Consider the following 53,939-nt stretch of genomic DNA (forward strand, 5'->3'; position numbering starts at 1 on the left):
TACACTCCTTCCCCACACGCCGCTCTTCCGATCTCCCCGCGCCCCGCGCCCCGCGCCCCGCGCCCCGCGCCCCGCGCCCCGCGCCCAAGATCATCGCAACTTCCCCGATGTTGCTGCCTCCGACGGACGCGAGACAGCAACATCCCTGATGTTGCGCGAATCTCGACGGACAAAACCCCAAACGACCCGCCCGCACCGACCTCGAAGCACCCTCATATCAGAAGATCGCGCTCGAACCAGGATGTAGTGGCCACGACGCGCCAGGAAGCCACTACATCCAGGATCGAGCACGATCTTGGTGGCGCGACCTCGGCATCGGCGGGGCCGAAGGTCCAGGGTGGGGCGGGGCGGCCAGGCAGACCGGGCGGCCAGGCCAGGCAGGCTGGGCAGGCTGGGCGGCCAGGCCAGGCAGGCCAGGCAGGCTGGGCAGGCTGGGCGGCCAGGCCAGGCAGGCTGGGCTGACTCGGCTGGGCGGGGCTGCGTGAGGAGGCTTAGCCTGCGGTGGGCGTACCCGTTGCGGCTAGATCGGTCGAGACCTCGCCAGCAGAGGCGGGGTTGGACGCCACAGCCGCAACGGCAGGCAGGCCCGCGCCGCCCAAAGCCGCGGGAGGCACGACCGCAGCGGCGGAGGCGGCGGCAGACACGCCGGCGGCTTCGGCGCGGGCGCGGCGGGTACGGCGTAGGGCGCGCACGGCGAACACCAGGGCGGCCAGCCAGCCGGCGGCCAGCAGGGCGTAGATGGCGGGGCGGGTCGGGCCGTCCAGTTCGGCGGAGCGGATCAGGGTGCGGGCGTTCGTCAACACGATCACGCCGCCGACTGCCGCGCCGAGCAGTTGGGCGGGCACGATTCGGACCAGCCAGGCGGCCAGCGGGGCGGCGATGAGCCCGCCGATGAGCAGCGCGGCGACGGTGGGGAGCAGGAATCCCTCCGTACCCAATCCGATCAGGAAGCCGACGCTGGCCGCGGCGGCCACGACGAACTCGGCGGTGTCCACGGAGCCGATCACCTTGCGGGGCTCCATGCGGCCGGAGACCAGCAGCGCCGGTGTGGCCACCGGACCCCATCCTCCGCCGCCGGTCGCGTCGACGAAGCCGGCGACCAGGCCCAGTGGGCTGAGGAAACGACCGCGGAGCCGCCCGCCGACCCGGTCGGTGCGCAGCGGTCGGGCGAAACGGACCAGGAGGTACGCGCCCAGGGTGAAGAGGATGCCGGCCATCCACGGCGCGGCGGCCTCGGTGGAGATCGAGCTGAGCACGGTGGCGCCCGCGAAGGCACCGATCGCGCCGGGCAGGGCAATGCGGGTCACCACCCGCCAGTCGACGTTGCCGAACCGCCAGTGCGCGACCCCGGCGGCGAGCGTGGTGCCGATCTCGGCCAGGTGCACCGAGGCCGAGGCGGCGGCCGGGGCGACCCCGGCGACCAGCAGCAGAGTGGAGGAGGTCAAGCCGTACGCCATGCCGAGCGAACCATCGATCAGTTGCGCGACGAGCCCGACCAGAGCGAGGACCAACAGCTTGCGCACGAGCGCCCCCTGACTTTTCGGCATCTCCTATCGACTTGGTCGACAATGCGGGATGGGGCAGCCAGGGTCAAGCCCCCGATCGGTGGATGGGACGCGGCTGGGCGCGCGCCGGGTCAGCCGTCGGTGGCGCGAGGCCGGGAATGACGCCGGCGCACGCCCGGGCCCCGCCACAGACCCGGCGGCGCCAACCCCGAGACCAGGCCGGGCGCGCATGCCCGGGCCCGCCACAGACCAGATGACGCGAACCCGGGCCGGCGCCTACGCCGCAGACCGAGCGACACGAACCCGGAACCAGGCCGGCGCGCAGGCTCGGGCTCGCCGGATCAGCGGCCTGGTGACGTGGGCCCGGGAGGTGAGCCGGCGATCAGGTCCAGGCGCGCGGGTCGGCCGCCAGCTCGGTGACGCGCGGGGGCAGGGTGCCCGCGGCCACGTCGGCGACGCTTACCAGTTCCAGGATCTCCCGCTCGCTGGCCCGCAGCGCGATCCAGACCTCCTGCAGGGAGCGCGCCGGGCCGTGGTAGCCGAGTTGCTCGGGGCGTTGCCCGCGTACGTGGGCGAGTGGTCCGTCGATCACCCGGATGACCTCGGCGAGGGAGATCTCCTCGGCGGGGCGGGCCAGCCAGTAGCCGCCCTCCGGGCCGCGCTGGGCGTGCACGATGCCGCCCCGGCGCAGTTGGAGAAGGATGCTCTCCAGGAACTTCGGCGGGATCTCCTGGGCGCGGGCGATCTGGTCGGCCGTGACCGGCCGGCCGCGCCCGGGGCCGCTGGCCGTGGCGGCGAGCTCGGCGGCCGCGCGGAGGGCGTAGTCGACCCGGGCGGAGAGGCGCATGCCGGCAAGGTTAGTCGCTGGTCAACCGGGCGGGCGGGCGACCCTCGGCCGATCGGCCACGCATCGATGGGAAGCACCGCCGTCGACGATCGTTCGGGCCGCCGCCGACCATCTGTGGAGTACGTCATGATCCACCGCCCGGTGGCGGCCGAAATGCTGGTTCGGAGCGTCCCTATGCTGAGCGGGAGTACGAATGTCAGGCCGTTTTAGTCGGCCGCCAGCAACATATTGATAAACACCCGGGTGCGCTCGGGGGGAAGGCACCATGATGACCGATGTCGCCACACGCACCTGGGATGGCATGACCATCCCGGTCGCCGGCACCTATCTTCTCGATCAGGCGCACAAGCGGATCGGTTTTCTGTCGCGGCACATGATGGTGAGTCCGGTACGGGGCGAGTTCGCTGAGGCCACAGCGCAGGTGTTCGTGGCGGAGGACCCGCTGCTCTCCTCGGTGACGGCCACCATCATGTCGGCGAGCATCACCACCGGGAGCGTCGATCGGGACACGCACCTGAAGAGTGCCGACTTCCTCGACGTGGAGCGCTTTCCCACCCTCGAATATCGAAGCACCGGCATCAAATGGCAGGGCAACGAGGACCCGATATTCCAGTGGGCGCGGTTGCGCAACCACAGGCTGGGCGGACGAGGCCGGAGTCACATTGTTCCGCCGCAGTCCGAGGGCATTCCCGGACGATTCGTCCTCACCGGCGAGTTGACAGTGAAGGGAATCACCCGGGCCGTCGACCTGGAGGTGAGTTTCGGTGGTGCTCGTCAGGATCCGTACGGGCAGAACATCTTCGGATTCAGCGCGACTGCCGACATCAACCGCGAGGACTACGGCCTGCTGTGGAATGTCGCTCTGGAGAGCGGCGGGGTGCTGGTCGGCAAGTCGGTGCGCATCGAGATCGCCGGGGAAGCCATCCACCAGGCCTGACCACCAGGAGGTCGCTGGTAGGAACAGCTACGACCGCCCGGCAGCGTCACGCGCCGACGCGGCGTAGCAGACCCTCCTGGACGGCGCTGGCGATCTGCTGGCCGTCCGTGGTGAACATCCGTCCGGTGGCCAGCCCGCGCGCGCCGGACGCGGACGGGCTCAGGCAGTCGTAGAGGAACCACTCGTCGGCCCGGAACGGGCGGTGGAACCAGAGCGCGTGGTCCAGGCTCGCGCCGACCAGGCCGCCCGGCCCCCACACCTCACCGTGGGCGGCGAGGACCGAGTCCAGCAGGGTGAGGTCCGAGGCGTAGGTGAGCGCGCAGGCGTGCAGCAGAGGGTCGTCGGGCAGTTTGCCGTCGATGCGCATCCAGACGCGTTGGTGCGGGTCGGCGGGCCGGTCGCCGGGGCGGACCCAGCCGGGCTCGCCCACGTAGCGCACGTCGATCGGTCGCGGGATCTGACCCCAGATGCCCAGCCGCTCGGGGTAGCGGGAGAGCCGGTCGGTCATCGTCGGCACGTCCTGCGGCGGTGGGACGTCCAGCGGGGCCGGGGCCTGGTGGTCCAGGCCCTCCTCGGCCCGCTGGAACGAGGCCGACATGAAGAAGATCGGCTTGTCGTGCTGGAGCGCGACCGAGCGGCGGACCGAGAAGGACCGTCCGTCGCGGATGTTCTCCACCTCGTACGCGATCGGCTCGGCCGGGTCGCCGGGGCGGACGAAGTAGCCGTGCAGCGAGTGCACGAACCGTTCCGGGTCGACGGTGCGGCCGGCGGCGACCAGGGCCTGGCCGGCGACCTGGCCGCCGTACACCCGTTGTGGGCCGACCGGGGGGCTCATCCCCCGGAAGGTCATCTCCCCGGTCGGGTCGAGGTCGAGCACCTCCAGCAGCTGGTCCACCGCCGCCTGGCCGACCGCGACCCGACCGTCGCTCACTGCAGGGCCCGCGCCGACGCGGCGTCGACGAGCGACCCGAGCTGGTGTACGCGCAGCGTGTTGGTCGAGCCGGGGGTGCCGGGCGGGCTGCCCGCCACGATCACCACGTAGTCGCCGGGGTTGGCCCGGTCGAGACCGAGCAGCGCCTGGTCGACCTGGCGGAACATGTCGTCGGTGTGCTGCACGAACGGCATCAGGAAGGTCTCCACGCCCCAGGTGAGGGCGAGCTGGTCGCGCACCTCGGGGACCGGGGTGAAGGCCAGCAGCGGCAGGTCGCAGTGCAGGCGGGACAGCCGGCGCACGGTGTCACCGGTCTGCGAGAAGGCGACGAGCGCCTTGGCGTTGATGGCCCGCGCGATCGACGAGGCGGCGACGGTGAGGGCGCCACCGTGGGTACGCGGGTCGTGCTGCAGCCGCGGCACCCCGATCGAACCGGCCTCGGTGGTCGTCACGATCTTGGCCATGGTGCTGACGGTGAGCACCGGGTACTTGCCGACGCTGGTCTCGCCGGAGAGCATCACCGCGTCCGCGCCGTCGAGCACCGCGTTGGCGACGTCGGAGGCCTCCGCCCGGGTGGGGCGGGAATTCTCGATCATGGAGTCGAGCATCTGGGTGGCCACGATGACGGGCTTGGCGTTCTCCCGGCACAGCTGCACGGCGCGCTTCTGCACCAGCGGGACCTCGTCCAGCGGCATCTCGACACCGAGGTCACCGCGGGCGACCATGACGCCGTCGAAGGCCAGCACGATGGCCTCGAGGTGCTCCACCGCCTCGGGCTTCTCGACCTTGGCGAGCACCGGCCGGAACACGCCCTCCTCGGCCATGATCCCGTGCACGAGCTTGATGTCCTCGGCCGAGCGGACGAAGGAGAGCGCCACCAGGTCGACGCCGAGACCCAGGGAGAAGCGCAGGTCCTCGGCGTCCTTGTCCGACATGGCGGGCACGCTGACCGCCACGTTGGGCAGCGACACGCCCTTGTTGTTGGAGACCGGGCCGCCCTCGGTGACGAGGCAGCGGATGTCGTTGCCGGTGACGTCGGTGACCTCGACGGCGACCCGGCCGTCGTCGATCAGCAGCCGGTCACCGGGCTTCACCTCGTGCGGCAGCTTGGTGTAGGTGCAGGAGACCCGCTCCTTGGTGCCGAGGATGTCGTCGCCGGTGATGACGACCGAGTCACCGGTGCGCCACTCGTGCGGGCCGTCGGCGAACTTGCCGAGCCGGATCTTGGGGCCTTGCAGGTCGGCGAGGACGGCGACCGGCTTACCCGCTGCCTCCGACGCCTCCCGGACCAGTCGGTAGACCGCCTCGTGGTCGGCGTGGCTGCCGTGGCTGAAGTTGAGCCTCGCCACGTTCATGCCGGCCTCGACGAGACCCCGGATGCGCTCCGGGGACGAGGTGGCGGGACCAAGAGTGCAGACGATCTTCGCGCGGCGTGTCACGCCCATCAGGCTAGTCTCTCCTTCAGGTCGGACTCGTGGCCGACCCCTTGCAGGCAGCGGAACAGGTGTCCAACGACGCGCGGTGCGCGTCGGGCCGGCGGGCGGAACCGCACCGGGAACGTCGTGGCGACGGGCATCAGCGACCGCGCGCCGGGAATCGTACGCCTCTGCTGGCGTGCGGTGTCGGGGTGCTCCCGCCGGCGGGTCACTCCGACCACCCCGGAAGCGGCAGAAGGCGGCTCATTCCGGGTGCCCCGGGGGCGGCAGGGTGGGCACCGCGTGGAGCCTGTCGCGGGGGTCGTAGCGGCGCTTGGCGTGGCGCAGCCGCGCCCAGTTCGCGCCGTAGGCGAGCCGGACCCGGTCGGTCTCCTCCGGGGCGAGCAGGTTGGGGTAGCCACCGGGCAGGGCGTGCGGGGCGAGCGCCGCCGAGGTCCGGTCGGCCCACTCGCGGTGCGGGCCGGCCTGGTCGCCGGGCGCCCACACCGCGATGATCTCGGCCATCAGGTGGTCGGCGCGCAGCCCGAACGCCGTGTCGGCGGGTCGGACCCGGGTGGCCGCGCCGTGGAAGTGGTGTACGGCAAGCGCGGAGAACGGCGAGCTGACCTGACGGGCCGCGTCGACGAGCGAGGCCACGGCGCTGTCGGTGAGCGCGGGCAACCACCGGGTCCGCAGCAGGTAGTGGTTGCCGTCGACCATCCCGCCGTCGAACATGCGCAGCGCGTCCGCGTACGGCATGGGGTTGATCTGCTCGACGAGCGGGGTGCCAAGCGCGCGCAGCCGGTCCATCCACGGCGTTCCGGCGGTCAGGTCGGGGCCGCTGTAGAACGGGCAGACGAAGATCACCGGCTCGCCGGCCGGGCCGGGTAGGAAGCCGGCCATCACGGTCAGCTCGTCCGGGGCCTCGGCGACAAGCGCGCCGTAGCCGCGCAGCACGGCCGGCGCCTCGGCGAGCGCGAACATGATCATGCCGGCCAGGACGCCTGGCAGCCGGTGCGCGCGGAACCGCAGCTCGGTGACGATGCCGAGGTTGCCACCGCCGCCGCGCAGCGCCCAGTACAGCTCGGCGTCGTGCCGGGCGTCGGCGGTGACCCGGCGGCCGTCGGCGAGGACCACCTCCGCGCCGAGCAGACTGTCCAGGGCGAGACCGAAGCGGCCGCACAGCGGGCCGTACCCGCCGGCGAGGGTGAGCCCGGCCATCCCCACGGCGTCGACCACGCCGGTGGGGACCACCAGGTCGTACGGGCGGGCGGCGGCGAGCAGCTCGGCCGCCGTGGTGCCGCCGCCGATGGTCACCGTGGCCGCGTCCGGGTCGACCCGGACGGCGCGCAGCCCGCTCAGGTCGAGCACCAGTGCGCCGTCGCGCAGCGCCCGACCGGCCCAGTCGTGCCCCCGGAGCGGACCGAGACGGGCAGGTGGCACCGCGCGGCGACGCGGACCGCCCCGGCCACCTCGTCGGCGTCGAGGCAGCGGGCGACAAGTGCGGGTGTCCGCGCCGCCGCGCCGTTCCAGAGCCGGGTGGTGGCCGCGTAACCGGGCTCCCCCGGCTCGTGCAGCCGGTCGCCGAGCAGGGCACGTAGTCGGGCGGTGGCGGACGCGACATCGGGGGTGGCGACGGAGGCCATGGCGACTCCTCGACCGGGGCCGACCCACGACACCGGGTACGCCCCGGCGGCGGCCCGCGCTGGGCGCGACCGTAGCACCGGCAGGCCGGCGAGCGCCGTCACCATCACGACAGCCGCCGATGGACCTGCGCCTCAGCTCCCCGCCTTGACCAGCGGGAACTCCAGGGAACCGGCCGGGCACAGAAAGGTCAGCACCTCCACCCGGTAGAGCCCGGCCTGCACCGCCGGGTCGGCCTCGAGCACGCTGCGAACGTCGTCGACGCTGCCGGTGCGGGCCAGCCCGAAGCCGATCGGCGGGTCGGGCTCGCGCGCCGGCCCGTCCACTGAGCCGGCGACCAGGACGATGCCGCGTCGCTGCAACGCCTGCATGTGCTCGGCGTGTTCGGCCTGCAACCGCTGCACGGTCTCGGCGGGCAGGGCCTGCCCGGCCGCGCCGGGATAGATCACGATGCACTCGTACGTGTCGAGCGCGAAGTTGACCTGCGGCACTCCCATGGGTGCTCCCTCCGCCGTCACGCCGGAACGCACCGGCTCCGGCCAGCGTCGCACGGACACACCGGTCGTACCGGGTGCTTCCCGCCAACTCGGCGCGGCGCGGCCACCGCGTGTCCACGCCCACACTCGGCCGACCGGCGGCATGGCGGCGAGGTTCCGGGGGATGATCCATCGGTGGCGGATGGACTCTTCACGCCCGCGCCGTCCACGCCCGCCACGACGAGATGATTGGGGATCGGGCAATGGCGACAAATATCAGTGAGCAGCCCGCGAAGGCGTCCGGCACGTACCGGATCGGTGGCGACGTCACCGTCAACCGGCTCGGCTACGGCGCCATGCAGATCACCGGTCCGGGTGTCTGGGGTGACCCGAAGGACCCGGCCGAGGCGGTCCGCGTGCTGCGCCGTGCGATCGAGCTGGGCGTGACGTTCATCGACACCGCCGACTCGTACGGGCCGTTCGTCTCGGAGTTGCTGATCCGGGAGGCTCTGCACCCGTACGCCGATGACCTGGTCATCGCGACCAAGGGCGGGTTCACCCGCTCCGGGCCCGGCGACTGGCGCGTGGTGGGCCGCCCGGAGTACCTGCGCCAGCAGTGTGAGCTGAGCCTGCGCCACCTCGGCCTGGACAGCATCCCGCTGTACCAGTTGCACCGGATCGACCGGAAGGTGCCGCTCGCCGATCAGCTCGGTGAGCTGGCCCTGCTGCGGGAGGAGGGCAAGATCCAGCACATCGGGCTGTCCGAGGTGAGCGTCGCGCAGATCGAGGAGTCCCGGGCGATCACCACGATCGCGTCCGTGCAGAACCTGTACAACCTCGCCAACCGCAGCGCCGAGGACGTGCTGGAGTACTGCGAGCGCAACGACCTCGCGTTCATCCCGTGGTTCCCGATCGCGACGGGTGAGCTGGCCCGTCCGGGCGGCCCGCTGGACGCCATCTCCACCGCGCACGGCGCGTCGCCCGCGCAGCTCGCGCTGGCCTGGCTGCTGCGCCGCTCGCCGGTGATGCTGCCGATCCCGGGTACGTCCTCGGTGGCGCACCTGGAGGAGAACGTGGCCGCCGCCGACGTACGGCTCACCGACGACGAGTTCGAGGCGCTGGCCAAGGCGAGCTGACCCCCGCCGGACCGGACGCCGCCGGGTCAACCGGTGGCGTCCGGACCGGACTCCCGGGCGGCGCGCAGCGCCTCGGTCGCCTGGGCCAGCAGGCGAGCGGAGTCGGTCCGTCCGCTCACCTGTAGCTCCACTTCGGTGTCTCCGCTCTGGATCCGGATGCTGGCCTCGGTGCGCTGCTGGTCGACCCAGGACTGCAACAGGTTGAACAGCCCCGGGAGCAGGCCCTGGGCCAGCACCGCGATGATCACCGCGTCGCTGAAGCCCGGCCGGCCCCCTCCCGCGCCGCCCGCGCGGACCACCTGCCGGTACTCGGGGCGGCGGTGGATCCAGGTCAGCAGGTCGACCGGGGCGGGCTGCCGCTGCCGGGGGTTGATCGTCAGCCGGACGGGTAGCCGGGCGGCGGCGTCGCTGTCGGTCACGCGGGGTCTCCCGGTCAGTTGGTGGAGGGCTGGAAGGTGACGGTGTCCCCGTCGGCGGTCGCGACGCCCGTGACGGTCAGCGCGTTGTCGTCGGTGAACGGTGAGCTGCTGCCGAAGTACGTGGTGGTGCCGCTGACCTGCACCCGGCCCTGGGTCTCCACCGGGGTGGACACCCGGGCGGTGCTCGGGCTGGTCAGTTCGACGGCGACCTTCGGGTACTCCAGGATCTTCCAGGTGACCTTCTGGGCGGTGCCGCCGTAGTAGCGGAACGGGCAGCCGGGTGGGGCGGCGACCGTCTGCTTGGCGCACTCGTCCAACCAGGCGCGTACGCGGGCCTCGACGGCTTCGATCGCCTGCGGCTTGAGCACCGGCGCCAGTTGCAGGGTGGCGGCGCCGTCCCCCGCGCCGACGAGCACCGTGGAGTTCGGCGTCTCGCTGAGCGCGCTGGACGGGCCGGTCGCGGTGTAGCCGCCGGGCAGCAGCACCAGCGGAGGGCCCTCGGTGGCGACCGGCAGCTCCACCCCGTTGAGGCGTACCCCGGGGTCGGCGATCGAGGCGTTGAGCGGGGTCGGCCCACCGCTCACCCGCCAGCCGTGGAAGAGGCCGGCGGTGGTCTCGTCCTTTCGGCGCAGGGTGAGGGTGCTGGTCTGGCGCACGTCACCCAGCCGGTACGCCACGGTGGCGGTGGCGGTGTCGCCGTCGCGCTCCAACGAGCTGATCTCGACGTCGGTCGGTGGTTGGTAGCCCTTGCCGCGCAGCAGTTTGGCGAGCAGGTCCCGGTCGGTGCCGTTGCCCTGGTCGGTCAGGTGATCGAGGGCGGCCTCGCTGTCCCGGTCGGCGAGTGCCGAGAAGTAGCCGTCGACCGCCGCCTGCGGGCGGAAGAACGCCCACTGCACCACGCCGAGGCCGCTGGTGCCGAGGCAGGCGACGAGGGTCAGGGCGCCGACGAGCAGCCAGGTGCGGCGGGTGCCGACCGGGCCGGAGTCGTTGAACAGCCGGTCGGCGGTGACGGGCTCGGTCGCGCCGGCGGGCGCACCGGCCACCGAGGCCCGCTCCAGTGCGTCGAGGCGCAGCTCGTGCGGTGGGTGGGTGGCGCAGACCGCCTCGTCCCAGCCGCTGCGGCCGGTCTCGAAGGACAGCCGCCGTTCCAGGATGCGCCGCATCCCGTCGACGTGCGCGGTGAGCACGGCGCCGAGGTCGGCCCGGTACTCGGCCGCGCGCACGTCCCGGGCGTGCAGCGGCAGCACCACGTACCGCATGGTGAGCAGCACCGGCCAGAAGAACACGAAGACCACGAAGTTGGTGGCCGGGTGCGGGAACGTCCGCATCAGCCAGGTCGGCAGGGCGTGCGCGAGGGTCAGCGGCAGGCCGACACCGCGGACGAAGGCACTTGTGACCTCGTCTCCGGTGCGCCAGTGCACCAGCTCGTGGCTGAGCAGCGCGGCCACCTCGTCGTCGGGTTCGGTCAGCACGGCGGTGGTGACCACCACGTGCCGGGCGTACGTCCGGGCGTTGCTCAGGACCGGGTCGTCCTCCATCAGCAACCGGGGCACGCTGGGCAGGCCGAGCCGTCGGGCGCAGTCGTCGAGCACGGGGCGCAGCCGCGCGTACTCGCGGCGGCTGGGCTGGCGCGCTCCGGACACCACGAGCAGGCGCGGTTCGAGCAGCACCCGGTAGAGCGTGTAGAGGACCCCGATCAGCGCCGCCGCGACGACGGTGCCGATCAGGCCGGTGAGCAGCGCGAAGGGGTCGTCGGCGACGCCCATCCAGGGCAGCGCCAGCACGGCGAGGAAGCCGACCAGGAAGCCGATGGCGAAGCCGGCCACGCCGCCGAGCACCCCGCCGGAGCGGGTCAGGAACGCCTCGATCAGGGAGCCGATCAGCGGGGCGTCGCGCAGCACCTGGGGCACCTGGTCGTCGGCGCCGGTCCCGGCGGCGAAGAGCCCGACGACGGCGAACGAGAGACCGCCCCAGAACGCCAGGAGCAACGCCACCGGCAGGTAGAACCAGGTGGCGACGAACGCGCCGAGCACGCCGCGCCAGTCCCGCAGGATCCCGGCGCGCAGCCAGACCAGCGCGCTGGGGAAGCCCGGCGGACGGTCGGCGAACCCGCCGGTGGGTGGTGGGGTGTCGGCCGACGGCGGTTGGGCGGCCCGGACGTCGAGCTGCGGCACGGTCGGCGGGGTGTTCTCCGGCGGCACGGTGGGCGGCTCGGTCATGCGCGCTGCTCCCTCTCGAAGGATGGCGTCCACTGTCGGGATTGGACAGCCGGAGCAGGCTATCGAGGACATCTGATGTCTGCCACACCGTTTCGCGGGATCGTCGCGCACCCGACACTCACCGTCGCGGACCCGGTGCGGCGGCCCCCTCCGGGACCGCCGCACCGCAGCAGGTCAGAGCGCGAGGCAGTTGGGTCGCACCGGGCCGTCGACAAGGGCGCCGCGCACGATGGTGTACGCCGTGCCGTCGAGCACCAGACCGAGGTGCCCCACGACCCGCAGCGGGCAGTACGACTGGATCAGCACGTTCGTCGCGCCGTCGTTGACCGCGGCGTTGCCGGTCGGCCGGACCAACTCGTCCTGGAGGGTGCGGATCGTGGTGTAGCGCACCGCGCCCGGGGTGTCGTCGCCGGCGTTGAGGTCGGCGAGGAACGCCGAGCCGATGGTCATCTGTTGGCAGGCCACCACGCCGGCGCAGCTGCCCAGGCCCAGGAACGCCACGATGTTGGCGACGTACGTGCCGTACTGCGGCGTGCCCAGGCTGACGTACCGGCCGACGGTGGCGGTGCCGCCGAGCCGCTTGAGGTAGTACCGGCTGACCAGGCCTCCTTCGGAGTGGGCGACGAGGTCCACGGCCGCCGCGCCGGTGCTGGCGCGCACCTGCTCGACGTAGCCGGCGAACGCGCGGGCCGAGGTGGGGATGTCACCGAGGCCCAACCCGGGCAGCTGGTAGATGAAGGTGCGGTAGCCGTCGGCGCGCAGCCGGGCCGCGATCGGCTCGTACGCGACGGCGACGCCGCTGAGTCCGCCGACCACGATGACGGGGTTGGCCGCCGCCGCGGCGGCGAACTGCGTGCGGGCGGCGGTGCTGGCCGGTGCGGGATCGGCGGGGGCGGCGGTCGCCGTGGCGGTGGATGCGAGCAGCGCGGCGGTGGCGAGGGCCAGGACGAGGGCGGTCTTTCGGAGCAGCATGGCTGCACCTCCGGGGGGAGGCACCCGGCGAACCGGGCAGGTGGGTGGGGGTGTCCGGTCGACCGTGCGCCGATCATGCCCGCCGCGATTCAGAAACGTCAATGACTTGTTACGCGTCGGTAACCCGTTGTTCCGTCGGGGGTGCAAACGGTCAAACCGCCACGCTCCATATCGGACGCCGAGGGTGGCTGGCATGCTGTGGCCGTGGCTGTCGACGAACCCACCGAGCGCGAGCTGCGGGTGATGCCCTGGTGGCTGGCCCTCATCGGCCTACTTGTCGCCGTCGCCCTGGGCTGGCTGGTGCTTGACCTGCTGCTCACCGAGGCCGACCGGGCCAGCCAACCGGACACCCGGGCCACGCTGCGCATCGACGCGATCCGCACCGGCCTGACCGTCGTCGCCGGCACCGGCGGAGGGCTCGCGCTGCTGCTCGCCGCCCGCCGCCAGTGGATCGCCGAACGCGCGCAGCGGCACCAGGAGAGCGTCGCCGCACGGGACCAGGCGCACCGGGACCGGGTGCAGGCGCACGCCGAAGCGGTGGCCGAGGCCGCGCAGCGCCACCAGGAGCGGCAGTCCGGGGCCGTCGAGCACGACGCGGCGGAGCGTCGTCTGACCGAGCTCTACACCCGGGCGGTCGAGCTGCTCGGCAACGACAGCGCGGCGGTACGCCTCGGCGGCCTGCACGCGCTGGAGCGGCTCGGTCAGGACAACCCGGGGCAGCGCCCGACGATCGCGGCGGTGCTCTGCGCGTACCTGCGGATGCCGGCGCCCGACGGCGAGTCGCGCGAGACGGAGGTCCGGCGCAGCGCGCAGCGCGTGCTCACCCGGCACCTGCGCGCGGACGACGCGGCATACTGGCCGGAGCTGACGCTCGACCTGGCCGGTGCCGCGCTCGTCGACTTCGACGCCGCCGGCTGCACGCTCGTCGACGCGAACTTCAGCGAGGCGGTGTTCTCCGGCACGACCACGTTCGCGGGCGCGACGGCGCGGGGACGTCTCCTCTTCGGGGCGGCGACCTTCGGCGACGTGGTCTTCGACAACCTCGCGGCGGAGGGCGAGGTGATGCTCGACGGCGTTCGGGTCGGCGGTCTGGCCAGCTTCGACGGCGCCGTGTTCGCCGACGGCCTGTCCTGCCGGCGATCCGGCTTCGCCGGCCCGGCGTCGTTCCGCCGGGCCACCTTCGGTCAGCCGACGAGCTTCGACGCGACCCGCTTCGAGGACGCCACCTCGTTCCGGGAGGCCGTCTTCGACGGCGCCCTGTCCATGGAGCACACCGAGTTCGGCAGGTCGGCCGGCTTCCACTCGACCCGGTTCACGAACATGGCGCTGTTCCGCTGGACCGTGTTCGGCGCGGAGGCGTTGTTCGACGGGGCCCGCTTCCTCGACGCCGCCAACTTCGGCCGGGCCCGGTTCCACAGCATGGCCAGCTTCCGCGACACACAGTTCAACCGGCCGCCGCAGGTCGAGCAGGCCCGGGCGGTGGCCGACGGTGGTCACCGCTGGCCGGAGGGCACGACGTTGGAACCCCTCGACGACGAGTGGCTGCTGCTCGTCGACCGCTGACCGGCCGGGTGGGTCTCAGCGCGGCGCGCTCGGCCGGTCGGTCAGCGCGGCGGGGCCGGCGGGCGCAGGCCGTCCAGAGCCACGCCGAGCACCCGGTCACGCTGCTCGGTTGACGGGAACTGGGCCATGGTGAGGCCACTGATCAGCCGCACGACGTCGTCGAAACCGATGTCGTCGCGGACCACGCCAGCGCTCTGTGCGCGGCGCATCAGCGGCTCACCGGCGGAGAAGATCTCCGTCCGGCAGCTGGCGAAGATCTCGGAGTCGTGCAGCAACTGCTCGGCGAGCGCCCGCTTGGTGGCGACGTACGCGACGAAGCGGTGCAGCCAGGCGACGAGCGCGTCCCAGGGTGGCAGCTCGGCCAGCCCCTCGGCGGAGTGGCACAGCGCCCGGACCTCCTCGACGTACACGGCCTCGAAGAGGTGCCGGCGGGTCGGGAAGTTGCGGTAGAGCGTGCCGATGCCCACCCCGGCCCGGCGGGCCACGTCCTCCAGGGAGGCGGCGGCGCCGTTCTCGGCGAACGCCTCGCGCGCCGCCCTGATCAGGGCGTCGTAGTTACGCCGCGCGTCGGCCCGCTTGGGCCGCTGGGCGAAGACCTCGGGCGCCTGCCCCGCGCTGGTCATGACGTGCGTCACCTCACCCTGGTTGCATCCGGAGGCAACCCTCCGCTAGGTTAGTGGAGGCACCCCTCCGGAATCCCGGAGGGGTGCCTCCGGTTAGCTTACCTCGGGACCCGCCCGATCGCCGCCTGGCCACCCCGATCGCCCGGACCCGACAAGCCCGCCCGCCAGAGACGACGGGTGACACACCTCCCTCCGTACCGTTATCAGGAGTCTTCTCTCGTGGCAGTGACCTCCCGACGCAGCTCGCGTCGGCTCACCTTCACCGTGCTCGCGGCCGGTGCCGGGTTCTTCGCGATGCTCCAGTCGCTGATCACCCCGGTGCTGCCGACCATCCAGCAGGACCTGCACACCTCCCAGAACACCGTGACCTGGGTCCTGACCGCCTACCTGCTCAGCGCGTCGGTCTTCACGCCGATCCTCGGACGCGTCGGCGACATGGTCGGCAAGGAGCGGATGCTCGTCGTCTCGCTCGCCGCCCTCGCCCTCGGCTGCCTGCTCGCCGCGATCGCGCCGAGCATCGGCGTGCTCATCCTCGCCCGGGTGGTGCAGGGCATCGGCGGAGCGGTCTTCCCGCTCTCCTTCGGCATCATCCGCGACGAGTTCCCGGCCGCGCGGGTCTCCACCGCCGTGGCCGCCATCTCGGCGATCGTCGCCGTCGGCGGTGGCCTGGGCATCGTGCTGGCCGGCCCGATCGTCAGCACGCTCGACTACCGCTGGCTGTTCTGGATCCCGATGATCGTGGTCGGGCTGACCGCCGTTGCCGCGCACCTGTTCGTGCCCGAGTCGCCGGTCCGGACGCCCGGCCGCATCGACTGGCGCGCCACCCTGCTGCTCTCCGGCTGGCTCGTCGCCCTGCTGCTGCCGATCAGCCAGGGTGCCGCCTGGGGCTGGACCTCCACCCGGGTGCTCGGTCTGCTCGCGCTCGCCGTGGTGCTGCTGGTCGGCTGGCTGGTCACCGAACTGCGGTCGAAGAACCCGCTCATCGACATGCGGATGATGCGCCTGCCCGGCGTCTGGACCACCAACCTGGTCGCCCTGCTCTACGGCGCGTCGATGTTCTCCGTGTACGCGTTCCTGCCGCAGTTCCTGCAGACCCCCACCGCCGCCGGCTACGGCTTCGGGGCCAGCATCAGCCAGGCCGGTCTGCTCATGCTTCCGATGGTCAGCGCGATGTTCGTCGCCGGCATCATCGCCGGCCGACTCCAGGGCGTCTTCAGCGCGAAGGCGCAGCTCGCCACCGGCGCCACCTTCAACGTGGCCGCCTCCGCGATGCTCGCCGCCGCGCACGACACCCGCTGGGAGGTCGCCGTCGCCGGTGGCCTGGTCGGCCTCGGCATCGGCCTGGCGTTCGCGTCCATGGCCAACCTGATCGTCGCAAGCGTGCCGGCCAGCCAGACCGGCGTGGCGACAGGCATGAACGCCAACATCCGCACCATCGGCGGCGCGATCGGCGCGGCAGTGGTCAGCGGCGTGATCACCGCACACCCCCAGGCCAACGGCCTGCCCCGGGAAGCCGGCTTCACGACGGGGTTTCTCGTCCTCACGGCGATCGCCGTGGCCGCCGCGCTCGCGGCCCTCGCCGTCCCGTCCGCCCGGCGGGCGTCGGCCGGTCGCCGGCCGTCCGCCGCGACGATCGTCGAGTCGGAGCTAGCCGGCGAGTTCGCCACCATGCCGGCGACCCGCTGACGGAACATGTCGCAGCCCGGGCGGTTCGCCGCCCGGGCTGCGCCGCATTCCGGAGTACGCTTGCCGCTCCCCGTCCGCCGTTCCCCAGGATGCGCCCATGCCCATGTTGCTGACCGCCGACCGCATCGAGGAGATCGGCGCCATCGGCTCCGGCAGCCCCGACCCGGCCGCGCTCGTCGCCGAACTGGTGGGCGCTGTCGACGAGGGGCGGGTCGAAGACCCCGCCGACACCGGGTACGCCCTGCTGGTCGCCGCCGACATCCTGGAGCAGGCCGGCGACCTTGCCGACGCGCTCGCCCTGGCCACCCGCGCCATCGCCGAGCAGCCGGACGACAACGCGTACGCCCGAGGGGTGCGCGGCGGTCTGCTGCTGCGCCTCGGCCGCTCCGACGAGGGCATGGCCGAGCTGACCGCCCTGCGTCCGCTGCTGGAGACCGATCCGGCGGCCACCTACCTGATCGACGAACTGGTCGAGTCCGGCGATGCCGAGACCGCGCTGGAATGGCTCACCGGGGCGCTGGACGTCATCCTGGAACGGACCCGCACCCAGCAGTACACCTCGGAGGACGCCCAGGACGAAGCCGCCGCCATGATCTACGGGCTGGCCCAGCGGCGGCACGACCTGCGCGAGGAGCAGGGCCTCCCCCACGACGAGTACGACAACCTCGCCGACCGGTTGCGCGCCGCGAGCACCCACGCGCTCGACGCCCTCGACGACGGCCCGGCGACGCTGCTGTTCTGGCCGCGGGCGGAGTTCGCCGCCCTGCTGGTGCGCTGGCCAGCCCTGGCCGACAGCCACCCGCCCACCTGGGACGAGCACCGCACCACTGTCGAACGCGCCTTCGTCGAGACGTCCGCGCGAGGCGGCGCCAACCTGGGCGTGGTCAACGGCACCGTCGACGGTCTGGCGGCCTTCGCCGAACGCGCCGGCAGCGACCCCACCGACGAGGAAACCCTCGACGAGTACGCCGACAGCCTCGACGAGGCCGGCGTGACCGCCTGGCCACCCGGCCGCAACGACACCTGCTGGTGCGGCTCCGGCGCCAAGTACAAGAAGTGCTGCCTGCCGCGCTCGCGCGCCTGACCGTCCTGTCGCTCTTCCCGAGGAGGCAACGCCGTGAGCACGCACGAGCAGCACGAGACGGTCGAGGACAGCCCGGTCGGCTGGGTCGCCAGCCACATCCGGCGGTACGTGCAGACCGACGGCGCGGACGGGGGCACCTTCCACGGCGTACCCTCGCTGCTGCTCACCACCCGCGGACGCCGGTCGGGCAAGCTACGCCGCACGGCCCTGATGTACGGGCGCGACGGCGACACCTACCTGCTGGTGGCGTCGAACGGTGGTTCGGCGACGCACCCCGCCTGGTACCTCAACCTGAGCGCCGACCCCACAGTGGAGATCCAGGTCGACGCCGAGCGGATCACGGGTCGGGCCCGCACCGCGACCGGTGCGGAGCGTGCCCGGTTGTGGCCGGTGATGACGAAGGCCTTCCCGACGTACGCCCGCTACGCGAAGGGGACCGACCGCGAGATCCCGGTCGTCGTCATCGAGCGTTATTGATGCCCTTCGGTGCCGGTGAGGGCTAGGGTGACTGAAGGTAAGCACCCACTCCGGCGAGGAGGACCGCCGTGCGCCGCATCATCACCACCATCGCACTACTCGGGCTGTCGCTCTCCCTCCTGCTGGCGCCGACGCCGGCGAGCGCGGCGAGCAGCGTCGACGTCACCGCCGCCACCCTCGTCGCACGAGGCGTCGCCGTGGACCTCACCCTCACCGTGACCTGCCAGGCCGGCATGTCCGGCACGTCGGAGCTGGTCCTCCGGCAGCGGTCGGGCGACCACGTGGCGTACGGAACGGGCTGGGCACCGCTGCGCTGCTCGGGCGAGCCGCAGGTCGTCACGGGGCGGGTGTTCGCGGAAGCGGGCGGCTACGCCTTCAACCGGGGCGTGGCCCTGGCCAGCGGCCACTTCGAACTATGCGAGCAAGAATTCTGCGACTACCTGGACTTCAACAACACCGTCCGCGTCACCCGCTGACCCGGCGACCGGCATCGATGATCAGGTGATCAGAAGTAGGTCTCGGAGGTGGTTCCCGACCTACTTCTCATCACCTGATCACTGGGCCGGGAACGGCTGCCGCCACCTGTGTGGTCAGTTTCCCAGCGCTCGGACCTTTGCGATCGTCTCCTGCACGTGCTGCTTGGCCGGGTCGCCACCCTGGGACGCCTGCGCGAGCGCCTGACGGTACGAATCGATCATGCCGACCAGCGGACCGGCGGCCACGCCCTCCAGAGCACCGGCGACAAGTGCTCGCGCCTCGGCGGCGTCCTGTGCTGCCGCTGCGGTCTTGGCCTTCGCCTCGTCCAGCTTCTGCGACGCCGCCGCCAACCTCGCGATGATCTGTGCTGCGCTCACGCGCACCTCCCCCTGGTCGACCATCGCCTCCACCGCCGCACCGGCGGAGACCACATGGGAGCGTACGAGATCCGCGCACCCAGCGCGACCAATCGCTCGCTCTCGCGTCACCGGACGGGCATTGGTCGCCCCGCGCGGGCGACTCCGACGGATTTCTCCCACTGGAGCCTGACCGAGTCGGAACGGCGACCGAATCTTGGACAGTTTCCGTTAGCGCGTGACGGCAAGTGTCCAAGATCTAGGGTGACACCGCGAAACTGGGGCGCTTCAGCGCTCAGCGACGAACACCCCGACACCGCCAACGCCCTCCACCAAGCCCTCGATCGTGAGCGCGTTGATGGCCTGACGAATGACGATCGCCGAAACGTCGTGCTGACGGCACAGCTCGGAGGTCGAGGGCAGTTTGTCTCCCGGCGCAAGTTCGCCGGACTTGATCTGAGCGCGGATGCCATCGGCGATCAGCGCCCACTTCGCTTTGGCGGGCATTGGTGTCTCCCAGGTCTGCCCTGCCAATCGATCACGAGGAACTTTGTATAGCAAGCAATGAGCGGTCGATGCTTGCGCGTACATGACTTGTTATACCCGCCCTGCCTGAGCTGGCTCCCAGGTCTGCAACCCCGGAGCTGGTTCGTTCTCACAGCGCAGGAAGCGCCCGGTCGGTCGGTCCGCCCGTTCGGCCGGGCGTGCCGGGGTGTGCCCGCACGCCGCCCCGGCGCAAGAGCCGTGAGCTGCTAGGAGACGACCCGACGGGAGCCCTTCATGCCCGATCGACCCGACGAATCCCCCACCGACCTACCAGCCCCAGCCGAGCAACCCCACCGCCTCGTGTCCGATCAGGACGTCGAGGACGCCGACGACGTCCCATCCGCCCCGGGTGGTACGTCGCTGGCTCGGCGAGTGCGGCGTCGACTATCCCTGTACCGATGTGCGCTTCGCCCTCCTGGTCAAGTCCAGCGCCGAGGCGGGCGAATGAGCAGCAATGCCGTGGACGACCTGCGTGCCGCTTGGCTGGCGATCACCGACCGAATCCGAGCGGTGGTAAGCGCGCGACCGGGCGGATGATCGACACGAGATTGCTGAAGTCGGGGTATCCCGCTGGCACGGACACCCCGACTTCAGTGGAATCGAGTGGATCATCCCCGCCGGCGGCTCAGCCCGGCGAGTCAGGCAGCGGGCTACGCCGACGGCGGGCCGTTCTGCGCCCGGGTGATCAGGTCGTGCACCGGCTTGGTGCCGCTGCCCACCATCACACCCGTCACGACGGCGTCGACCCAGACCGCCACTCCGTTCCAGTCGCCGCCGGCGACCGCGTGCAGAACGTAGAACCCGCCGGCGCTTGACGCCACGGTGGCCAACCCGCTGGCGAGACCCCACGCGACGATGGTGCGGTTCGCCTTGGCACGGGCGACCTTCGCGGTGGCGGCGGCGACCGCCTCACGGTCGGTCTCGGTGGGGCCGCCGACCCGGCTGTTCACGTCGGTCACCGTCTGGGACAGCGCGGCTTCGGCGGCGCGTCCCGGCAGCCACCGCGAGAACGGTTCCAGGATCCGCTCCACCGCCGCGGCGAAGACCAGCAGGGTGAGGAACACGCCAGTGGTGTCCTCGGGTTGGATCTTCGCCGCGGAGGCGCCGCTGCGCCAGATCGCCCAGCCGGCGACAGCGCCGACGGCGATCAGCCCGAAACCGGCGACCACCGCTCCCGGACCGGCCTGCTGCGTTGCGGCGACGACCGACAGCGCGGGCTCCTGGTCGGAGCGGGGCGTCGCCGCTTCGGCGTTGACCGGTGGCGAGACGGCAGTTTCGCCCCCTGTCGACAGTGACTCACTGTAGGTGGACGTGTGTCCCTGCAATTCCCTGACCAACCTTTCGACCTACCGCTCGCCGGACGTCGCCGCGCCCCGGACCGCTTCGAGGCGGGCACCCGGGCGTGACGAACCGGAGTCTCGGCGAGCGGATGACGCACCTGCTGCGCTCGGGGCGCGAGACTACGGCACCGAGGCGAACACAGTGGACCACCGGGGTGGGCTGTCCACCGGCACGAGCCCCCGACAGGTGCGGGCCCTACAGCCGGCTCCCGTGCGAGGTGACGACCAGTCGCCACTGGGGCGTCCTGAGGGTTCGCAGATCCGGGGCCACGACCGGCTCTCCGCCGGGCGCGCAGACGCCGTACACCTGCGGCGCGGCCGCCTCGCTGAGAAGGTGGTCGAAGTGGAACGAGCCCTCGAAGCCGAGCCAGACCACCGTCTCGCCGACAGCGCAGGCGACCCGCAGGCAGTGCGCCAGGTAGCGGTGCAGGTCGGGTGGCAGCTCGTCGAAGACCAGATCGTATTCGGTGACACAGGCGTACGGGTCGTCCCGCTCAAGGGAGTAGGTCTGCACCGCGAGCGGCACGACGCCGTCGCCCGCGAACTCCGGCACCCGGGCCGGGACGCCCGGCACGAACACGCTGACGACCGGCTGCGCGGCGAAGCGCAGACCGGAGGCCAGGTCGGCGGTCATCAGCGCAGGCCGCGCACCAGCAGCAGGTAGGCGCAGTAGGCCATCGGCACCAGCAGGAAGCAGATCAGGAACCCGAGCGGCAGGTATCGCGGTGGGGTGCCGGCGACCATGGCGGGCCGCCCCCACCGGCCCAGCACCAGGTACCCGCCGAAGAACGCCACCGCCGGCAGCCCCGCGCAGATCCACGCGCCCAGGGTGAACCCGTCGACCAGGCCGACCCCGGAGGCGAGCACCAGGATCAGCACGAGCACCCCGGCGGCGGCCCCGCACCCGGCGTAGACGGCGACCGCGCGGGCCAGCGGCGACCACGTCGGCAGCAGCGCCGGCCGCTGCGCCAGCAGCTCCGCCTGCTGCCCGTGCCGGTCGGCCTCGTCGGCCATCCTCCGGGCCAGCTCCAACTCCACCGCCGGGTCGGCCGCCGCCGCGCGCTGCGCGGGCACCCCGCCGCCCGCCGGGCTCACCGCCGTCGGCAGCGCCAGCCGCGCCTCCCCCACCGGCAACTGGGGGTACGCCCCGACTCCCGACCGCCCTGGCACGCCGGCTGCGCCGGCGGGTTCCCCGTCCCCGGTTCCGGGCACGGTCGAAGCGCCGGCAGCGGAGGACAGGACTGAGTCGGCAGCGGGAGACGGACCGGAGCCAGGAGCCGGAGACGGACCCGTGCCGGGAGCGGAGGGCGTTCCGGCGCCGGACGGCGGGGCGGGCCAGGCGGCAGTCTCGCCCGGCCTTCCCGTCCCCTGAACCGGGCCGGGGCCAGGCCAGGTGGTCCCACCCGGCGATCCCGTCTCCTGACCGGCGCCGGGGGCGGGCCAGGCGGCGGTCCCACCCGGCGATCCCGTCCCCTGACCCGCGCCGGGACTTGCGCCGGTGGCAGCGGCCGGTGGGGCGGGTGGCTGGTCGATGCCGATGGCTCGGCCGAGCTGGTCGAGGCGCTGCCCCTGGGCGGTCAGCCGCTGCTGGAGGTAGTCGACGGCGGCGTGCAGGTCACGGCGGCGCGCGGATTCGGCGGCGGCGTGCTGTTGGCCGGCGTGGTGCTGCGCGGAGAGTTGTCGGGCCAGCGCCGCGTACTCCTCGAAGGACACTGTCACCGCTCCCCGTCCGGTTCGGGCCCGTCGCCGACGAACGGGACGATCAGCCGGGTGCGCTGGTCGTGCCTGTCGATCAGCAGCGCCCGGTCGGGGCGGGGCGTGTAGGCGAGGTCGTGCGTTCCGAGGTGCAGGGCCAGTTCGGCGCCGGGCACGTTGAGCGCGACCAGGCAGGCGACGTCGTCGCGGTTCTGGGTGCCGCCGAGGTCGTCGGCGAGCCGGCGCAGCCCCCGCCACCAGCCGAGCAGGTGCACGCCGTGCCCGGGGCCCTGGCGCAGGACGGTCCGCAGGTCGTCCAGACCGGAGCGGAAGGTGCCCGGGTCGGTGGCCCCGAGGACTGGTGCGGCGGCGTCCATGCCGAACACCACCAGGTACTCGCGGCCTGCGGGTTCGGCGGCCAGCTCGGCGATCCGGTCGCGCAGCCCGGCCGCGTCGAGGCGCTGCACCTGATGGCCGGCGGCGCGCAGCACGGCTTCGGTGTCGTCGGCGACCGGGTCGGCGGCACCGACCAGGCAGGCCAGCTGGAACCGGGCGTCGCCGGGAGCGTGCTGGCGGGCCAGGCTGAGCGTCGCGGCGCGCAGCACGTCCGCGCCGGTCGGTGCGGTGCCCACCACGGCGAGGTGCCGGCCGGGCGTGGTGTCCATCAGGAACAGCGCGGTGGTGCCGTGCACGTCGACGGTCCGACCGACAAGGGCCATCGGGCGTCGGCCACCCGGGCGCAGCCCGGCGAACGTGCTGTCGTCCTCGATCCGCGCGGCCTCGTACCCCTTAAAGACCGCTGGTGCGCGCGAGCCCGGCGGGCGGGCCTGCCACAGCTCGTGGCGCAACGCGGCGAGGTCCGCCGCGGCGGCGTGGGCGTCGGGGAAGCGCAGCACGGTGTCGGCGCCGACCGCGCCGGCGGCGGTGTTGACCACCGCGGAGCCGATCGGCAGGGCCGCGGCGGCGTCGTTGAGCTGGTCGAGCACCCCACCGCCGCCGGGCAGCGCCACCCGCAGCGCGAACTGCCCGAAGATCGCTTCGGCCCGCCCGTAGAGGGCTTCGATGCCGGTCATGCTCTGGCTGGCCAGCACCAGGTGGATGCCGTACGAACGGCCCTTGCGGGCCAACTCCTCGAGCAGGTCGACGGACTCACGGGCCAGCGCGTCGTTGCCGGCGAGCAGCACGTGGAACTCGTCGATGACCGTCACGATGCGCGGCAGGGGATTGTCCTGAGGAAGGTCGGCGAGCTTGGTGACCCCGTGCCGTTTGAGCGCGGTGGCCCGGCGCTGCGCTTCGCGGCGCAGCTCGCGCAGCACCGCGAGGCCGTACTCGCGGTCGGACTCGATGCCGACGGCGCGGGCGTGCGGCAGCCAGGACGGGTCCCGGCCGGTGGGCACGAACTCGGTGAAGCTCACCCCCTCCTTGAAGTCGAGCAGGTAGAGCTGCAACTCGGCCGGCGAGTAGCGGGCGGCCAGCCCGTAGAGGACGTCGAGCAGGAAGACGGTCTTGCCGGCGCCGGTGCGCCCGCCGACCAGCCAGTGCGGAGTGACGTCGTCGAAGGCGAGCGTGAGCGGGGCGCCACCGGCACGGCCGATCACCGTACGCAGACCGTTGCCGGCGGACTCGGCCCAGCGCCGTTCGGGCAGCAGGTCGGTGAAGGGCAACGCGTCGGCACGACGGGTGGCCGCGCCGAGGTGCTCGGCGAGCGCGCGTACCGAGGCGGGCGGCGGGTCGCCGTCGAGCAGCACGGGTGCGGCGAGCCCGCTGCCGTCGGCGCTGAACGGGGTGCCGGGCGGGTCGCCGACGTGCGCGTACCCCTGGTGGAGCCGGACCGCCGTGGTGCCGCCAAGTGGCGGCGCGGTCTCGCCGGGCAGCCGGGACGGGTGGCCGGCGAGCAGCACGCACACGGCGGCGGCCGGGCCGGCGTGGGTGAGCGCGGCGAGCCGGGCCAGCTCACGTGGCGGTGGCGCGGCGGTGGCGACCACCACCAGCAGGCGGCGGGCGGCCGGCTGACCGTGCTGGGCGGCGCGGGCGTGCTGCTCGGCCGCGTCCAGCAGTGCCGCCACCTCGGCCTCGCCGGTGGCCGGCGGGTCGAGCACCCCGGCGTCGAGCAGTGGGCGCAACGGGCCGAAGGTGGCGCCGAGCGCGGCGGTGTCGATGCCGGCGACCCGGACCTGGCCGGGCGGCGCGGTGGCGACCAACCGCAGCACCAGCGCCCGCAGCAGCCCGGCGACCTGCGGGTCCCGGGCGTCGGTGTCGAGGGCCAGGTGGTGGCCGCCGCCGAGCGGGACCAGCACCGGGAAGCCGCCGTCCGAGGTGGACGCCTCGCCGAGCCGCACCGCGGCGGGCTCGTCCGTCAGCGGCGTGACGCCCGGGGCGGGCGTCGCCAGGGCGGCGCCGAGGCGGGCGAGGCGGGCCACCAGGTCGTCGGCGCCGACCGGCGCGGCGGGTGTCGGTGCCGCCCCCAGGACACCACGGGCGGTGTCCAGGTGCGCGCGAGCCGCCCGGTGGGAGTTGACCGCCTGCCCGTACGCCGACGCGAGCCTGCCCACCCTCTGCCCCCAACGCCACGGCCGCCTGGTCCCAGGAACCCTAACGGACACCGACGGCACCCGGACAGTCCTGCCAGGACGTGTCCCGCCGGGTTGGTCAGGCGGGACCGCACACCGCCGGGCTGGACGCGTCGGCCGCCCCGCAGCGGAACACCTCCACCGGCGCCGTCGCCACGTCGGGCACCTGCTCGACCCGCATCAGGGCCAGCCGTTTGTCGACCGGCTCCCCCGAGTCGGGCGTGAACCGGATCAGCCCGGCCACCCCCGGATAACCCTGCCCGGCGTTCTGCCGGAGCACCTCGGCGTGCACGCCCACCGGGTTGACCGAACCCGGTTCCCAGCGTTGCCGGGGGTTGGCGGGGTGCAACCGGGCGGCGAGGCTCTCCACCGCCCGGACCATCATCATCGACGCGTCGTAGGCGAGGCTGACCCGTTCGCCGACCTGCTCCTCCGAGCCCGGCCGGCAGCGCGGCGGGTCGAGCAGGTCGTCGGCCTGGATCCAGGACAGGAAGCTGGCCCGGGCGTCGTCGCGCCGGTCCTGGGCGGCCCGCAGCACCGCGCAGGTGGCCAGGGACGCCTTGGAGACGTACGTGACGGGCAGGTTGCCGGGCGCGGCGGCGCGCAGCCCCGGGTTGGCCATGTACCGGTTGACCGAGTCGTCGGCGACGAGGTGCCGGGGCGGGTTGCCGCCGCACTCGCGCAGCGCCCGCAGGAAACCGTCGAACTCCGACCACCGGCCGGCGTAGAAGAGCAGCCCGGGGTAGCCGCACTCGTCGGTCAGCCGCTGCCCGGTGCTCCACTCGTCGAGACGGGTGATGCGGGGGCCGAACTGTTTGCGGAGACCGTCGACGAGGGTGCCCACGTAGAGGTCCTCGGTGAGCGATCTGCCCTCCAGGGTGGTGTAGAAGACGTGCGCCTCGTCGACCTTCAGCACCTGCTTGGCGTACGCGTCGACAAGCTTCACCTGGTCCTTGTTCGGTGCGGAGATCTGGAGGTAGAGGCGGGAGTTGGCGTCGATCTTGTCGGCGGAGAGGGTGGGTGCCAGCACCGGAAGGCCGACCTGGTTCAGCTCCCGCAGCGCGCGGGCGGTGCTGCTCCGGCTCTCCACCAGCCCGACCACGCCGAGCACCGTGGGGTCGTCCCGGGCCAACTCGGCGAGCATCGCCACGGCCCGGTCGGCGTAGATCATCTGCCGGCCGCCGTTGGCCACCACGATCCGCAGCAGCGCCGCACCGTCCGCGCCCGCCGACTCCTTCAGCAACGCGTACTGGGCGGTGGCCATCCCTTCCAGCTCCTCGCGCTCGGAGACGTACGACTCCTCGTCCGCGCGGGTCCGGTTGCCGGTCAGGGTGCCCAGGTAGACAAGCGTCAGGAAGGGCCGTCGTCGGTCGCTGCGCTGCCAGACCTCCTCGGCGGCGCGGTTCTGCGCGAAGATGCGCTGTTGGACGGTGCGCAGCCGGTCCTGGCCCGGGTCGTTGTTGAACACCTGCGCGGCGCTGTCGCTGTAACCGACACACTCGCCGCTGCCGACCACCTCGACCGACACCTGACCGGTCAACGAGGGGTGACAGCCCAACCCCCACCGGCTCGTCACCCAGAGGCCGAGCGTCGCCACCAGCACCAGAGCGAGCGCCGTCGGCAGGAAGCGCCGCGACCACCACGGCGGGTCGGGCGCGGAGAAGGGCCGCAGGCCGCCACGCGACGGTGGGCCGGTGTCGGTCTCGTCGGGCCGCAACGCCACCAACCAGGTGGCCGGGCGGCGCAGCCGGCGCATCTCCGGCAGCGCCCCGGCCCACTCGTCGTACGCCTCGTCGGCCTCGGTCAACGGGTGCGGCTCGGGCAGGTCCGGTGGGGGTTGCCCACCGGACGCGACGATGAGCAGCGGGTCGTTGCGGCCGGTCTCGGTGCGGACGTCACCGACGAGGCGGACCAACTCCCCGCCGACGTTGTCGGGGGCGACGTGGTCGAGCAGCAGCGCCGGGTACGCGGTGCGCCGCCAGTCCGACGGACGCCACGGCCGACGCCGGTACGCCTGCCGAAGGTCCTCCAGGAACGCGTGCAGCAGCAGCTTGTTGACCTGGTCGGGTTGCTCCCCGTCGCGCCAGCCCGCGGTGAGGCGCTCGGCGAAGCCGAGGAACGTGACCGACTGCCGGGGCGCCAGGTACTGCTGGCGCATGAACCAGTTGTAGTGCCGCCCGAGCACCGGCACCCGACCGGAGACGGCGGCCCGGAAGACCACCCCCGGCACGGCGCGACGGACCAGCCAGAGCAGCACCTGCGAGACGATGCTCACCGCGTCGCCGCCGGAGGGCAACGCCTCCGGCGTACGCGGGCCCCGGCGGTCGCGCAGCCGGCGGACCAGGGCGGCGCGACTGTCGTCGGCGTCGATGCCCGCAGTCAGGCTCTGCTGCATCAACCAGTCGGCGAGCGGGTAGTGCCGGAAGCGCAGCCGGGCGGCGCCGAACGCCTCCAGGGAGAGTTGCCGGTGCAGCTCCCGCAGCAGCGCCGGCACGTCCCCGGCGCCGGGCGGGGCGTCGGCGTCCAGCACGGCGTGCGGGACCCGCCGCCGGGGGCCCTGGCCGAGGAACCGGCGCAGCGGCAGCATCAGGTCGGCGGTGTCCGAGCGGACCAGCCACAGCAGCGGCAGCCGACGGTCGCCGCGCCGGGGGCGGCGCAGCAACTGGGCGAGCAGCGCGAACAACTCCAGCCCGCCGGGCGGCAGCCGCTCCCGGCCGGCGGTCGGCTGCCGCTGGACGATCAACTCCCGCCTGGGCACCTCCGACCGGCGCACGCGTCACCTCCGATGCACACAGTGTGACCTTGCGGTGCAACATACGCCAGAGATCGACGGACGGTGGGCCGACGAGGTTCACAGTTGTCGATTAGGTTGGCCTGGCGAACACCCGATGGAGGGAGTCCACCCCGTGCGACGAGTCCTCACGGCGGCCACCACCGCCCTGACCCTCACCACCGCCGGCACCATGCTCGCCGGCACCCCCGGCCAGGCAGCCCCGACGGCCTGGGGCCGTCCGGTCGTCTCCGCCGCGCCGCAACCCGGCGCGCCTGGACTTGGCGACAGCTACTTCCCCGACTACGGCAACGGCGGTTACGACGTCGGGCACTACGACGTCCGACTGCGCTACGAACCGGCCACCGACCGGCTCACCGGCACCACCACCATCCTCGCCACCGCCACCCAGGACCTCTCCAGGTTCAATCTGGACTTCCTGCTCGACGTCGAGTCGGTCCGGGTCAACGGCTGGGCGGCGACCACGAGCACCGCGGGTACGCACGAGGTGGTGGTCACCCCGGCCCGCACGGTGACCAAGGGCCAGCAGCTCACCATCGTGGTGCGCTACTCCGGCGTCCCGTCGGAGGCCCTGGTCGGCGGTTACACCGGCTGGACGCGCACCGACGACGGCGCCCTCGCCGTCAACGAGCCCGAGTCGGCGTGGTGGTGGTTCCCGAGCAACGACCACCCGTTGGACAAGGCCACCTACGACATCTCGGTGTCGGTGCCCACCGGCGTCGAGGTGATCAGCAACGGCGTGCAGCCGACGCCACCGCTGGCCGAGGCCGGCAACCGCACCCGGTGGAGCTGGCGGACCACCTCGCCCACCGCCACCTACCTGGCCTTCCTGGCCATCGGCCAGTACGACATCGTCACCGACACCACCCCTGGCGGCCAGCCGGTGGTCAACGCGTACAGCACCTCACTCGGCGCGCGCGGGCCGGCCGCGCGGGCCAGCATCGAGCGGACCGCCGAGATCGTCGACTGGGAGAGCGGGCTCTTCGGCCCGTACCCGTTCGAGGCGCAGGGCGGCGTGGCCGGGCCGGTGGACGGCATCGGCTTCGCGTTGGAGACGCAGACCCGACCGGTGTACGGGCCGGGCTTCTGGCGGCGCGGCGCCAACACGTACGTGGTGACGCACGAGCTGGCCCACCAGTGGTTCGGCGACTCGGTCTCGGTGGCCGACTGGCGCAACATCTGGCTCAACGAGGGCTTCGCCTCGTACGCCGAGTGGCTCTGGTCGGAGGAGCAGGGCGAGGGCACCGCCCAGGAGGTCTTCGACTTCGTCTACGCCAGCTACCCGGCTGACGACACGTTCTGGCAGGTGCTGCCCGGTGACCCGGGCGCCGCTCGCATCTTCGACGACGCTGTCTACGACCGGGGCGCGATGACCCTGCACCAGCTACGGCTGGCCGTCGGCGACGACGCGTTCTTCGAGATCCTGCCAGCGTGGACCACCGAGCACCGGTACGGCAACGCCACGATCGAGCAGTTCCAGGCCCTGGCCGAGCGGATCTCCGGACTGGACCTGGACGACCTCTTCAGCACCTGGCTGTTCACCGCCGGCCGACCCGAGCTGGCGAGCGCCGCCCGCAAGGCCGCCCCACCGACCGAGCCGAAGTCCTGGGCCAAGATCCGCGAGGCCCACGAGTTGATGTCGCACTAGCCCCCACCCCTCCCCCCTCCCCCCGTCCCTCTCCCCGTCCCCTCCCCCCGCTCCCTTCGTCGATCATGGAGTTGTGGTGCCGCACATATCCGGCAAGGGCACGATTTGTCGCCCACCACAACTCCATGATCGACGGGGCGGGGCGGGGCCGGGCGGGGCGGGGCCGGGGCGGGCCGGGCGGGGCCGGGCCGGGGCCGGGCCGGGGCCGGGTTTAGCGGTGGGTTGCTGGGCCGGTTGTGGCCAACTCTCTGAGTCGGGGCACGCTCGACGGGGTCGCTCCGGCGTCGGCGGGCCCGATGACACAGACCGCCCCGGTGGGCCGGACGATGCGGGCGGCCCGGAACGCCGCTCGTCGTACCGGATGGCGAGGCCGCGGCACGACGAGCGCGAGCGTCGCCGCGCGGCCACGCTCGCGGTCCAGGGCGACGCCCGCCGCGACGGTGGCGATCGCCGCAACGGATCCGGCGAGGACGAGCGTCTGCCGGGGGCCCGCGTGTTCGGCCAGCCAGCCGAGCAGCGGAGCGCCGACCGCGGCGGAGACCGAGCCGGTGACCGCCAGGGCGGCGAGCACCCGCCCCCGCATCGCGCCGTCGGTGTCGAGTTGGGCGCGGGTGCCGACGGTGGTGTCGATGACCACCGCTGCGGCGGCGATCGGCAGGATCACCGTGGCGAAGCTCCAGGTGCCAGGCGCCAGCCCGGCGACGATCTGCAACCCGCTGGCGAGCAGGCCCGCGACGACGAGCGTCCGGTAGCCGAGGGACCGGCGTCGGGCCGCGACGAGCGCCCCCACCACAGTTCCGACAGCGAACACTGTCGACAGCAGCCCGTACCCGGAGGCGCCGGCGTCCAGCGGCCCGTCGCTCATCGCGGCCATGGTCACCTGGTAGTTGCGGCCGAGGCTGCCGAGCACGAACGACAGGGCGAGCGCGACGAGCAGCACCGGTTGCCCCCGCAGGTAGGCGAACCCGGCCCGTACGCCGCTGCGGGTCGCGCCGGCGGCGCTCACCGCCACACCGACCACAGCCCCCGGGCGGACGGCGAAGAGCGCCACCACCACGGCGGCGAAGCTCGCCGCGTTGATGCCGAACAGCAGGGCGGGGCCGACGGCGGCCACCACCACGGCACCGAGGCTCATGCCGAGGATGCGGCCGGCGGAGTTGGTGAGCGAACCGAGCGCCAGGGCGTTGCCGAGGGTGTCCCGGTCGACCAGGGACGAGGCCCAGCGGCCCATCACCGGACCTTCGATCGCCGAGACGGCGCCGGTGGCCAGCGAGATCGCGAAGATCAGCGGCAGGCCGCCGAACCCGGTCAGGGCGACCGCCCCCAACCCGGCGGCGAGCAGCGCGTGGGCCACCTGGGCGGTGATCAGCAACGGGCGGGCCGGCAGGCGGTCGGCCAGTACCCCGCCCCAGACGCTGAGCAGCAGGGTGGGTGCCGCCTGGAGCAGCACGGCGAAGCCCATGGACGTCGCCGACCCGGTCTCCTTCAGGACGTACCAGTTGACCCCGAGGACCTGCATCCAGGTGCCGATGACGGAGACGAAGCCGGCGAGCGCCCAGATCAGGTAGTTGCGGTGGCGCAGCGCGGCGAAGGTGGCACCCGTGGCCACGACGAACCTCCAGCGATCGGCAGCATGGTCGTTCAGGCCGATCGCAAGCGGTTCGGCAGCCGACAAGTCTTGCCGGCCCAAACCTCTTTGACCACGTTTGTGAGCGTCTTCACCAGCGGGAATGTCCGGTCGGTACGGCGGCAGACCTGCTGCCGTACCGACCGGACGCCCGTGACTCAGCGAGCGGCGAGGGCCTGCGCGGCCGGGCCCACCGGGGCCGGCAACACGCCGACACCGCCCAGGTAGCCGTGGATGGCGGCGGCGGCCGCCCGCCCCTCGGCGATGGCCCAGACGATCAGCGAGGCGCCCCGGTGCATGTCACCGGCCACGAACACCCCGTCGGCGTCGGTCTGCCAGTCGTCGCGGGCGTCGACCGCGCCCCGAGGGTTGCGGGACACCCCGAACTGCTCCAGCAGCGGCTGCTGCTCGGTGCCCTCGAAGCCGATCGCCAGCAGCACCAGATCGGCGGGAAGCTCCCGCTCGGAGCCCGGCACCACGGTGACGATGCGCTGGCCGTCGCGCTTCTCGACTGTCACCTCGGCGATCCGCACCGCCCGCACCTGGCCGGTGCCGTCGTCCACGAACTCCTGCACCGCCGCGGCGAAGACCCGCTCGCCGCCCTCCTCGTGCGCCGGGTAGCTGCGCAGCACCCACGGCCAGGTCGGCCACGGGTCCCGGGCCTCGTCGCGCTCCTGCGGCGGCTGCGGGTACAGGTCGAGCTGGTGCACGCCCGCCGCGCCCTGGCGGTGCGCGACGCCGAGGCAGTCGGCCGCCGTGTCACCGCCACCGATGATCACCACGTGCTTGCCGGCCGCGTCGATCGGGGTGCCGTCCGGCAGCACCGCCCGCGCCAACCGGCGCTCGGCGGCCTCCTCGGTGGTCGCGGTGGCGACCGCCCGATTGGCCGCGACCAGGTGCGCCATCGCCTGGTGTACGCCCCGAAGCGCCCGCCCGGGAGTCTCCGGAGTGTCCCGGCCCTGCAACGCCCCGGCGGCGAGCAGCACCGCGTCGTGCTCGGCGCGCAACTGCTCGGCGGTGATGTCCACCCCGACGTTCACGCCGGTACGGAAGCGCACTCCCTCGGCGGTGAGCTGGGCCAACCGGGCATCGATGTGCCGCTTCTCCAACTTGAAGTCCGGGATGCCGTACCGGAGCAGGCCGCCGATCGCGTCGTCGCGCTCGTACACCGTTACCGTGTGACCGGCGCGGACCAGTTGCTGGGCGGCGGCGAGGCCGGCGGGCCCGGAGCCGACGACGGCCACCGACCGGCCCGACGGGGCCGGCACCGGGCGCGGGGTGAACCCCCGCGCCGCGGCGGCGTCGGCGATCTCCACCTCGACCTGCTTGATGGTCACCGGCTGACCGCCGGAGATGCCGAGCACGCAGGCCGCCTCGCAGGGCGCCGGGCAGAGCCGGCCGGTGAACTCCGGGAAGTTGTTGGTGGCGTGCAGCGACTCCACCGCAGCGTCCCAGTTGCCGGTACGGACCAGGTCGTTCCAGTCCGGGATGCGGTTGCCGAGCGGGCAGCCGTCGTGGCAGAACGGGATGCCGCAGTCCATGCACCGGGTGGCCTGCTCACGGACCAACTCCTCGCCGGCCGGCGGGTACACCTCCCGCCAGTCGCTGATCCGCACCGGCACCGGGCGGCGGGCCGGCAGCCGCCGGTCGTAGCGCAGGAAACCGTTCGGGTCAGGCACGAGCCACCTCCTGGGCAGCCACCCGCGGGGCGGGCGGCACCGGCGCGACCGGCGCGCTCAGCGCGCCCATCACCGCGTCGTCGACGTCGCGGCCGGCTGCTTCGGCGGCCCGCATGATCTCCAGCACCCGGCGGTAGTCGCGGGGTATCACCGCGGTGAACTCGGCCACGGCCTCCGGCCACCGCTTGAGCAGCTCCTCGGCGACCGCCGACCCGGTCTCGGCCACGTGCCGTTGGACCAGCTCGTGCAGGAGCGACTGCTCCTGCTCGCCGAGCGGCGTCAGGTCGACGAGTTCCGCGTTGACCCGGGCCCGGTCGAGGTGGTGCACGAACGCCGTACCGCCGGACATGCCGGCCGCGAAGTTCCGGCCGGTCGCGCCCAGCACCACCACCGTGCCGCCGGTCATGTACTCGCAGCCGTGGTCGCCGACGCCCTCGACCACGGCGACCGCGCCGGAGTTACGCACCGCGAACCGCTCCCCGACCCGGCCGCGCAGGAAGACCTCGCCCGCCGTCGCTCCGTACAGGATGGTGTTGCCGGCGATGATCTGGTCCTCGGCCCGCCGCCCGGGCTCGGCGTCGGGGTCGAGGAACGGCGCGGCGGCGTCCGGACGGACGATGAGCCGCCCCCCGGAGAGGCCCTTGCCCACGTAGTCGTTGGCGTCGCCGTGCAGGCGCAGGGTCACCCCGCGCGGCAGGAACGCGCCGAACGACTGCCCAGCCGTGCCGTGCAGCACGAACTCGATGGTGTCGTCGGGAAGGCCGACGCCGCCGAACCGACGGGTCACCTCACCGCCGAGCATCGCGCCGACGCTGCGGTGCTCGTTGCGCACCGCCACCTCGACCCGCACCGACGCGCCCCCGGACAACGCCGGACGAGCCAGCGCGATCAGCTCGTTGTCGAGCGCCTGCTCCAGGCCGTGGTCCTGGGCGCGGACCCCGCGTCGCGCCGCACCGGCGGGCAACTCCGGCAGGTGCAGGACGGGCGCCAGATCCAACCCGTGGGCCTTCCAGTGCGACACGGCCGGGGCCACGTCGAGCAGCTCGGACTGCCCGATCGCCTCCTCGATCGACCGGAAGCCCAGCTCGGCCAGGTAACCCCGGACCTCCTCGGCGAGGAAGAGGAAGAAGTTCTCCACGAACTCCGGCTTGCCGGTGAAGCGCTCCCGGAGCACCGGGTTCTGGGTGGCGATGCCGACCGGGCAGGTGTCCAGGTGGCAGACCCGCATCATCACGCAGCCCTCGACGATCAGCGGGGCGGTCGCGAAGCCGAACTCCTCCGCGCCGAGCAGCGCCGCGACCAGCACGTCCCGGCCGGTCTTGAGCTGGCCGTCGACCTGCACCGTGACCCGGTCGCGCAGCTTGTTGAGCAACAGCGTCTGCTGCGCCTCGGCAAGCCCCAGCTCCCACGGGGTGCCGGCGTGCTTGAGCGAGTTCATCGGGGACGCGCCCGTGCCACCGTCGTGGCCGGAGATCAGGATGACGTCCGCCTTGAGCTTCGCCACCCCGGCGGCGACGGTGCCCACGCCGACCTCGCTGACCAGCTTGACGTGCACCCGGGCCGCCGGGTTGACGCACTTCAGGTCGTGCACCAGCTGGGCGAGGTCCTCGATGGAGTAGATGTCGTGGTGCGGCGGCGGGGAGATCAGACCCACGCCGGGGGTGGCGTGCCGGGTCCGGGCGACCCACGGCCAGACCTTGTTGCCGGGCAGCTGACCACCCTCGCCCGGCTTGGCGCCCTGGGCCATCTTGATCTGGAGGTCGTCGGCGTTGACCAGGTATTCGCTCGTCACACCGAACCGGCCGCTGGCGATCTGCTTGACCGCCGAACGGCGGGCCGGGTCGTGCAGCCGCTCGACGTCCTCGCCGCCCTCGCCGGTGTTGGACTTGCCACCGAGACGGTTCATGGCGATGGCGAGCGTCTCGTGCGCCTCCGCCGAGATCGACCCGTACGACATGGCGCCGGTGGCGAACCGCTTGACGATCTCGGTGGCCGGTTCGACCTCCTCGATCGGCACCGCCGGGCGGACCCCGGTGCGCAGGGTGAACAGCCCGCGCAGCGAGCCGGCCTGCGCCGCCAGCGCGTCGACCTTCGCGGTGTACTGCCGGAAGACGTCGTACTGCCGGCTGCGGGTGGCGTGTTGCAGCAGGAAGACCGTCTCCGGGTTGAACAGGTGCAGCTCACCCTCGCGCCGCCACTGGTACTCGCCGCCGACCTCCAGCCGGTCGGAGACGGCGGTGCCGGGCGGCGGCCAGGCCAGCGCGTGCCGGGCGGCCACCTCGGTGTGCACGCCGGCGAGACCCACCCCGCCGATGCGGCTGGGGGTGCCCCGGAAGTAGCGCTCGACCAGCCGGCTGTCCAGGCCGACCGCCTCGAAGACCTGCGCCCCGCAGTACGAGGAGACCGTCGAGATGCCCATCTTGGACATGATCTTCAGGACGCCCTTGCCGAGCGCCTTCGCGTAGTTGCGCACCCCGGTTGCCGGCTCCACACCCGCGAGCGCGCCGGTGGCGAGCATGTCCTCGACGGACTCGAACGCCAGGTACGGGTTGACCGCCGCCGCGCCGTACCCGATCAGCACCGCCGCGTGGTGCACCTCCCGGCAGTCGCCGGACTCGACGATCAGCGCCGCCTGCGTACGGGTCTGCTCGCGGACCAGGTGCTGGTGCACGGCTGCGGTGAGCAGCAGCGACGGAATCGGCGCCAGGTCGGCGTTGGAGTCCCGGTCGGAGAGCACCAGGATGCGCACGCCGTCCTCGATGGCCTCGGAGACGTGCCGGCAGATCTCGGTCAGCCGCGCCTTGATCCCGGCGGCGCCCTCGCGGATCCGGTACAGCCCGGAGACCCGGACCGCCTTGAAGCCGGGCAGGTCACCGTCCTCGTCGATGGAGAGGATCTTGGCCAGCTCGTCGTTGTCGATGATCGGGTGCGGAAGCACGATCTGCCGGCAGCTCGCCGCCCCCGGGTCGAGCAGGTTGCCCTCCGGCCCGATCGTCGACGCCAGGCTGGTCACCAACTCCTCACGGATGGCGTCCAACGGCGGGTTGGTGACCTGGGCGAAGAGCTGGTGGAAGTAGTCGTAGAGCAGCCGCGGCCGGGTGGAAAGCGGCGCGATCGGGGTGTCCGTGCCCATCGAGCCCAGCGGCTCGGCGCCGGTGCGGGCCATCGGCCCCAGCAGGACCTTCAGCTCCTCCTCGGTGTAGCCGAAGACCTGCTGCCGGCGACGCACCGAGTCGTGCGTGTAGACGGTGTGCTCGCGGGCCGGCAGGTCGTCAAGCTCGATCAGCCCGGCGTGCAGCCACTCGGCGTACGGCTGGGCGGCGGCCAACTCGGACTTGATCTCCTCGTCGTGCACGATCCGCCCGGCCACCGTGTCGACAAGGAACATCCGGCCCGGCTGGAGCCGTCCCTTCGCGACCACGTGGGCCGGGTCCAGGTCGAGCACACCCGCCTCGGAGCCCAGCACCACGAGACCGTCGTCGGTCTGCCACCAGCGCCCCGGGCGCAGCCCATTGCGGTCCAGCACCGCGCCGACGATCTCGCCGTCGGTGAAGGCCACCGAGGCCGGACCGTCCCACGGCTCCATGAGGCTGGCGTGGAAGCGGTAGAAGGCACGCTTGGCCGGGTCCATCCCCGGGTCGTTCTCCCATGCCTCGGGGATCATCATGAGCACCGCGTGCGGCAGGCTCCGCCCGGCCAGGTGCAGCAACTCCAGGACCTCGTCGAAGTTCGCCGAGTCGGAGGCGGCGGGGGTGCAGACCGGGAAGACCCGCCGGATGTTGCCCGGCACGTTCGGCGAGCGCAGCAACGCCTCGCGGGCCTGCATCCAGTTGCGGTTGCCGCGGATCGTGTTGATCTCGCCGTTGTGCGCGATGAGCCGGTACGGGTGCGCCAGCGGCCAGGACGGGAACGTGTTGGTGGAGAAACGGGAGTGCACGAGCGCGATGGCGCTCTCCACCCGCTCGTCGCGCAGGTCCGGGTAGAACGCCGGCAACTGGTCGGGCGTGAGCATGCCCTTGTAGACAATGGTGCGGCTGGACAGCGACGGGAAGTACGCAGCGACACCCCGCTCGGCGGTCTCCCGTTCGGCCTGCTTGCGCAGACAGAACGCCACCCGGTCCAGTTCGATGCCACGCAGCGGCGAGCCGGCCGGGCCGTCGGGCGCGTCGGTCAGGCGGTGCGCGGCCAGGAAGAGCTGCCGGACCCGGGGCATCGCCGCCAGGGCGGTCTCGCCCAGGTCACTCGGGTCGACCGGGACGTCCCGCCAGCCGAGCACGTCGGCGCCCTCGACAAGCGCGTACTTCTCGACCACCCGGCGGGCCAGCGCCTCGGCGGCATCGTCGTCGGGCAGGAAGACCAGCCCCGTGGCGTACTCGCCCGCCGGGGGAAGCGCGACGTCGGCCACCGCGCGCAGGAACGCGTCGGGCACCTGGATCATGATGCCGGCGCCGTCGCCGGTGTTCGGCTCCGCGCCACGGGCGCCCCGGTGGTCCAGCCGACAGAGCGCGCCGAGCCCGTTGGCGACGACCGAGTGGGAGCGCCGGCCGTGCAGGTCCGCCACGAAGGCCACGCCGCAGGCATCGTGCTCCTGCGCTGGGTCGTAGAGGCCCTGGGCGGACGGACGGGGGTGGGGCGTCGGGGACGCCTGCGGGCTGTGCGGGTGCGGGTGTGCTGTTTCCGCGTACGGCTGAGCCACCGGGCCTCCTGTCGTCACTCAGGTTGGATCATGGTGGGGACGACGTCGGCCCGTGGGTCTATTGAGTCTACGTTAGGGCCGGGGTCGCATTGCCAGCCGAGATTGATCACACCGTCCACTGGCTGGGACGTGTAGTCTCGCGCGGTGGATCCGCTACACAAGAACGTCTTCGACCGGTTGGAACGCTTCTACGACGCGGTGCCCCGCGACGTCGCCGGTGCGGAGGAGCATGGCGGGCTGGTGCTGTTCGTCCGCGAAGGTGCCGGCTGGCCGTTCTACGCCCGCCCCCGGATCGACGCCACCGAGCCGCCGTCGCTTGCCGACGTGACCTCGGTCCGCGAGCGCCAGCGCAAGCTGGGCCTGCCGGAAGCCTTCGAGTGGGTGCACGAGACGACCCCCGAGCTGCTGGCGGTGGCCCGCTCGGCGGGGCTCAGCGTGCTGGAGGCGCCGCTGATGGTGCTCGACCCGAGCGCGCTGCCCGACCCGGCGACGCTCACCGACGCGGCGGTGCGGGTGCTCGCCGCGGACTCCCCCGACTTCGCCGCCGATGTCGCCGCCCGGCGGGCTGTCGCAGCGGTGTCGTTCGCGGCCGCCGGCACCGCACCCGGCGAGGCCGGTCCGGCCGAACGCGACGCCGCCGTCACCGAACTCGAACTGGCGGCGCTCGACGAGGAGCGCGCCCGGATCGCCGACGGCCGGCGGATCTCCGCGCTGGCCGGCACGCCGACCGACGGCGCGCTGGCGAGCGGAATGGCGATGCGGGTGGACGACGTCGCGGAGATCGCCGGGGTGGCCACCCTGCCGTCCGCCCGGCGCCGCGGGCTGGGCGCCGCGCTCACCGCCACCCTGGCCCGGGAACTCCTCGCCGCCGGCACCGAACTGGTCTTCCTCTCCGCGGGCAGCGAGGAGATCGCGCGGGTCTACCTGCGGGTCGGGTTCCGCCGCATCGGCACCGCCTGCATCGCCGAACCCGCCGCCCTCATCCCCTGACCGGGGTCAGGTCGGCGGACGCCACTGCGCGGCGGAGGCCGCGGCGCTGGAGAGCAGCCGCGAGTTGATCGTGCCCAGTGCGGCGTCCCGGGCGCGCAACGCCAACCGGCCCCGGGTCTGCAGCACCGCCGACATCCGGCGGGTCTGCCGGACCACCGTCGCGGCCCGGGGGCGGCGCACCCGGTCGTACGCCTGAACGGCGTCGGGGAGCCGGGCCTCACGCAGCAGCGACGCGAGCGTGGCGGCGTCCTCGAACGCGAGGCAGGCGCCCTGCCCGAGGTGCGGCGGCATGGCGTGCGCCGCGTCACCGAGCAGCACCACCCCGCCCGGCCCGACCGGAAAGCCGTACGCGCGGGGCAGCGGACGCAGCTCGCGAACCTCCTGTTGGACGAGGTCGGTCGGGTCGGTGGCGTCGAGCAACGCGCCGACCGGCGCGGGCCAGCCCGCGTACCAGCGGCGCAGCAGAGCGAGCTGGGTCTCCGGTGGCTCCGGGCGGGGCGCGCCGGCGGCGGTGGCCACCCAGTAGATGCCACCCCGGGAGGACCCGCCCGAGGACCCACGCTCGCCGAGCGACGCGGCCACGAACCGGTAACCCGCGCCGAGAATCTCGCCGGCCAGCGGCTGATCGTCGGGGAGGCGGGGTGCCTGGTACCAGGGGATGACGGCCCGCCAGGCGGCGCACCCGGAGCTGACCACCCGGGACTCGGGGGCGAGTTGGCGGCGGATGCCGCTGTCCGTGCCGTCGGCGGCGACCACCAGATCGGCCTCGATGGTGTGCCGCCCGTCGCTGACGCCCGGCCGCTCGCCCGGCTCGACGCGCACATGGCGCACGGTCACCCCGGTCCGCAGCTCGACCCGGTCACCGAGACCGGCGATCAGCGCGTCGTGCAGATCCTCGCGGTGCACCACCACCGGCTGCCGGTCGGCCGGGATGGGCCGGGGCTGCACGAGCCAGTGCCCGTCCGGGCGGCGGACCCCGCCGTCGGGCAACGGGGTGGCGATGGCGGCCAGGCCGGCGCCGAGACCGAGGGCCTGGAGCGCGCGGACGCCGTTGGGCCAGAGCACCACGGCGGTCGGCTCGGGGCGGACCCGTTCGGCGCGTTCCAACAGGGTGACCTGCCAGCCGGAACGGGCCAGCGCGCCGGCCACCGCGAGGCCACCGACCCCTGCGCCGACCACCACCGCGCTTCGCATTGGTGCCGCCCCCGCTCAGCTGTCCCGGTCGGCGGGACGCGCGCCGGTGGCGTCGGCCCGGTCGGCGGACTTGTCGTCCGCCGGCGCGTCGTCGCCCGACACCGGCGCGGCGGCAACCTGCGCCTCGGACCCCTCCTCGTCGTCGACCGGCCGGGAGTCGTCGTCGGCCGTCGGCGGTACGACGCCGGTGTCCTGCCAGACGGCGTACTGCTCCTCGCTCACCACCCGGTAGCCCTCCGGCGCGGCGGCCCGGCTGGGGGTCTCCCGCTCGGAGAGGTCGACCTGGGACAGGTCGGACGTGGGGGGCGGGGTCGGCGTCGCCGCCGCGCCGAGCGGAATGAGGTAGTCCCGAGGGCCGCGCACCCGCACGAAGTAGATGAGCGCGCCGAGGAACACCAGGGCGGCGGTCCAGACGTTGAGCCGGACACCGAGGATCTGGTTGGCGTCGTCGGTACGCATCAACTCGATCCAGAACCGACCGACGGTGTAACCCATCACGTAGAGCGCGAACGCCCGGCCCTTGCCCAGCTTGAGCCGGCGGTCGAGGACGAGGACCAGAGCCGCGACGCCGACGTTCCACAACAGTTCGTAGAGGAACGTCGGCTGGTAGAGACCCGGTTCGAGGATCGGCTGCCCGGCGTCGTCGCGGAGCGCGTGGCCCGGGTTGTCCGGATCCATCCGGTGGATCTCCAGACCCCACGGAAGGGTGGTCCGGCCACCGAAGAGCTCGTTGTTGAACCAGTTGCCGAGCCGGCCCACCGCCTGGGCCAACGGCAGCCCCGGGGCCAGCGCGTCGGCCACCACACTCAACGGAATGCCGAGCTGCCGGGCCGCGATCCAGGCACCGACCGCGCCACCGGCGACCGCGCCCCAGATGCCGAGACCGCCCTCCCAGATGGCGAACGCCTTCATCGGGTCCCCACCGGCGCCAAAGTATTTCTCCGGTGAGGTGACCACGTGGTAGATCCGGGCGCCGATGATGCCCGCGGGCACCGCCCAGACGGCGATGTCGAGCACCGCGCCGGGCGCGACACCGCGCCGCCGGAGCCGGCGCTCCGTCACCCAGCAGGCCAGCACGATGCCGGCGATGATGCAGAGCGCGTAGGCCCGGATCGGCACCGGCCCGAGCTGCCAGACCGCGGTGCTGGGACTGGGCAGGGCCGCCTGGGGGGAGAGCGAGGCGAGGGTCACGGGTGCACACGCTACCGCTGCACACCCCCGCAGCGGCACCCCGGTCCGCTGGAGCGCGCATCCCGGTGACTTCTGGTTTGCACCGCCGTAGGCTCTTTGTCCATGAGCGCGCTCACCTGGGCGGTCGCCGCGGTCGTCACCGACGACACCGGTCGGTTGCTGCTCTGCCAGCAGGGCCGGGGTACGCGCCGCTACGCGTTGCCCGGCGGACGACTGCGCCCGGCCGAGGGCCCGGTGCGGGCGGCCCTACGGGACATCCGCGCGGAGACCGGCTGGGACATCGAACTGATCGACCTGATCGGCGTCTACCAACTGACCGGCCCAGGGCGCGAGGCGGCGGCCGGGCGCGCCGGGCCGCTGCCGGACGTCCTCGTACACGTGTTCCGGGCTCGCGCGGCCGGGGTCCGACCCGCCACCGACCCACCACCTGGCTGCCGGTTGTCCTGGCACTCCCCCGCCGCGCTGCCCGAGGTGCTCACCCCACTCACCCGGGCCGCCGTCACCGACGCGACCGCCGGCCACTCCGGCGTGCTCCGCGAGGTCCCCTGGGTGCCCGACACCGTGGACGCCCCGCCGCCCCCGGCGACCCTCCCCGCGCACGATGGCCAGCCGGCAGTCGACCAGGGCGGACGGTCGGGGACGGGACAGCCACCGGAGCAACGCGGCGAAGCTGCGGACACGTCCCTGCGCCCCTGACCACGTGCGGCCGGGCGGATCGCTCAGCGGGTGGGGTTACGGACGCCCTCGGCCAGTTCGGCGCTGAGCGTGCGCAGGGCGGCCAGGCCCTCAGCCTCGGTGGGCGCGTCGAGCAGGCACCGGATCAGCGCGCTGCCCACGATCACCCCATCGGCGTAACCGGCGACGGTGCCGGCCTGCGCGCCGGTGCCCACCCCCAGGCCGACACCGATCGGCAGGTCGGTGACCGCGCGGGTCCGGGAGACCAGCGTCGGGGCGGCGTCGGAGGTCTGCGCCCGGGCGCCGGTCACCCCCATGATGGCGGTGGCGTAGACGAAGCCACGACAGTGCCGCACCGTCATCGCCAGCCGGGCGTCGGTGGAGGACGGCGAGACCAGGAACGTGCGGTCCAGCCCGTGCGCGTCCGAGGCGGCCAACCACTCGTCGGCCTCTTCGGGAATGAGGTCCGGGGTGATCAGGCCGGTGCCGCCGGCGGAGGCGAGGTCGCGGGCGAAGACGTCCACGCCGTAACGCTCCACCGGGTTCCAGTACGTCATGGTGACCACCGGCGCGCCGGTGGCCGCGACCGCCTCGACGATGCGCATCGTGTCCGCGGTGCGTACGCCCCCGGCCAGCGCGATGTCACTGGCCCGCTGGATCACCGGCCCGTCCATCACCGGGTCGGAGTAGGGGATCTCCACCTCGATCACGTCGACGCCGGCCTCGACCATGGCGGTCATCGCCGCGATGCTGCCCTCGACGGTGGGGAAACCGGCCGGCATGCAGCCGACCAGCAGTGCCCGCCCGTCGGCGCGGGCCTTGTCGAAGGCCACCCCGATCCGGCTCATCTCACTGCTCCTTGTCGAGGATGCCGAAGTAGTCGCCGGCGGTGTGCACGTCCTTGTCGCCCCGGCCGGAGAGGTTGACCACGATTGTGGGCTCCCGACCCAGCTCCGCGGCGAGCTTCGGGGCCAGCGCGACGGTGCCGGCGAGCGCGTGAGCGCTCTCGATCGCCGGGATGATGCCCTCGGTACGGCACAGCAGCTCGAAGGCGGCCATCGCCTCGTCGTCGGTGACCGGCAGGTAGTTCGCCCGGCCGGTGTCGTGCAGCCAGGCGTGCTCGGGACCCACGCCGGGGTAGTCCAGGCCGGCGGAGATCGAGTGCGACTCCAGGGTCTGCCCGTCGGCGTCCTGCAGCACGTAGGTGCGCGTGCCGTGCAGCACCCCGGCGGACCCGCCGGTGATGCTCGCCGCGTGCCGGCCGGTGACCACCCCGTCACCGCCGGCCTCGAAGCCGTACAACCGCACCGCCTCGTCGCCCACGAACGCGTGGAAGATGCCGAGCGCGTTGGAGCCGCCGCCGACGCAGGCGGTGACGGCGTCCGGAAGCGCCCCGGTCAGCTCCAGGCACTGCTGGCGGGCCTCGTCACCGATGCCCCGGACGAAGTCGCGCACCATCGCCGGGAACGGGTGCGGGCCCGCGGCGGTGCCGATCAGGTAGTGCGTCTCGTCGACGTTCGCCACCCAGTCGCGCATCGCCTCGTTCATCGCGTCCTTGAGGGTGCGCGAACCGTTGGTGACCGGGACGACCGTCGCGCCGAGCATCCGCATCCGGGCCACGTTGAGCGCCTGCCGCTCGGTGTCGACCTGGCCCATGTAGACCACGCACTCCAGGTCGAACAGGGCTGCGGCGGTGGCGGTGGCGACGCCGTGCTGGCCGGCCCCGGTCTCCGCGATCACCCGGGTCTTGCCCATCCGCTTGGTGAGCAGCGCCTGACCGAGCACGTTACGCACCTTGTGCGCGCCCGTGTGGTTGAGGTCCTCCCGCTTGAGCAGCACCCGCGCGCCGACCTTCGCCGAGAACCGCCGGGCCTCGTAGAGCAACGACGGCGTGCCGGCGTAGTCCCGCAGCAGCGCGCCGAACTCGGCCCGGAAGGACTCGTCCGTCATCGCCGTACGCCACGCCCCGTCGAGCTCGTCCAGCGCGGCCACCAGGGCCTCGGGAACGAACCGACCGCCGAAGCGGCCGAAGTGGCCGGCGGAGTCGGGCTGCGGGCCGGCCACCGGGGCCAGCGCGTCGGCGCTCATCGGGAATCCTCTCGGTGGGACGTCGGGCCGGCGCGGGCTCAGCGCACCGGCCGGGGCGTTGCCGGGTGGTTGCCGGCGTTGACCAGCTCGGCGACCGCCTCGCGGGGGCTCTTCTGGGTGACCAGGCCCTCGCCAACGAGGACCGCGTCGGCGCCCGCGGAGGCGTACCGGATCAGGTCGTGCGGACCACGAACGCCGGACTCGGCGATCTTGACGACGCTGCTGGGCAGGCCGGGCGCGATCCGCTCGAACACCGACCTGTCGACCTCAAGGGTACGCAGGTCACGGGCGTTGACCCCGATCACCTGCGCGCCGGCCTCCAGGGCGCGGTCGGCCTCTTCCTCGTCGTGCACCTCGACCAGAGCGGTCATGCCCAGCGACTCGATCCGCTCGAGCAGGCCCATCAGGACGTTCTGTTCGAGTGCGGCGACGATCAGCAGGACCAGGTCGGCGCCGTGCGCGCGCGCCTCGTGGATCTGGTAGCTGGAGACCACGAAGTCCTTGCGCAACACCGGCACGGTGACCGCGGCACGGACGGCCGCCAGGTCGTCGAGCGAACCGCCGAACCAGCGCCCCTCGGTCAGCACGCTGATCGCCCGCGCCCCACCGGCCGCGTAGTCGACCGCCAGATCGGCCGGATCGGCGATCTCGGCCAGCCGACCCTTGGACGGCGACGAGCGCTTCACCTCGGCGATCACGGCCACGCCGGGCTTGCGCAGCGCCGCGTACGCGTCCATCGGCGGTGGCGCCGCCGCCGCCAGTTCACGGATCCGCTCCAGCGGAACCTGCTCCTGACGTCGGGCGACGTCTTCACGTACGCCAGCCAGAATCTCGTCGAGCACGCTTACGGACGCTGCCTGGCCGGCCTCGTCCCCCTCCGCGTGCGCATGCTCAGCAGTCACGAACGGACTCCCCTCTCCGGGCGTCATGGGCCGATGCTAGGGGCAGCCGACCGGCGCCGAATGCCGGGGGTATGGCGCTGCTCACGAAAAGGGCTGCGGCATAATGGCCGACTTGCCGTAAAGAGGTTGTCACGCAGCGCCACCTCCGGTATCGACCACCGTCACGCGGTATGGAGCCCGGCGGCCACGGTCAGACCGGGCCGACGCATCGATCATGCCACCAGTTTCCGGCCGGCGCCCGACGACAGCGACGCGGGTCGATGCTGTGAGCAAGCTCAAGGCCGAACGGACGGCCCCTGGTCACGGGCGGGGAGAGACAGTTGACCGGGCGGTCACCACGACGAAACGTCGGCCGGCGAGCATCGTCCTCGGGCAGACTCGATGGCGCGCCTGCCCCGACCGTCGCAACTCCTCGCGCGAGGTGACCATGAGTATCTCCGAGCCGCACCCCACAATCGGCCTGACCACCATCTCGCGGACTGTGGCATCGCTGGCCGTCGGCGTGGTGCACACGGTGGAACGGGCCGTGGTGGGCGAGGGACGGATGCGGACGGCACGGGGCAACGCCTGGGAGGCGGTCTGCGCCGACCGGGCCCGCGCCGACCAACGCGCCGAACTGAACCGCCTGGTCGCCGAGCTGACCGCCGCCCGTGCCACGAGTCGCCGCGCCCAGTGGGAGCGCCAGCCGGTCGGCTGAGCGCCCGGCCGCCGCGACCACCGCGTCAGTCGTCCGTCGGGTCCTCGCCCCGGTCTAGCGCGTCCCACGCCTCGGTGGTCCGCCGCCCCGCCAACGGCGTCGACGGCTCGGCGGGGTCGCGCTGCGTCGACGCGGCCTCCGGAACGGTCCGCGTCGGACGCTCGTAGCGGGCGCCCATCGCCGGCCAGTCACCCCCACGCAACGCCGTCCACCAGCCACCCACGGCGGCCAGCAGGCCGCCGACCAGGCAGAGCGCCGGCCACTGCCGGCTCACCGGGCCACCCAGGTCGGCCACCAGCCCATACCCGCCGCCGGCCGCCACGGCCAGACCGAGCACACCGAGCAGCCCACCGAGCACCCGCCGCAGGTGACCCCGGGTGGCCAGCACCGCGCCACCCCCGGCCAACGTCACCAGGGCCAACGCCGGCAGCCAGGGCAGCAGGCTCGCACCGCTGCGGGTGTCGCGCACCGGCGGCAGCGGCGCCGGACGCACCGTCACCTCGACCGACCAGCTACGCGTCGCGGCCCACAGCGCCAGGCCCGCGCCGACCAGGCAGAGCAACACGGCGTACGTCAACGCGCGCCGGCCCGTGACGGACCGCTGCCCACTCACCGAATGTGCCTTTCGTTCGCGACTGCGGGGCTCCGCTTCGCTGCGCTCCTCGCGCTCACCGAGCTGGCCGGAGAGTTTCGGCGGCGGCGATCGCGGCCAGCACGGCAGCGGCCTTGTTCCGGGTCTCCTGGTCCTCGGCGGCCGGGTCCGAGTCCGCGACGACCCCCGCCCCGGCCTGGACGTAGGCGCGGCCGTCGCGGACGAGCGCCGTCCGGATGGCGATCGCCATGTCCAGGTCGCCGCCGAAGCCGAAGTAGCCCACGGTGCCGCCGTAGAGGCCCCGACGGACCGGCTCCAACTCCTCGATGATCTCCATGGCGCGCACCTTCGGCGCCCCGGAGAGCGTGCCGGCCGGGAAGGTCGCCGCCAGCGCGTCGAAGGCGGTCTGGTCGTCACGCAGCGTGCCGGTGACGGTGGAGACGATGTGCATGACGTGGCTGTACCGCTCGATGGTGGCGAACTCGGGCACCTCCACGCTGCCGGGCTGACAGACCCGACCCAGGTCGTTGCGGCCGAGGTCGACGAGCATCACGTGCTCGGCCCGCTCCTTGGGGTCGGCGAGCAGCTCGGCGGCGAGGGCGGCGTCGGCGGCGGGGGTGCCACCGCGCGGCCGGGTGCCGGCGATCGGGTGCAGCAACGCCCGGCGTCGCCCGTCCGGGGCCGCGGTGACCTTCAGGTGCGCCTCCGGGGACGAGCCGACGATGTCGAACCCGTCGAAGCGCAGCAGGTACATGTACGGGCTGGGGTTGCTGGTGCGCAGCACCCGGTAGACGTCGAGCGGGTCGGCGTGGGTCGTCCGCTCGAAGCGCTGGGAGAGCACGATCTGGAAGCACTCGCCGGCCCGGATCGCCTCCTTGGCCGCCTCCACCGCCTTCGGGTAGCCACCGTCGGGCGTACGGCAGTGCACCTCGCCTGCCGGCGGACGCTCGACCGTGGAGATCATCGGCGGGATGGGGCGGGAGAGCGCCGTGGTCATCGCGTCCAGCCGGCCCACCGCGTGGTGGTACGCGGCGGCGACCTGCGGGGCGCGGTCCGGGGCGTCCAACGGCGGCAGCACCGCGTTGGCGACGAGGATCGCCGAACCGTCGTAGTGGTCGAGCACCACCAGATCGGTGGCGAGCATCATGCCCAGCTCGGGCACGCCCAGGTCGTCCTCGGTCAGCTCGGGCAACCGCTCGAAGCGCCGGATCAGGTCGTAGCCGAGGTAACCGACCATGCCCCCGGTCAGCGGCGGCAGACCGTCGGACGGGTCCCCGACCGGGCCGGCCAGCGCCGCCACGGTCTCCCGCAGCATCCGCACCGGGTCGCCCTCGGCGGCCAGCCCGCTCGGCGGTTGGCCGAGCCAGGTCGCCACGCCGTCGCGTTCGATCAGGGTGGCGCTGCTGCGCACGCCGATGAACGAGTACCGCGACCAGGCCATGCCGGCCGAACCGACGCCCTGCTCGGCCGACTCGAGCAGGAACGTGCCCGGCCCACCGGCCAGCTTCCGGTAGACCCCGACCGGGGTCTCCGCGTCGGCCAGCAGCCGCCGGGTGACCGGAACCACCCGCCAGTCGGCGGCCAGCTCGGTGAAGGTGGCCAGGTCGGGGCTGACAGCGCCGTCGGTCATGGGAGTGCCTCCGGGGTGACGACGGGCAGCTCGGTGTAGAAGCAGGTCCGGTGGCCGGTGTGGCAGGCCGCGCCGACCTGGTCCACGCTGACCAACAGTGCGTCCCCGTCGCAGTCGAGTGCGACCGACCGCACGTACTGGTGGTGCCCCGAGGTCTCGCCCTTGACCCAGTACTCGCGTCGGCTGCGCGACCAGTAGGTGGCCCGGCCGGTGGTGAGGGTGCGGTGCAACGCCTCGTCGTCCATCCAGGCGACCATCAGCACCTCGCCGGAGTCGTGCGCGCGCACCACGGCGGCGACCAGGCCGTCGGCGCTGCGGCGCAACTGGGCCGCGATGGCCGGGTCGAGCCGGGACGGGCGTGCCGGCGCGGGCGCGGCCAGCTCGTTCGGATCGCTGGGGACGCCGGTCACCGGCGGGTCAGGTACGGGCACAGTGAGCAATTCTCCCGCACGCGGCGCGGGCGCCGCCGACCGCTCCCGCCAGGGCGGCGGTGCGGGCCCCGAGGGCCGGGGCTGTGGCGGAGGTCCGGCCGGTCGGGCCAGCTGGGCGACGTAGCGGTCCAGCCGGCCGTCCACCAGGGCGGCGGCCAGGTCCGCGCCGGCGGTGTCGGCGATCTCCTCGGCGTACGGACGGATCAACGGCAGTGTGCCGGTGACCAGCCGGACGGCGGCGGCCCAGAGTTGCCCGGTGGCGCCCGGGCGCAGCCCGAGGCAGAGCAGCATGTCGGTCCGGTAACCGGGTGGGGCCACCGGCAGATCCAGGGCCGCCGCGAAGGCCGCCCGGCGGGAGTGGACCCGTACCGACGGGTTGGCCGGGCGCAGCACCGAGGGGCAGAGCCGCGCCAGATCGGCGACGGCGAGCCGGACCCCGAGGCGGTCGCTCGCCGCGCGGGCGGCTGCGGCCTTACCCAGCGTGGCGATCATCTCTTCCAGTCGGGGCGGTTCGGCGGGCTGGCAGAGCACCGGCAGGTCGATCCGGGGCCGCCAGTGCGGGTCGGCCCAGAGCAGCCGCGCCGGCGCGGTGACCGGCAGCCCGAACGCCCAGTCGGCCGGTTCGCCGAGTCGGTGCACCCAGGACCGGACGTCGCGGGCAGCCACCGACACGTGGGTGACCTGGCCTGCGGACTCGGCCAGGTAGGCGCGGCGGGCCGCGTACGGAGCGCCGCCGACCAACACGTCGAGGTCGACGTCGCTGTGCGCGGTGGCGGCGCGGCGGGCGTGGCTGCCCCGTAGCAGGATGCCGACGACCTGCCGCTCGGCGGCCTGCCGCAACCGCGCGGCCCAATCCTCGAGAAAACCGCTATCCGGTAACGGAGCGTGACCCACGGCGTCATCGTGCCGTACGTCCGATCAGCGCGCAATGCCCGTTGCCGGACTTCGTGTCCGGTCCGGAGCCTACTGCCCGTTCTCGCGGTCCGCGCGATGGTCGACGGGCGGACACCGATCCGGGCCGTTGCGCGCCACGCGGTATTTCATCTAGCGTTGAGTTCAACACGTGATGAGTTTCTGTGGAGGTGCACGATGGACGATGCGATAGCCGTCCGAGACCTGGTCGTCGACCGGGGTGGGCGGCGGGTGCTCGACGGCATCAGCTGCCGTGTCCCGCGCGGCGCGGTCACCGGGCTGCTCGGCCCCAGCGGCAGCGGCAAGACCACGTTCATGCGCGCGGTGGTCGGGGTGCAGCTGGTCAGCGGCGGAACGGTCACCGTGCTCGGCCGACCGGCGGGCACCCCCGCGCTGCGGCACCGGGTGGGCTACCTGACCCAGGCGCCGAGCGTCTACGCCGACCTGACCGTCCGCGAGAACGCCCGCTACTTCGCGGCCCTCTACGGGCGTGGGCGCGTCGAGGCCGATCGGGCGATCAGCGACGTCGGGCTGGCCGAGGCCGCCGGTCAACTCGTCGCCACCCTCTCCGGCGGCCAACGCAGCCGCGCGTCGCTGGCCTGCGCCCTGGTCGGCGAGCCGGAGCTGGTCATCCTCGACGAGCCGACCGTCGGTCAGGACCCGGTGCTGCGGGCCGACCTGTGGGCCCGGTTCCACGCGATGGCCGCCGCCGGCACCACCCTGCTGGTGTCGAGTCACGTGATGGACGAGGCGGCGCGCTGCGACCAACTGCTGCTGATCCGCCAGGGGCGGCTGATCGCCGACGACAGCCCGGCCGCGGTCCGCGCCGCCGCCGGTGTGGACGACCTCGACGAGGCGTTCCTGCGGCTCATCCGGGCCAGCGAGGCCACCAGCACCGACGCGACAGCCGCACGGGAGACAGCATGAACCCGCGAATCCTCGCCGCCACCACCGGCCGCATCCTGCGTCAGCTCCGGCACGACCGGCGGACCATCGCGCTGCTCGTGGTGGTGCCGGCCGTCCTGCTCACCCTGGTCTACTTCATGTACGCCGACCAGCCGACCCCGCCCGGCCAACCGACGACCTTCGACCGGATCGCGCTGGTGATGCTCGGCATCTTCCCCTTCGTGATCATGTTCCTGGTGACGAGCATCGCCATGCTGCGGGAACGCACCTCGGGCACGCTGGAACGGCTGCTCACCACCCCGCTGGGCAAGCTCGACCTGCTCTTCGGGTACGGCATCGCGTTCGGGCTGGCCGCCGCCGTGCAGGCAGCCGTCGCCGCCGCCGTGGCGTACTGGATCTTCGGTCTGGAAACCGCGGGCAGCATCGGGCTGGTGATCGGGATCGCGGTGCTCGACGCAGTCCTCGGCGTCGCCCTCGGCCTGCTGTGCAGTGCCTTCGCGCGCACCGAGTTCCAGGCAGTACAGTTCCTGCCAGTCGTGGTGGTCCCCCAACTACTGCTCTGCGGGCTGTTCGTGGCCCGCGACCAGATGGCCGGCTGGCTCCAGGCGCTCAGTGACGCCTTCCCCCTGTCGTACGCCATCGAGGCGCTGCAGGAGGTCGGCGCCCACGCCGAGCCGACCGGCCGGATGTGGCGCGACGCCGCGGTGGTCCTCGGCGCGGTGGTGCTGGCGCTGGTGCTCGCGGCGGCCACCCTGCGGCGGCGCAGCGGCTGACCGCAGGCGTCGGAGGCGGCGGCCGGCACGGGCAGCCGCCACCGGCGCGGGCGCGGGCCGGGCCACGACGGGCCAGGCGGACGAACGAAGGGCGGCGATGACGCGGCGGACCGGCCGGCGACCCGGCAACCCGGGCACCCGGGAGGCGATTCTCGACGCGGCGCGTACGGCGTTCGCCGACCGTGGCTTCGACGCCGCCTCGATCCGGGCCATCGCCGGCACGGCGCAGGTCGACCCGGCGCTTGTGCACCACTACTTCGGCAGCAAGGACCAGCTGTTCCTGGCCGCGATGAACTTTCCGGTCGACCCTGGTCAGCTGCTGCCGAAGGTGCTTGCCGGCGACCGCGACCGCGTCGGCGAGCGGCTGGTGCGGATCTTCCTCGGCATCTGGGACTCCCCGACCGGCAGCGCCGCACAGGCACTGCTGCGCTCCGCGGTCAGCAACGAGTGGACCGCTCGCCTGCTGCGCGAGTTCGTCACCACCCAGGTGCTGCGTCGGGTGCTGGAGAACCTCGACGTCGACCCGGTGGAGCTTCCGCTGCGGGGTTCCCTGGTCGCCACCCAGATGATCGGCCTGGCCATGATGCGGCACGTGGTACGCCTCGAGCCGGTCGCCTCGGCGGACCCGGAAACCCTGGTGGCCGCGATAGGCCCCACGATCCAGCGCTACCTAACAGCCCCCCTACCAACCTAACCCCGCAAGCCCCGCCCCAGCCCCGCCCCCGCCCCCTCTCGCCGATCTTGCGCTTACTGTCCCGACAAAAGGGATAAGCCGCGTGAATCGGCAACAGTAAGCGCAAGATCGGCGCGGCAGAGCGGGTGGGTGCGGAGGCACGGAAAGGGGCGGTCAGCGGGGTTTGTTCGCTGGGGCTGGGGGGCGTAGTGGGGGCAGGAGGTTCGGCAGCTCGGCGGGGTCGGACAGCGGGCCGGGGAAGGCCAGCCGGACCCGTCGCCGGGCGCCGGGGCGGCCGAGGGCGACCACCAGCCCGTAGCGGTCGATCCGCACCACCCGGGGCGGACCGTCCGGGGTCTGCTCGGTCAGCCCGAGCTGCCGGCGCAGGTACTCCGTCACCTCGACGCCGTGGCACTCGGCGAGGTCGGTGAGCAGCCGGGCCTCGACCGGGTGCACCGGGTCCGGCTCGGCTTCGGCGTACTCCACCGGGTCGATCCGGTGCACGACGCCGGCCCGCTCCCAGCGGACCTCGACCACCTCGAACCGGAACAGCCGGAACCGGGTGCCCAGGTCGAGCAGGTCGCCGGTCGGCTCGACCGCCGCGAAGTCGACAGCGGCCCGGCGGGCCTCGTCGCCGCGCAGCTCGGCCGCCCAACCGGACACCCAGGCGCGACCCAGGCCGGGCGCGCCGGCCGCGGGCGGCAGGTCGAGCACGTCGAGCACCACCGCGACGTCGCTGCCGCCGGCCACTGGTTGCAGGGCGGCGGCCAGGTGGCTCGCCACCGGCACCAGCAGCAGCACCCGCCCGTCGGCGTCGGTGACGTGCCGGGCGTGGTGCGGGCCCGGCCGGTGGGCCAGGTGCACCAGGCCGGGCAGGCGGCCGGCGACGAGGGTACGGACGATCTCGGCGGAGTTGGGCCGCATGGCGCGACCTCCTTCAGAGGTTAGGCTTACCTAACCCGGAGCCTAGAGCACCCGCCCGCCCTCGTCCACCACAGCGCCGCACCTCAGCGGGTCTGCTCCAGCCAGGAGGCGTAGAGCAGGCCGTACACCGAGTCGGCGTCGCGGACCAGCTCGTCGTGCGGGCCGCGCTGGACCACCCGACCCCGGTCCACCACGATCACCTCGTCGGCGGCCTGCGCGGTGGAGAGCCGGTGCGCGATCGCGAGGGTGGTCCGACCTCGGGTGACCGCGTCGAGCGTCCGTTGCAACCGCACCTCCGTCGCCGGGTCCACCGCGCTCGTCGCCTCGTCCAGCACCAGCAGGTCCGGGTCGGCGACGTACGCACGGGCCAACGCGACGAGCTGGCGCTCCCCGACACTGAGCGCCTCACCACGCTCCCCGACGGGCGTGCCCAGGCCGGCCGGCAGACCCTCCAGCCAGTCCGACAGGCCCAGCTCGGTGAAGGCGGTGCTGAGCTGCTCGTCGGTCAGCTCCGGCCGGGCGAACCGGACGTTGTCCCCCACCGTCGCGTCGAAGAGGAACCCGTCCTGCGGCACCATCACCACGCGCGAGCGCAGCGAGTCGAACCGGACGTCGGTAAGCGGCACCCCGGACAGCAGCACCGCGCCGGCCGACGGGTCCATCAGGCGGGTCAGCAGCTTGGCGAACGTGGTCTTGCCGCTGCCGGTCTCACCCACCACCGCCACCCGGCTCTTCGCCGGGATCTCCAGGTCGATGTCGTGCAGCACCGGCGGACCACCCGGGTAGGCGAACCGGACACCGGAGAACCGGATGTCCAACGGCCCGCCCGGCAACTCCCGTCCCTGCTCACCCGGGTCGGCCACATCCGGGGCGACGTCCAGCACGTCGAGCACCCGACGCCAGCCGGCGATCGCGTTCTGCGCCTCGTTGAGCACCTCGGTGGCGATCTGCACCGGCTGGATGAAGAGCGTCACCAGGAAGAGGAACGCGGTCAGCTGACCGATCGACAGCGTGCCGTCCACCCCCAGCAGCACACCGAGCACCACCACGCCGGCCAGCGCCAGCCCCGCCGCCAACTCCCCGACCGAGCTGCCCACGATGCTGATCCGGATCGCCCGCTGCTGCGCCAGACGCTGCCTGTCGATCGCCTCGTCCAGCCGCCGCTCGGTGCGCCCGGCGATCCCGTACGCCCGGATCACCGGCGCGCCCACCACGCTCTCGCCGATCGCGCCGAGCAGCGTCCCGGTGCGCTGGCGCACCGTCGCGTACGCCGTGCCGAGGCGACGTTGCAACTGCCGGATGACGAACACCGCCGGCGCGAACGCGGCCAACACCACAAGGGTCAACTGCCAGGAGTACGCCAGCATGACGGCCGTCGTGACCACCAGCTGACCGAGGTTGACAAGCAGGATCACCCCGCCCCACTGGAGGAACTGGGTGATCTGGTCGACGTCGCTCGTCACCCGCGAGACGAGCGAGCCCCGCCGCTCGGACTGCTGGTGCAACATCGACAGGTCGTGCACGTGTCGGAACGCCCGGGTCCGGACATTGGCCAACGCCGTCTCGCTGACCGTGAACAGCCGGCGCATCATCAGGTAGCCGCAGACCGTGGTGACCGTCAGGATCGCCGCGGTGATCGCCACCACCGACCAGACCACGTCAAGCTTCAGACCACCGACGAGACCCCGGTCGATGCCCTGCTGCACGGCGACCGGCACGGCGACCCGACCGACCATGTAGACCAACGCCAGGCCCAACGTGCCGGCCAGACCGATCCGAAGCTCCGGCGAGAGCGCCAGGCCGCGACGAAGGGTCTGCCAGGTCGTCTCGTCCCGGGCCTCCTGCTCATCCTTGTTCACCGTTGCCGTCACCGGGCCCGCCTTTCGTTCGCGACTGCGGGGCTCCGCTTCGCTGCACTCCTCGCGCTCACCGGGCCCGCCCTTCGTTCGCGCCCGGCCGCCTCGCCCGACGCGTCCTGCGGCTGCGACACTGCGGTGTCGGC

The 53,939-nt window shown here is 73.1% G+C and carries 45 protein-coding genes and 1 pseudogene; 14 read left to right on the forward strand and 32 right to left on the reverse strand.

The window, feature by feature from the left end; translation table 11 throughout:
* Positions 1-491: 491 nt before the first annotated feature.
* Positions 492-1,523, reverse strand: a complete 1,032-nt coding sequence (locus ACWER9_RS22570) for a sulfite exporter TauE/SafE family protein (protein ID WP_452303755.1) — start codon at positions 1,521-1,523, stop codon at positions 492-494.
* A 364-nt stretch (positions 1,524-1,887) separates the two neighbouring features.
* Positions 1,888-2,352 carry an RrF2 family transcriptional regulator gene (locus tag ACWER9_RS22575; protein ID WP_452303716.1) on the reverse strand — a complete coding sequence of 155 codons (465 nt, stop codon included), beginning with the start codon at positions 2,350-2,352 and terminating at the stop codon, positions 1,888-1,890.
* A 268-nt stretch (positions 2,353-2,620) separates the two neighbouring features.
* Here ACWER9_RS22575 and ACWER9_RS22580 point away from each other — a divergent pair, with 268 nt between their 5' ends.
* Positions 2,621-3,289: a YceI family protein gene (locus ACWER9_RS22580; RefSeq protein WP_452303756.1), complete on the forward strand. Its 669-nt coding sequence runs from the start codon at positions 2,621-2,623 to the stop codon at positions 3,287-3,289.
* Positions 3,290-3,335: 46 nt separating this feature from the next.
* On the opposite strand, the gene ACWER9_RS22585 is transcribed toward ACWER9_RS22580, so the two are convergent.
* The 5 genes from ACWER9_RS22585 to ACWER9_RS22605 all read right to left on the reverse strand — a co-directional run bounded on the left by ACWER9_RS22585 (position 3,336) and on the right by ACWER9_RS22605 (position 7,776).
* Positions 3,336-4,220, reverse strand: coding sequence for an acyl-CoA thioesterase (locus tag ACWER9_RS22585; RefSeq protein WP_452303717.1), 885 nt, complete (start codon positions 4,218-4,220; stop codon positions 3,336-3,338).
* Positions 4,217-5,665, reverse strand: coding sequence for a pyruvate kinase (gene pyk / locus ACWER9_RS22590; RefSeq protein ID WP_433534835.1), 1,449 nt, complete (start codon positions 5,663-5,665; stop codon positions 4,217-4,219). The genes ACWER9_RS22585 and pyk overlap by 4 nt, the downstream gene beginning before the upstream one ends.
* A 234-nt stretch (positions 5,666-5,899) precedes the next feature.
* Positions 5,900-7,006: an FAD-binding oxidoreductase gene (locus ACWER9_RS22595; RefSeq protein WP_452303718.1), complete on the reverse strand. Its 1,107-nt coding sequence runs from the start codon at positions 7,004-7,006 to the stop codon at positions 5,900-5,902.
* Positions 6,994-7,281, reverse strand: coding sequence for a hypothetical protein (locus ACWER9_RS22600; protein ID WP_452303719.1), 288 nt, complete (start codon positions 7,279-7,281; stop codon positions 6,994-6,996). Before ACWER9_RS22600 ends, ACWER9_RS22595 begins: the two co-directional genes overlap by 13 nt.
* Positions 7,282-7,413: 132 nt before the next feature.
* The gene (locus tag ACWER9_RS22605) at positions 7,414-7,776 is read right to left on the reverse strand and encodes a YciI family protein (protein WP_452303720.1); all 363 of its coding nucleotides are present in this window, start codon (positions 7,774-7,776) and stop codon (positions 7,414-7,416) included.
* A 242-nt stretch (positions 7,777-8,018) separates the two neighbouring features.
* Here ACWER9_RS22605 and ACWER9_RS22610 point away from each other — a divergent pair, with 242 nt between their 5' ends.
* Positions 8,019-8,891 carry an aldo/keto reductase gene (locus tag ACWER9_RS22610; RefSeq protein ID WP_452303721.1) on the forward strand — a complete coding sequence of 291 codons (873 nt, stop codon included), beginning with the start codon at positions 8,019-8,021 and terminating at the stop codon, positions 8,889-8,891.
* Between the two features lie 26 nt (positions 8,892-8,917).
* Here the strand turns inward: ACWER9_RS22610 and ACWER9_RS22615 are convergent, their stop codons facing one another.
* The 3 genes from ACWER9_RS22615 to ACWER9_RS22625 all read right to left on the reverse strand — a co-directional run bounded on the left by ACWER9_RS22615 (position 8,918) and on the right by ACWER9_RS22625 (position 12,501).
* Positions 8,918-9,310 (reverse strand): effector-associated constant component EACC1, encoded by a 393-nt coding sequence (locus ACWER9_RS22615; protein WP_452303722.1) that lies wholly within the window; start codon positions 9,308-9,310, stop codon positions 8,918-8,920.
* A gap of 14 nt (positions 9,311-9,324) precedes the next feature.
* Positions 9,325-11,529, reverse strand: a complete 2,205-nt coding sequence (locus ACWER9_RS22620; protein WP_452303723.1) for a M48 family metalloprotease — start codon at positions 11,527-11,529, stop codon at positions 9,325-9,327.
* 174 nt (positions 11,530-11,703) lie between these two features.
* Positions 11,704-12,501 (reverse strand): esterase/lipase family protein, encoded by a 798-nt coding sequence (locus tag ACWER9_RS22625; RefSeq protein WP_452303724.1) that lies wholly within the window; start codon positions 12,499-12,501, stop codon positions 11,704-11,706.
* Between the two features lie 204 nt (positions 12,502-12,705).
* On the opposite strand from ACWER9_RS22625, the gene ACWER9_RS22630 reads away from it, so the two are divergent.
* Complete coding sequence (locus tag ACWER9_RS22630; protein ID WP_452303725.1) at positions 12,706-14,064, forward strand: pentapeptide repeat-containing protein; 1,359 nt, start codon at positions 12,706-12,708, stop codon at positions 14,062-14,064.
* A gap of 41 nt (positions 14,065-14,105) precedes the next feature.
* On the opposite strand, the gene ACWER9_RS22635 is transcribed toward ACWER9_RS22630, so the two are convergent.
* Positions 14,106-14,687 carry a TetR/AcrR family transcriptional regulator gene (locus tag ACWER9_RS22635; RefSeq protein WP_452303726.1) on the reverse strand — a complete coding sequence of 194 codons (582 nt, stop codon included), beginning with the start codon at positions 14,685-14,687 and terminating at the stop codon, positions 14,106-14,108.
* Positions 14,688-14,906: 219 nt separating this feature from the next.
* On the opposite strand from ACWER9_RS22635, the gene ACWER9_RS22640 reads away from it, so the two are divergent.
* From ACWER9_RS22640 to ACWER9_RS22655, 4 genes are all read left to right on the forward strand, one after another.
* The gene (locus ACWER9_RS22640; protein WP_452303727.1) at positions 14,907-16,373 is read left to right on the forward strand and encodes an MFS transporter; all 1,467 of its coding nucleotides are present in this window, start codon (positions 14,907-14,909) and stop codon (positions 16,371-16,373) included.
* Positions 16,374-16,470: 97 nt separating this feature from the next.
* The gene (locus ACWER9_RS22645; protein ID WP_452303728.1) at positions 16,471-17,457 is read left to right on the forward strand and encodes an SEC-C domain-containing protein; all 987 of its coding nucleotides are present in this window, start codon (positions 16,471-16,473) and stop codon (positions 17,455-17,457) included.
* Between the two features lie 33 nt (positions 17,458-17,490).
* The gene (locus tag ACWER9_RS22650; protein WP_452303729.1) at positions 17,491-17,934 is read left to right on the forward strand and encodes a nitroreductase family deazaflavin-dependent oxidoreductase; all 444 of its coding nucleotides are present in this window, start codon (positions 17,491-17,493) and stop codon (positions 17,932-17,934) included.
* Between the two features lie 68 nt (positions 17,935-18,002).
* The gene (locus ACWER9_RS22655) at positions 18,003-18,410 is read left to right on the forward strand and encodes a hypothetical protein (protein WP_452303730.1); all 408 of its coding nucleotides are present in this window, start codon (positions 18,003-18,005) and stop codon (positions 18,408-18,410) included.
* 114 nt (positions 18,411-18,524) lie between these two features.
* On the opposite strand, the gene ACWER9_RS22660 is transcribed toward ACWER9_RS22655, so the two are convergent.
* From ACWER9_RS22660 to ACWER9_RS22690, 7 genes are all read right to left on the reverse strand, one after another.
* Entirely contained in the window at positions 18,525-18,788 is a 264-nt protein-coding gene (locus tag ACWER9_RS22660; RefSeq protein WP_030489032.1) for a DUF6244 family protein, read from the reverse strand.
* Between the two features lie 267 nt (positions 18,789-19,055).
* Positions 19,056-19,274, reverse strand: a complete 219-nt coding sequence (locus tag ACWER9_RS22665) for a winged helix-turn-helix domain-containing protein (RefSeq protein WP_452303731.1) — start codon at positions 19,272-19,274, stop codon at positions 19,056-19,058.
* A gap of 689 nt (positions 19,275-19,963) precedes the next feature.
* Positions 19,964-20,638 (reverse strand): hypothetical protein, encoded by a 675-nt coding sequence (locus tag ACWER9_RS22670; protein WP_452303732.1) that lies wholly within the window; start codon positions 20,636-20,638, stop codon positions 19,964-19,966.
* A gap of 211 nt (positions 20,639-20,849) precedes the next feature.
* On the reverse strand, positions 20,850-21,287 hold the full coding sequence (locus tag ACWER9_RS22675) for a hypothetical protein (RefSeq protein ID WP_452303733.1): 438 nt from the start codon (positions 21,285-21,287) through the stop codon (positions 20,850-20,852).
* Positions 21,287-22,366, reverse strand: a complete 1,080-nt coding sequence (locus tag ACWER9_RS22680) for a hypothetical protein (RefSeq protein WP_452303734.1) — start codon at positions 22,364-22,366, stop codon at positions 21,287-21,289. The genes ACWER9_RS22675 and ACWER9_RS22680 overlap by 1 nt, the downstream gene beginning before the upstream one ends.
* 2 nt (positions 22,367-22,368) lie before the next feature.
* A complete protein-coding gene (locus tag ACWER9_RS22685) occupies positions 22,369-24,900 on the reverse strand; it encodes an FtsK/SpoIIIE domain-containing protein (protein ID WP_452303735.1) in 2,532 nt (843 codons plus the stop codon).
* Between the two features lie 97 nt (positions 24,901-24,997).
* The gene (locus ACWER9_RS22690) at positions 24,998-27,691 is read right to left on the reverse strand and encodes a hypothetical protein (RefSeq protein ID WP_452303736.1); all 2,694 of its coding nucleotides are present in this window, start codon (positions 27,689-27,691) and stop codon (positions 24,998-25,000) included.
* 133 nt (positions 27,692-27,824) lie between these two features.
* Here ACWER9_RS22690 and ACWER9_RS22695 point away from each other — a divergent pair, with 133 nt between their 5' ends.
* A complete protein-coding gene (locus tag ACWER9_RS22695) occupies positions 27,825-29,357 on the forward strand; it encodes a M1 family metallopeptidase (RefSeq protein WP_452303737.1) in 1,533 nt (510 codons plus the stop codon).
* Between the two features lie 211 nt (positions 29,358-29,568).
* On the opposite strand, the gene ACWER9_RS22700 is transcribed toward ACWER9_RS22695, so the two are convergent.
* The 3 genes from ACWER9_RS22700 to gltB form a co-directional block, all read right to left on the reverse strand.
* Complete coding sequence (locus tag ACWER9_RS22700; RefSeq protein WP_452303738.1) at positions 29,569-30,966, reverse strand: MFS transporter; 1,398 nt, start codon at positions 30,964-30,966, stop codon at positions 29,569-29,571.
* Between the two features lie 176 nt (positions 30,967-31,142).
* Complete coding sequence (locus ACWER9_RS22705; protein WP_452303739.1) at positions 31,143-32,663, reverse strand: glutamate synthase subunit beta; 1,521 nt, start codon at positions 32,661-32,663, stop codon at positions 31,143-31,145.
* Positions 32,656-37,359 carry a glutamate synthase large subunit gene (gene gltB, locus ACWER9_RS22710; protein WP_452303740.1) on the reverse strand — a complete coding sequence of 1,568 codons (4,704 nt, stop codon included), beginning with the start codon at positions 37,357-37,359 and terminating at the stop codon, positions 32,656-32,658. Before gltB ends, ACWER9_RS22705 begins: the two co-directional genes overlap by 8 nt.
* A 144-nt stretch (positions 37,360-37,503) precedes the next feature.
* Between gltB and ACWER9_RS22715 the strand changes: the two genes are divergently transcribed.
* The gene (locus ACWER9_RS22715; RefSeq protein ID WP_452303741.1) at positions 37,504-38,349 is read left to right on the forward strand and encodes a GNAT family N-acetyltransferase; all 846 of its coding nucleotides are present in this window, start codon (positions 37,504-37,506) and stop codon (positions 38,347-38,349) included.
* 6 nt (positions 38,350-38,355) lie between these two features.
* On the opposite strand, the gene ACWER9_RS22720 is transcribed toward ACWER9_RS22715, so the two are convergent.
* Positions 38,356-39,543, reverse strand: coding sequence for an FAD-dependent oxidoreductase (locus ACWER9_RS22720; RefSeq protein WP_452303742.1), 1,188 nt, complete (start codon positions 39,541-39,543; stop codon positions 38,356-38,358).
* 15 nt (positions 39,544-39,558) lie between these two features.
* Positions 39,559-40,734, reverse strand: a complete 1,176-nt coding sequence (gene lgt / locus ACWER9_RS22725; RefSeq protein WP_452303743.1) for a prolipoprotein diacylglyceryl transferase — start codon at positions 40,732-40,734, stop codon at positions 39,559-39,561.
* Positions 40,735-40,836: 102 nt separating this feature from the next.
* Between lgt and ACWER9_RS22730 the strand changes: the two genes are divergently transcribed.
* A complete protein-coding gene (locus ACWER9_RS22730; RefSeq protein ID WP_452303744.1) occupies positions 40,837-41,430 on the forward strand; it encodes an NUDIX hydrolase in 594 nt (197 codons plus the stop codon).
* 23 nt (positions 41,431-41,453) lie between these two features.
* Here the strand turns inward: ACWER9_RS22730 and trpA are convergent, their stop codons facing one another.
* From trpA to trpC, 3 genes are read right to left on the reverse strand one after another with little or no spacing between them, the layout of a single operon-like run.
* The gene (trpA, locus tag ACWER9_RS22735) at positions 41,454-42,257 is read right to left on the reverse strand and encodes a tryptophan synthase subunit alpha (RefSeq protein WP_452303745.1); all 804 of its coding nucleotides are present in this window, start codon (positions 42,255-42,257) and stop codon (positions 41,454-41,456) included.
* Between the two features lies 1 nt (position 42,258).
* Positions 42,259-43,497 carry a tryptophan synthase subunit beta gene (trpB, locus tag ACWER9_RS22740; RefSeq protein ID WP_452303746.1) on the reverse strand — a complete coding sequence of 413 codons (1,239 nt, stop codon included), beginning with the start codon at positions 43,495-43,497 and terminating at the stop codon, positions 42,259-42,261.
* Positions 43,498-43,535: 38 nt separating this feature from the next.
* A complete protein-coding gene (trpC, locus tag ACWER9_RS22745) occupies positions 43,536-44,339 on the reverse strand; it encodes an indole-3-glycerol phosphate synthase TrpC (RefSeq protein ID WP_030334428.1) in 804 nt (267 codons plus the stop codon).
* 487 nt (positions 44,340-44,826) lie between these two features.
* Between trpC and ACWER9_RS22750 the strand changes: the two genes are divergently transcribed.
* Positions 44,827-45,096, forward strand: a complete 270-nt coding sequence (locus ACWER9_RS22750; protein WP_452303747.1) for a hypothetical protein — start codon at positions 44,827-44,829, stop codon at positions 45,094-45,096.
* Between the two features lie 25 nt (positions 45,097-45,121).
* On the opposite strand, the gene ACWER9_RS22755 is transcribed toward ACWER9_RS22750, so the two are convergent.
* The 4 genes and pseudogenes from ACWER9_RS22755 to ACWER9_RS22770 all read right to left on the reverse strand — a co-directional run.
* Complete coding sequence (locus ACWER9_RS22755; RefSeq protein WP_452303748.1) at positions 45,122-45,709, reverse strand: Trp biosynthesis-associated membrane protein; 588 nt, start codon at positions 45,707-45,709, stop codon at positions 45,122-45,124.
* Between the two features lie 55 nt (positions 45,710-45,764).
* The gene (locus ACWER9_RS22760) at positions 45,765-47,318 is read right to left on the reverse strand and encodes an anthranilate synthase component I (RefSeq protein ID WP_452303749.1); all 1,554 of its coding nucleotides are present in this window, start codon (positions 47,316-47,318) and stop codon (positions 45,765-45,767) included.
* The gene (gene hisI / locus ACWER9_RS22765; RefSeq protein ID WP_452303757.1) at positions 47,315-47,749 is read right to left on the reverse strand and encodes a phosphoribosyl-AMP cyclohydrolase; all 435 of its coding nucleotides are present in this window, start codon (positions 47,747-47,749) and stop codon (positions 47,315-47,317) included. Before hisI ends, ACWER9_RS22760 begins: the two co-directional genes overlap by 4 nt.
* A 207-nt stretch (positions 47,750-47,956) precedes the next feature.
* Positions 47,957-48,241: pseudogene (locus tag ACWER9_RS22770) on the reverse strand (phosphoribosyl-AMP cyclohydrolase); the annotation flags it as partial.
* A gap of 597 nt (positions 48,242-48,838) precedes the next feature.
* Here ACWER9_RS22770 and ACWER9_RS22775 point away from each other — a divergent pair.
* The 3 genes from ACWER9_RS22775 (at position 48,839) to ACWER9_RS22785 (ending at position 51,034) form a co-directional block, all read left to right on the forward strand.
* A complete protein-coding gene (locus tag ACWER9_RS22775; RefSeq protein WP_452303750.1) occupies positions 48,839-49,588 on the forward strand; it encodes an ABC transporter ATP-binding protein in 750 nt (249 codons plus the stop codon).
* Complete coding sequence (locus tag ACWER9_RS22780) at positions 49,585-50,340, forward strand: ABC transporter permease (protein ID WP_452303751.1); 756 nt, start codon at positions 49,585-49,587, stop codon at positions 50,338-50,340. The genes ACWER9_RS22775 and ACWER9_RS22780 overlap by 4 nt, the downstream gene beginning before the upstream one ends.
* A 97-nt stretch (positions 50,341-50,437) precedes the next feature.
* A complete protein-coding gene (locus tag ACWER9_RS22785; protein ID WP_452303752.1) occupies positions 50,438-51,034 on the forward strand; it encodes a TetR/AcrR family transcriptional regulator in 597 nt (198 codons plus the stop codon).
* A 153-nt stretch (positions 51,035-51,187) separates the two neighbouring features.
* Here ACWER9_RS22785 and ACWER9_RS22790 read toward each other — a convergent pair whose 3' ends face one another.
* A complete protein-coding gene (locus tag ACWER9_RS22790) occupies positions 51,188-51,937 on the reverse strand; it encodes a DUF2470 domain-containing protein (RefSeq protein ID WP_452303753.1) in 750 nt (249 codons plus the stop codon).
* An 83-nt stretch (positions 51,938-52,020) separates the two neighbouring features.
* Positions 52,021-53,808 (reverse strand): ABC transporter ATP-binding protein, encoded by a 1,788-nt coding sequence (locus ACWER9_RS22795; protein WP_452303754.1) that lies wholly within the window; start codon positions 53,806-53,808, stop codon positions 52,021-52,023.
* Positions 53,809-53,939 lie beyond the last annotated feature (131 nt).

The sequence above is a fragment of the Micromonospora sp. NPDC003944 genome (assembly GCF_053605225.1).

Coding starts and splice junctions, on each gene's coding strand:
- ACWER9_RS22575 (WP_452303716.1), bottom strand. CDS start 2,352: ATGCGCCTCTCCGCCCGGGTCGACTACGCCCTCCGCGCGGCCGCCGAG.
- ACWER9_RS22730 (WP_452303744.1), top strand. CDS start 40,837: ATGAGCGCGCTCACCTGGGCGGTCGCCGCGGTCGTCACCGACGACACC.
- ACWER9_RS22610 (WP_452303721.1), top strand. CDS start 8,019: ATGGCGACAAATATCAGTGAGCAGCCCGCGAAGGCGTCCGGCACGTAC.
- ACWER9_RS22720 (WP_452303742.1), bottom strand. CDS start 39,543: ATGCGAAGCGCGGTGGTGGTCGGCGCAGGGGTCGGTGGCCTCGCGGTG.
- ACWER9_RS22675 (WP_452303733.1), bottom strand. CDS start 21,287: ATGACCGCCGACCTGGCCTCCGGTCTGCGCTTCGCCGCGCAGCCGGTC.
- ACWER9_RS22605 (WP_452303720.1), bottom strand. CDS start 7,776: ATGGGAGTGCCGCAGGTCAACTTCGCGCTCGACACGTACGAGTGCATC.
- ACWER9_RS22775 (WP_452303750.1), top strand. CDS start 48,839: ATGGACGATGCGATAGCCGTCCGAGACCTGGTCGTCGACCGGGGTGGG.
- ACWER9_RS22635 (WP_452303726.1), bottom strand. CDS start 14,687: ATGACCAGCGCGGGGCAGGCGCCCGAGGTCTTCGCCCAGCGGCCCAAG.
- ACWER9_RS22620 (WP_452303723.1), bottom strand. CDS start 11,529: ATGACCGAGCCGCCCACCGTGCCGCCGGAGAACACCCCGCCGACCGTG.
- pyk (WP_433534835.1), bottom strand. CDS start 5,665: ATGGGCGTGACACGCCGCGCGAAGATCGTCTGCACTCTTGGTCCCGCC.
- ACWER9_RS22780 (WP_452303751.1), top strand. CDS start 49,585: ATGAACCCGCGAATCCTCGCCGCCACCACCGGCCGCATCCTGCGTCAG.
- ACWER9_RS22645 (WP_452303728.1), top strand. CDS start 16,471: ATGCCCATGTTGCTGACCGCCGACCGCATCGAGGAGATCGGCGCCATC.
- ACWER9_RS22665 (WP_452303731.1), bottom strand. CDS start 19,274: ATGCCCGCCAAAGCGAAGTGGGCGCTGATCGCCGATGGCATCCGCGCT.
- ACWER9_RS22760 (WP_452303749.1), bottom strand. CDS start 47,318: ATGACCGACGGCGCTGTCAGCCCCGACCTGGCCACCTTCACCGAGCTG.
- ACWER9_RS22600 (WP_452303719.1), bottom strand. CDS start 7,281: ATGGCCTCCGTCGCCACCCCCGATGTCGCGTCCGCCACCGCCCGACTA.
- ACWER9_RS22790 (WP_452303753.1), bottom strand. CDS start 51,937: ATGCGGCCCAACTCCGCCGAGATCGTCCGTACCCTCGTCGCCGGCCGC.
- trpA (WP_452303745.1), bottom strand. CDS start 42,257: ATGAGCCGGATCGGGGTGGCCTTCGACAAGGCCCGCGCCGACGGGCGG.
- ACWER9_RS22580 (WP_452303756.1), top strand. CDS start 2,621: ATGACCGATGTCGCCACACGCACCTGGGATGGCATGACCATCCCGGTC.
- ACWER9_RS22785 (WP_452303752.1), top strand. CDS start 50,438: ATGACGCGGCGGACCGGCCGGCGACCCGGCAACCCGGGCACCCGGGAG.
- trpB (WP_452303746.1), bottom strand. CDS start 43,497: ATGAGCGCCGACGCGCTGGCCCCGGTGGCCGGCCCGCAGCCCGACTCC.
- ACWER9_RS22625 (WP_452303724.1), bottom strand. CDS start 12,501: ATGCTGCTCCGAAAGACCGCCCTCGTCCTGGCCCTCGCCACCGCCGCG.
- ACWER9_RS22750 (WP_452303747.1), top strand. CDS start 44,827: ATGAGTATCTCCGAGCCGCACCCCACAATCGGCCTGACCACCATCTCG.